64 protein-coding genes, 4 tRNA genes and 2 pseudogenes are annotated in these 53,122 nt (G+C 72.3%); 29 read left to right on the forward strand and 41 right to left on the reverse strand.

Annotation, left to right across the window (positions count from 1 at the left end; genetic code table 11):
• Positions 1-380: 380 nt before the first annotated feature.
• The 4 genes from Q1K26_RS22940 to Q1K26_RS22955 are packed head-to-tail and all read right to left on the reverse strand — an operon-like array spanning position 381 to position 2,675.
• Positions 381-1,154, reverse strand: a complete 774-nt coding sequence (locus Q1K26_RS22940; RefSeq protein WP_300016839.1) for an SRPBCC domain-containing protein — start codon at positions 1,152-1,154, stop codon at positions 381-383.
• The gene (locus tag Q1K26_RS22945) at positions 1,151-1,738 is read right to left on the reverse strand and encodes a helix-turn-helix domain-containing protein (RefSeq protein ID WP_300016842.1); all 588 of its coding nucleotides are present in this window, start codon (positions 1,736-1,738) and stop codon (positions 1,151-1,153) included. The genes Q1K26_RS22940 and Q1K26_RS22945 overlap by 4 nt, the downstream gene beginning before the upstream one ends.
• Before the next feature lie 48 nt (positions 1,739-1,786).
• Positions 1,787-2,140, reverse strand: coding sequence for a nuclear transport factor 2 family protein (locus Q1K26_RS22950; RefSeq protein ID WP_300016844.1), 354 nt, complete (start codon positions 2,138-2,140; stop codon positions 1,787-1,789).
• Entirely contained in the window at positions 2,115-2,675 is a 561-nt protein-coding gene (locus Q1K26_RS22955) for a TIGR03086 family metal-binding protein (RefSeq protein WP_300016847.1), read from the reverse strand. The genes Q1K26_RS22950 and Q1K26_RS22955 overlap by 26 nt, the downstream gene beginning before the upstream one ends.
• Positions 2,676-3,014: 339 nt before the next feature.
• On the opposite strand from Q1K26_RS22955, the pseudogene Q1K26_RS28885 reads away from it, so the two are divergent.
• Positions 3,015-3,683, forward strand: a pseudogene (locus tag Q1K26_RS28885) (helix-turn-helix domain-containing protein); the annotation flags it as partial.
• A gap of 38 nt (positions 3,684-3,721) precedes the next feature.
• On the forward strand, positions 3,722-5,143 hold the full coding sequence (locus Q1K26_RS22965; protein ID WP_300016850.1) for a recombinase family protein: 1,422 nt from the start codon (positions 3,722-3,724) through the stop codon (positions 5,141-5,143).
• Positions 5,144-5,148: 5 nt separating this feature from the next.
• Here Q1K26_RS22965 and Q1K26_RS22970 read toward each other — a convergent pair whose 3' ends face one another.
• The 15 genes and pseudogenes from Q1K26_RS22970 to Q1K26_RS23035 all read right to left on the reverse strand — a co-directional run bounded on the left by Q1K26_RS22970 (position 5,149) and on the right by Q1K26_RS23035 (position 14,665).
• The gene (locus Q1K26_RS22970) at positions 5,149-5,847 is read right to left on the reverse strand and encodes a recombinase family protein (RefSeq protein ID WP_300016853.1); all 699 of its coding nucleotides are present in this window, start codon (positions 5,845-5,847) and stop codon (positions 5,149-5,151) included.
• A gap of 32 nt (positions 5,848-5,879) precedes the next feature.
• Positions 5,880-6,038 carry a hypothetical protein gene (locus Q1K26_RS22975; protein WP_300016856.1) on the reverse strand — a complete coding sequence of 53 codons (159 nt, stop codon included), beginning with the start codon at positions 6,036-6,038 and terminating at the stop codon, positions 5,880-5,882.
• A gap of 161 nt (positions 6,039-6,199) precedes the next feature.
• Entirely contained in the window at positions 6,200-6,502 is a 303-nt protein-coding gene (locus Q1K26_RS22980) for a hypothetical protein (protein WP_300016859.1), read from the reverse strand.
• On the reverse strand, positions 6,502-7,194 hold the full coding sequence (locus Q1K26_RS22985) for a hypothetical protein (RefSeq protein ID WP_300016862.1): 693 nt from the start codon (positions 7,192-7,194) through the stop codon (positions 6,502-6,504). Before Q1K26_RS22985 ends, Q1K26_RS22980 begins: the two co-directional genes overlap by 1 nt.
• Complete coding sequence (locus Q1K26_RS22990) at positions 7,191-7,445, reverse strand: hypothetical protein (protein WP_300016865.1); 255 nt, start codon at positions 7,443-7,445, stop codon at positions 7,191-7,193. The genes Q1K26_RS22985 and Q1K26_RS22990 overlap by 4 nt, the downstream gene beginning before the upstream one ends.
• Positions 7,442-7,915, reverse strand: coding sequence for a hypothetical protein (locus Q1K26_RS22995; protein WP_300016868.1), 474 nt, complete (start codon positions 7,913-7,915; stop codon positions 7,442-7,444). Before Q1K26_RS22995 ends, Q1K26_RS22990 begins: the two co-directional genes overlap by 4 nt.
• A gap of 38 nt (positions 7,916-7,953) precedes the next feature.
• On the reverse strand, positions 7,954-8,580 hold the full coding sequence (locus Q1K26_RS23000) for a hypothetical protein (protein WP_300016871.1): 627 nt from the start codon (positions 8,578-8,580) through the stop codon (positions 7,954-7,956).
• Between the two features lie 348 nt (positions 8,581-8,928).
• Positions 8,929-9,138: pseudogene (locus Q1K26_RS28890) on the reverse strand (helix-turn-helix domain-containing protein); the annotation flags it as partial.
• A gap of 185 nt (positions 9,139-9,323) precedes the next feature.
• Positions 9,324-9,488, reverse strand: coding sequence for a hypothetical protein (locus Q1K26_RS23005; protein WP_300016873.1), 165 nt, complete (start codon positions 9,486-9,488; stop codon positions 9,324-9,326).
• Positions 9,485-9,709: a hypothetical protein gene (locus Q1K26_RS23010; RefSeq protein WP_300016875.1), complete on the reverse strand. Its 225-nt coding sequence runs from the start codon at positions 9,707-9,709 to the stop codon at positions 9,485-9,487. Before Q1K26_RS23010 ends, Q1K26_RS23005 begins: the two co-directional genes overlap by 4 nt.
• A gap of 236 nt (positions 9,710-9,945) precedes the next feature.
• Positions 9,946-10,917, reverse strand: a complete 972-nt coding sequence (locus tag Q1K26_RS23015) for a protein rep (RefSeq protein WP_300016877.1) — start codon at positions 10,915-10,917, stop codon at positions 9,946-9,948.
• Between the two features lie 490 nt (positions 10,918-11,407).
• Complete coding sequence (locus tag Q1K26_RS23020; protein ID WP_300016879.1) at positions 11,408-12,550, reverse strand: FtsK/SpoIIIE domain-containing protein; 1,143 nt, start codon at positions 12,548-12,550, stop codon at positions 11,408-11,410.
• Positions 12,551-12,704: 154 nt separating this feature from the next.
• Positions 12,705-13,067 (reverse strand): hypothetical protein, encoded by a 363-nt coding sequence (locus Q1K26_RS23025; protein WP_300016881.1) that lies wholly within the window; start codon positions 13,065-13,067, stop codon positions 12,705-12,707.
• A gap of 93 nt (positions 13,068-13,160) precedes the next feature.
• Positions 13,161-13,610 carry a hypothetical protein gene (locus Q1K26_RS23030; RefSeq protein ID WP_300016883.1) on the reverse strand — a complete coding sequence of 150 codons (450 nt, stop codon included), beginning with the start codon at positions 13,608-13,610 and terminating at the stop codon, positions 13,161-13,163.
• A 563-nt stretch (positions 13,611-14,173) separates the two neighbouring features.
• Positions 14,174-14,665 (reverse strand): YajQ family cyclic di-GMP-binding protein, encoded by a 492-nt coding sequence (locus Q1K26_RS23035; RefSeq protein WP_300016885.1) that lies wholly within the window; start codon positions 14,663-14,665, stop codon positions 14,174-14,176.
• 80 nt (positions 14,666-14,745) lie between these two features.
• Between Q1K26_RS23035 and Q1K26_RS23040 the strand changes: the two genes are divergently transcribed.
• Positions 14,746-14,827 (forward strand) — tRNA-Tyr (locus Q1K26_RS23040).
• Between the two features lie 121 nt (positions 14,828-14,948).
• Here Q1K26_RS23040 and Q1K26_RS23045 read toward each other — a convergent pair.
• The 9 genes from Q1K26_RS23045 to Q1K26_RS23085 all read right to left on the reverse strand — a co-directional run bounded on the left by Q1K26_RS23045 (position 14,949) and on the right by Q1K26_RS23085 (position 22,189).
• Entirely contained in the window at positions 14,949-16,331 is a 1,383-nt protein-coding gene (locus tag Q1K26_RS23045; protein WP_300016887.1) for a tyrosine-type recombinase/integrase, read from the reverse strand.
• Positions 16,328-16,537 (reverse strand): helix-turn-helix domain-containing protein, encoded by a 210-nt coding sequence (locus Q1K26_RS23050; RefSeq protein ID WP_218591776.1) that lies wholly within the window; start codon positions 16,535-16,537, stop codon positions 16,328-16,330. The genes Q1K26_RS23045 and Q1K26_RS23050 overlap by 4 nt, the downstream gene beginning before the upstream one ends.
• The gene (locus Q1K26_RS23055) at positions 16,534-18,201 is read right to left on the reverse strand and encodes a replication initiator (protein ID WP_300016889.1); all 1,668 of its coding nucleotides are present in this window, start codon (positions 18,199-18,201) and stop codon (positions 16,534-16,536) included. The genes Q1K26_RS23050 and Q1K26_RS23055 overlap by 4 nt, the downstream gene beginning before the upstream one ends.
• Complete coding sequence (locus tag Q1K26_RS23060) at positions 18,198-19,784, reverse strand: FtsK/SpoIIIE domain-containing protein (RefSeq protein WP_300016892.1); 1,587 nt, start codon at positions 19,782-19,784, stop codon at positions 18,198-18,200. Before Q1K26_RS23060 ends, Q1K26_RS23055 begins: the two co-directional genes overlap by 4 nt.
• Positions 19,784-20,107 carry a hypothetical protein gene (locus tag Q1K26_RS23065; protein WP_300016894.1) on the reverse strand — a complete coding sequence of 108 codons (324 nt, stop codon included), beginning with the start codon at positions 20,105-20,107 and terminating at the stop codon, positions 19,784-19,786. The genes Q1K26_RS23060 and Q1K26_RS23065 overlap by 1 nt, the downstream gene beginning before the upstream one ends.
• Positions 20,104-20,400 carry a WhiB family transcriptional regulator gene (locus Q1K26_RS23070; protein WP_300016896.1) on the reverse strand — a complete coding sequence of 99 codons (297 nt, stop codon included), beginning with the start codon at positions 20,398-20,400 and terminating at the stop codon, positions 20,104-20,106. Before Q1K26_RS23070 ends, Q1K26_RS23065 begins: the two co-directional genes overlap by 4 nt.
• Positions 20,397-20,792 (reverse strand): hypothetical protein, encoded by a 396-nt coding sequence (locus Q1K26_RS23075; protein ID WP_300016898.1) that lies wholly within the window; start codon positions 20,790-20,792, stop codon positions 20,397-20,399. Before Q1K26_RS23075 ends, Q1K26_RS23070 begins: the two co-directional genes overlap by 4 nt.
• Positions 20,793-20,899: 107 nt before the next feature.
• Positions 20,900-21,334, reverse strand: coding sequence for a plasmid replication, integration and excision activator (locus Q1K26_RS23080; protein WP_300016900.1), 435 nt, complete (start codon positions 21,332-21,334; stop codon positions 20,900-20,902).
• Positions 21,335-21,442: 108 nt separating this feature from the next.
• Positions 21,443-22,189 (reverse strand): GntR family transcriptional regulator, encoded by a 747-nt coding sequence (locus Q1K26_RS23085; protein WP_300016902.1) that lies wholly within the window; start codon positions 22,187-22,189, stop codon positions 21,443-21,445.
• Between the two features lie 84 nt (positions 22,190-22,273).
• On the opposite strand from Q1K26_RS23085, the gene Q1K26_RS23090 reads away from it, so the two are divergent.
• A complete protein-coding gene (locus Q1K26_RS23090) occupies positions 22,274-23,386 on the forward strand; it encodes a DUF1152 domain-containing protein (protein ID WP_300016904.1) in 1,113 nt (370 codons plus the stop codon).
• Between the two features lie 211 nt (positions 23,387-23,597).
• Positions 23,598-24,479, forward strand: coding sequence for a hypothetical protein (locus Q1K26_RS23095; RefSeq protein WP_300016906.1), 882 nt, complete (start codon positions 23,598-23,600; stop codon positions 24,477-24,479).
• Positions 24,480-24,867: 388 nt separating this feature from the next.
• On the opposite strand, the gene Q1K26_RS23100 is transcribed toward Q1K26_RS23095, so the two are convergent.
• The 3 genes from Q1K26_RS23100 to Q1K26_RS23110 form a co-directional block, all read right to left on the reverse strand.
• Positions 24,868-25,173, reverse strand: a complete 306-nt coding sequence (locus tag Q1K26_RS23100) for a thioredoxin family protein (protein ID WP_300016908.1) — start codon at positions 25,171-25,173, stop codon at positions 24,868-24,870.
• 45 nt (positions 25,174-25,218) lie between these two features.
• Positions 25,219-25,578 carry a VOC family protein gene (locus Q1K26_RS23105; protein ID WP_300016910.1) on the reverse strand — a complete coding sequence of 120 codons (360 nt, stop codon included), beginning with the start codon at positions 25,576-25,578 and terminating at the stop codon, positions 25,219-25,221.
• A 792-nt stretch (positions 25,579-26,370) separates the two neighbouring features.
• Positions 26,371-26,601 carry a hypothetical protein gene (locus Q1K26_RS23110; RefSeq protein WP_300016912.1) on the reverse strand — a complete coding sequence of 77 codons (231 nt, stop codon included), beginning with the start codon at positions 26,599-26,601 and terminating at the stop codon, positions 26,371-26,373.
• A gap of 240 nt (positions 26,602-26,841) precedes the next feature.
• On the opposite strand from Q1K26_RS23110, the gene Q1K26_RS23115 reads away from it, so the two are divergent.
• Positions 26,842-27,042: a DUF2795 domain-containing protein gene (locus Q1K26_RS23115; RefSeq protein ID WP_300016914.1), complete on the forward strand. Its 201-nt coding sequence runs from the start codon at positions 26,842-26,844 to the stop codon at positions 27,040-27,042.
• A gap of 85 nt (positions 27,043-27,127) precedes the next feature.
• Here the strand turns inward: Q1K26_RS23115 and Q1K26_RS23120 are convergent, their stop codons facing one another.
• A complete protein-coding gene (locus Q1K26_RS23120; RefSeq protein ID WP_300016917.1) occupies positions 27,128-28,318 on the reverse strand; it encodes an alpha/beta hydrolase in 1,191 nt (396 codons plus the stop codon).
• 213 nt (positions 28,319-28,531) lie between these two features.
• On the opposite strand from Q1K26_RS23120, the gene Q1K26_RS23125 reads away from it, so the two are divergent.
• The gene (locus Q1K26_RS23125; RefSeq protein ID WP_300016919.1) at positions 28,532-28,867 is read left to right on the forward strand and encodes a YnfA family protein; all 336 of its coding nucleotides are present in this window, start codon (positions 28,532-28,534) and stop codon (positions 28,865-28,867) included.
• Between the two features lie 116 nt (positions 28,868-28,983).
• Positions 28,984-29,499 (forward strand): DUF4333 domain-containing protein, encoded by a 516-nt coding sequence (locus Q1K26_RS23130; protein ID WP_300016922.1) that lies wholly within the window; start codon positions 28,984-28,986, stop codon positions 29,497-29,499.
• On the opposite strand, the gene Q1K26_RS23135 is transcribed toward Q1K26_RS23130, so the two are convergent.
• The 4 genes from Q1K26_RS23135 to Q1K26_RS23150 all read right to left on the reverse strand — a co-directional run bounded on the left by Q1K26_RS23135 (position 29,475) and on the right by Q1K26_RS23150 (position 34,025).
• Complete coding sequence (locus Q1K26_RS23135) at positions 29,475-30,191, reverse strand: Clp protease N-terminal domain-containing protein (RefSeq protein ID WP_300016925.1); 717 nt, start codon at positions 30,189-30,191, stop codon at positions 29,475-29,477. The genes Q1K26_RS23130 and Q1K26_RS23135 overlap by 25 nt on opposite strands.
• Before the next feature lie 32 nt (positions 30,192-30,223).
• A complete protein-coding gene (locus Q1K26_RS23140; RefSeq protein ID WP_300016928.1) occupies positions 30,224-30,991 on the reverse strand; it encodes a putative protein N(5)-glutamine methyltransferase in 768 nt (255 codons plus the stop codon).
• A gap of 311 nt (positions 30,992-31,302) precedes the next feature.
• Positions 31,303-32,970 (reverse strand): FAD-binding dehydrogenase, encoded by a 1,668-nt coding sequence (locus Q1K26_RS23145; RefSeq protein ID WP_300016931.1) that lies wholly within the window; start codon positions 32,968-32,970, stop codon positions 31,303-31,305.
• Positions 32,971-33,047: 77 nt separating this feature from the next.
• Positions 33,048-34,025 carry a patatin-like phospholipase family protein gene (locus tag Q1K26_RS23150; protein ID WP_300016934.1) on the reverse strand — a complete coding sequence of 326 codons (978 nt, stop codon included), beginning with the start codon at positions 34,023-34,025 and terminating at the stop codon, positions 33,048-33,050.
• Between the two features lie 427 nt (positions 34,026-34,452).
• Between Q1K26_RS23150 and Q1K26_RS23155 the strand changes: the two genes are divergently transcribed.
• From Q1K26_RS23155 to Q1K26_RS23170, 4 genes are read left to right on the forward strand one after another with little or no spacing between them, the layout of a single operon-like run.
• A complete protein-coding gene (locus Q1K26_RS23155; RefSeq protein ID WP_300016937.1) occupies positions 34,453-35,733 on the forward strand; it encodes a DUF4038 domain-containing protein in 1,281 nt (426 codons plus the stop codon).
• 3 nt (positions 35,734-35,736) lie between these two features.
• A complete protein-coding gene (locus Q1K26_RS23160; protein ID WP_300016940.1) occupies positions 35,737-36,111 on the forward strand; it encodes a nuclear transport factor 2 family protein in 375 nt (124 codons plus the stop codon).
• Between the two features lie 9 nt (positions 36,112-36,120).
• A complete protein-coding gene (locus tag Q1K26_RS23165; RefSeq protein WP_300016943.1) occupies positions 36,121-37,347 on the forward strand; it encodes a serine hydrolase domain-containing protein in 1,227 nt (408 codons plus the stop codon).
• Entirely contained in the window at positions 37,347-37,742 is a 396-nt protein-coding gene (locus Q1K26_RS23170) for a phage holin family protein (protein ID WP_300016945.1), read from the forward strand. Before Q1K26_RS23165 ends, Q1K26_RS23170 begins: the two co-directional genes overlap by 1 nt.
• Positions 37,743-38,399: 657 nt before the next feature.
• Here Q1K26_RS23170 and tenA read toward each other — a convergent pair.
• Positions 38,400-39,053 (reverse strand): thiaminase II, encoded by a 654-nt coding sequence (gene tenA, locus Q1K26_RS23175; protein WP_300016948.1) that lies wholly within the window; start codon positions 39,051-39,053, stop codon positions 38,400-38,402.
• Positions 39,054-39,256: 203 nt separating this feature from the next.
• On the opposite strand from tenA, the gene Q1K26_RS23180 reads away from it, so the two are divergent.
• Positions 39,257-39,472, forward strand: a complete 216-nt coding sequence (locus tag Q1K26_RS23180; protein WP_300016950.1) for a hypothetical protein — start codon at positions 39,257-39,259, stop codon at positions 39,470-39,472.
• A 19-nt stretch (positions 39,473-39,491) separates the two neighbouring features.
• On the opposite strand, the gene Q1K26_RS23185 is transcribed toward Q1K26_RS23180, so the two are convergent.
• The 3 genes from Q1K26_RS23185 to Q1K26_RS23195 all read right to left on the reverse strand — a co-directional run bounded on the left by Q1K26_RS23185 (position 39,492) and on the right by Q1K26_RS23195 (position 42,711).
• Complete coding sequence (locus Q1K26_RS23185; protein WP_300016953.1) at positions 39,492-39,680, reverse strand: hypothetical protein; 189 nt, start codon at positions 39,678-39,680, stop codon at positions 39,492-39,494.
• A gap of 107 nt (positions 39,681-39,787) precedes the next feature.
• Positions 39,788-41,446 carry an AMP-binding protein gene (locus Q1K26_RS23190; RefSeq protein ID WP_300016956.1) on the reverse strand — a complete coding sequence of 553 codons (1,659 nt, stop codon included), beginning with the start codon at positions 41,444-41,446 and terminating at the stop codon, positions 39,788-39,790.
• On the reverse strand, positions 41,443-42,711 hold the full coding sequence (locus Q1K26_RS23195) for a cytochrome P450 (protein ID WP_300016959.1): 1,269 nt from the start codon (positions 42,709-42,711) through the stop codon (positions 41,443-41,445). Before Q1K26_RS23195 ends, Q1K26_RS23190 begins: the two co-directional genes overlap by 4 nt.
• 507 nt (positions 42,712-43,218) lie before the next feature.
• Here Q1K26_RS23195 and Q1K26_RS23200 point away from each other — a divergent pair.
• From Q1K26_RS23200 to Q1K26_RS23215, 4 genes are all read left to right on the forward strand, one after another.
• Positions 43,219-43,905 (forward strand): ABC transporter permease subunit, encoded by a 687-nt coding sequence (locus Q1K26_RS23200; RefSeq protein ID WP_300016962.1) that lies wholly within the window; start codon positions 43,219-43,221, stop codon positions 43,903-43,905.
• Positions 43,898-45,013, forward strand: coding sequence for an ATP-binding cassette domain-containing protein (locus Q1K26_RS23205; RefSeq protein ID WP_300016965.1), 1,116 nt, complete (start codon positions 43,898-43,900; stop codon positions 45,011-45,013). Before Q1K26_RS23200 ends, Q1K26_RS23205 begins: the two co-directional genes overlap by 8 nt.
• Positions 45,010-45,810: an ABC transporter permease gene (locus tag Q1K26_RS23210; RefSeq protein WP_300016968.1), complete on the forward strand. Its 801-nt coding sequence runs from the start codon at positions 45,010-45,012 to the stop codon at positions 45,808-45,810. Before Q1K26_RS23205 ends, Q1K26_RS23210 begins: the two co-directional genes overlap by 4 nt.
• 82 nt (positions 45,811-45,892) lie before the next feature.
• A complete protein-coding gene (locus Q1K26_RS23215) occupies positions 45,893-46,855 on the forward strand; it encodes a glycine betaine ABC transporter substrate-binding protein (protein ID WP_300016970.1) in 963 nt (320 codons plus the stop codon).
• A gap of 103 nt (positions 46,856-46,958) precedes the next feature.
• Here the strand turns inward: Q1K26_RS23215 and Q1K26_RS23220 are convergent, their stop codons facing one another.
• Positions 46,959-48,197 carry a GTP-binding protein gene (locus Q1K26_RS23220; RefSeq protein ID WP_300016973.1) on the reverse strand — a complete coding sequence of 413 codons (1,239 nt, stop codon included), beginning with the start codon at positions 48,195-48,197 and terminating at the stop codon, positions 46,959-46,961.
• 74 nt (positions 48,198-48,271) lie between these two features.
• On the opposite strand from Q1K26_RS23220, the gene rpmG (Q1K26_RS23225) reads away from it, so the two are divergent.
• The 12 genes from rpmG (Q1K26_RS23225) (at position 48,272) to rplA (ending at position 53,063) form a co-directional block, all read left to right on the forward strand.
• Complete coding sequence (rpmG, locus tag Q1K26_RS23225) at positions 48,272-48,439, forward strand: 50S ribosomal protein L33 (protein ID WP_300017340.1); 168 nt, start codon at positions 48,272-48,274, stop codon at positions 48,437-48,439.
• Between the two features lie 2 nt (positions 48,440-48,441).
• Positions 48,442-48,684, forward strand: coding sequence for a 30S ribosomal protein S18 (rpsR, locus tag Q1K26_RS23230; protein WP_300016975.1), 243 nt, complete (start codon positions 48,442-48,444; stop codon positions 48,682-48,684).
• Between the two features lie 162 nt (positions 48,685-48,846).
• A tRNA-Thr gene (locus Q1K26_RS23235) sits at positions 48,847-48,919 on the forward strand.
• 28 nt (positions 48,920-48,947) lie between these two features.
• A tRNA-Met gene (locus tag Q1K26_RS23240) sits at positions 48,948-49,023 on the forward strand.
• Between the two features lie 36 nt (positions 49,024-49,059).
• The gene (gene rpmG, locus Q1K26_RS23245) at positions 49,060-49,227 is read left to right on the forward strand and encodes a 50S ribosomal protein L33 (protein ID WP_300016977.1); all 168 of its coding nucleotides are present in this window, start codon (positions 49,060-49,062) and stop codon (positions 49,225-49,227) included.
• Between the two features lie 2 nt (positions 49,228-49,229).
• Complete coding sequence (locus Q1K26_RS23250) at positions 49,230-49,691, forward strand: MaoC family dehydratase N-terminal domain-containing protein (RefSeq protein WP_300016980.1); 462 nt, start codon at positions 49,230-49,232, stop codon at positions 49,689-49,691.
• Positions 49,688-50,095 carry a MaoC family dehydratase gene (locus Q1K26_RS23255; protein ID WP_300016983.1) on the forward strand — a complete coding sequence of 136 codons (408 nt, stop codon included), beginning with the start codon at positions 49,688-49,690 and terminating at the stop codon, positions 50,093-50,095. The genes Q1K26_RS23250 and Q1K26_RS23255 overlap by 4 nt, the downstream gene beginning before the upstream one ends.
• A 321-nt stretch (positions 50,096-50,416) precedes the next feature.
• Positions 50,417-50,489: transfer RNA gene (locus tag Q1K26_RS23260), tRNA-Trp, on the forward strand.
• A 76-nt stretch (positions 50,490-50,565) separates the two neighbouring features.
• On the forward strand, positions 50,566-50,904 hold the full coding sequence (gene secE, locus Q1K26_RS23265) for a preprotein translocase subunit SecE (RefSeq protein ID WP_300016986.1): 339 nt from the start codon (positions 50,566-50,568) through the stop codon (positions 50,902-50,904).
• 148 nt (positions 50,905-51,052) lie between these two features.
• Positions 51,053-51,823: a transcription termination/antitermination protein NusG gene (gene nusG, locus Q1K26_RS23270; RefSeq protein WP_300017342.1), complete on the forward strand. Its 771-nt coding sequence runs from the start codon at positions 51,053-51,055 to the stop codon at positions 51,821-51,823.
• A gap of 15 nt (positions 51,824-51,838) precedes the next feature.
• Complete coding sequence (rplK, locus tag Q1K26_RS23275) at positions 51,839-52,273, forward strand: 50S ribosomal protein L11 (protein WP_300016989.1); 435 nt, start codon at positions 51,839-51,841, stop codon at positions 52,271-52,273.
• A gap of 67 nt (positions 52,274-52,340) precedes the next feature.
• Complete coding sequence (gene rplA, locus Q1K26_RS23280) at positions 52,341-53,063, forward strand: 50S ribosomal protein L1 (RefSeq protein ID WP_300016993.1); 723 nt, start codon at positions 52,341-52,343, stop codon at positions 53,061-53,063.
• Positions 53,064-53,122 lie beyond the last annotated feature (59 nt).

Raw genomic sequence — 53,122 nt, forward strand, 5'->3', positions numbered from 1 at the left:
TCGAGTTCCGCCCGACGCTGCAGGCACAGCGCGACGACGCCCACGGCAAGGGCCAGATCGGGCGCCAGAAGGTCTTCGACGGCCTACTCCAACGACTGGACCAGACCGGGGCTTGACACGATCACCTGCATAAGTACAACCACCGCCGGCTACACGGCGAGCTGGGCCTCGTCCCACCCGCGGAGTACGAGGCCCACCACACGGCCACCCCCACCGCCCGGCAGCCCGCCGGCGGATGACAACGCGGTCTCCACGAAACCCGGTACTTGACAGGCGTGCTCCGCCCGGCTCCCGGTTCCGAACCGGTGATCACAGCTCGGCGAGCCGCGAACGAGCCGACACCTCACGGGCTGGTCGCGCCCCGCCCACCCCTGCGGCGGTCAGGCCTGCGCCATCTCCGCCGGAGCCGGGAACAGCCGCATCAGCCACTCCTGCCACGCCGCGGTGATCGCCTCGTCGTCGACGGGCTCGCCGTAGAAGTAGTGGTAGGCGCTCACGCCGCACCCGGCGTCGCCCTCCGCGCCGATGCGGTGCAGTCCGTGCGCCGACCGGACGCCCAGGAATTCCGGGCTCGCGACGTCCACGACGCCGGTGATCGGGTCCGGGCCCTCCGGTCGCAACGTGACCGTGTCCCCGACGGAAGGGTGCCCGGTGAGGCCGAGCGCCGCGTGCAGCACCGGCCAGACCTCGGCGGCGCCGCCCGGCGTGAAGCCCATCGCGAGCGCGTTGCGGACCGGCTGCCCCGCGAAGTGCTGCAGGTAGGTGCGCAGGTTGCCGAAGAACAGGTCCCAGCCCTTGTCGAAGCTGTCGTACTCCTGCTCCCAGCCTTCGTCGGTGAATCCGCTCTGGGCGAACCGCAGCACGGTGCCCCCGCCGTCGCGGCCCTCGACCAGGAACTCGAAGGCGTAGTCGGCCCCCTGCTCAGGCGGCTCGGTCGAGCCGTAGGCGAACCGCTTGCCGGGCTCCCAGGCCGTCACGCGACCGGTGGCGTCCATGCCGCCACCGAACTTCGACGTGACGACGCCCCCTTGGCGGGGTTCCACCTCGTGCGGCACGAACCAGGTCGAGATGCCGGGGCCGGTGGCGATGGCGTCCCACACCTGCTCGGGGGTGGCGTCGAGCTCGACGGTCTTCTCCAGGCGGCGGTCGTTCACGGGTTCTCTCCGATCGTGGGGTGGACGGCGACGACGACCCGGTGCGGGCGTCCGCCGGGTGCGCTGTCGTCGTGGTACTTGCCGATCAGTGCGGTGACGGCGGTGGTGAGCTCCTCGGCGAACGCCGCGCGGTCGGCGGCCGAGGCGAACCGCACCTCGCCGTCCATCGCGAGCGTGGCCAGTCGCTTGTTCGCCTTGGTGGCTCCGGCGATCAGCTCGCCGACCTCCCGTACCGTCCGGGCGGCGACGGCCACGAGCCACCGGGCCGAGAGCCGGTCGGGGGAGCGGCGGGGGTCCGGCGCCATGGCGCCGAGCGTCGAGGGGGAGATGACGAAGCTCGCCGCCGTCGCCCGCATGACACGCTCGGTCATGTTCCCCCGCCGCCGCTCCTCCACCAGCTCGACGAGCCCGTGCTCCTCCAGCGTGCGCAGGTGGTAGTTGACCTTCTGCCGGGTCAGCCCGACGGTCGCGGCCAGTGTCGTGGCCGACCCCGGTTCGGCGAGTGCGGCCAGCAGCCGCGACCGGATCGGGTCGAGCGAGACGCCGGCCGCGGCCGGGTCGTCGATGACGGTGAGCTCCTGCACGGGAGAACACTCCCACCGACAAGAAAATTTGTCAAAGCCCCACCGACCTCACCCCTTGACGTACGCCGGCTTCTCGGCCACCAGGCCGCCGCGGACGGTGAACACGTCGATCCCGCGCACGTGCCCGCCGCCCCACGAGTAGCGCCGGCGGACCACCACGCGGTCCCCGGCCTCGATGATCTCCTCGGTCTCGAACGCGCCGTCGGGGGAGGCGGTGAACAGCGCGGTCCACGCGGCCCGCACCGCGTCGGGGCCGACGTGCCGGGCCCCGTCCGGCGGCGAGGTGTCCTCGAACACGCAGTCCGGCGTCATCGCCGCCATGATCGCGTCGACGTCCCGCGTGTCGAAGGCCTTCTGGAACCGTGCGACGGCGGGTTCACGGCGTCCGCCCGAACCGGCCAAGGAGCACGGCCTGCGGTCCCGCCCCGGCGGGCACCTCGACCCGTGCGCCGATCACACCCATCTCCCGGTACAGGTCCTCGGTGGCGCCGAACCAGTCCAGCACCGCGGCCACCACGTCGTCGTCGAGCGTCTCGTCGCCGCCGAGCGCGCGGGCGAGGTCCCAGGTGTGCACGAGATGGTCGGCCGAGAGCTGCAGGACGTACTCGCGCGCCGGGTGGTCGCCGAACGACAGATGCACGGTGCCCTCCACCGCCCCGTCGGCACGTACCGCGGCCAGTGCGGTGGCCGCGGCCTCGTCGAGCGTGGCCACCGGGTCGGCGCCGAGCAGGTCCCCGTCGAAGCGGTCGCCCACCTCCTCGATCGTCGCCCCGCCGAGCAGCGGCGGCGTCCACCGCTCCTCGTTGACGAGGTGGTTGACGAGCTCCCGCACGTCCCATCCGGGCAGCGGGGTGGGCGCGTCCCAGCGCCCGTCGACGGCGTGCACGCGCTCGGTGAAACCGGCGCTGCACCTGACATAGATTTCGCGTACGTCCACGGTGGTCAGCATGGACCGACTCGCGCCCGACCGGAACGGGCGTAGTCCGACGCGCCCCACCGGTCGACGACGGGCACCGGCTCGTCGCCGGGCGCCCAGGCGTCCGTGCCCGGGCGGGAGCGCGGTGACCTGGCCCGGCGTGGCGTCGAGGATCCGGCCGGCCGGCGTCTCGATCCGCAGGGCGCCGCTGACGTGTACGCCCCGGGCCGCCGTGGCGCCGGCGCTCGCCCGGGACGGCCGGCACGGGGTGTCGCCCGCGCGGCCGGCGGAACTGTCGGTGGGCTCGGGCATCCTGGCCACGTGAACCTGTCCACCACGAGCGAGTACGGCGTGCTCGGGGTGCGCGACGTCGACTTCACGCTCGACCGTCATCCACCCGCACCCGACCTGGCCGGGCTGGTGGAGCGGCACTGGCTGGTGTCCTGGGAGCTGCCACCGGACCGCACGGCGTCGGTCACCCTGCTGCCGCACCCCTGCGTGAACCTGGTGCTCGACGGCGGTCGCCTCGCGATCGCCGGTATCGGGCGGGAGCGGTTCACCTACACCTACCGCGGTACCGGCCGCGTGTTCGGCGTCAAGTTCCGGCCGGGAGGTTTCCTGCCGTTCCTGGGCGCCCCGGTCGCCGAACTCGCCGGCATGCCGGCCGAACAGCTCTGGGGTCCCGCCGTCACCGCGCTGGCGGCGCGCATGGCGGTCGCGGGGGGCGTCGACGAGCTGGTCGCGGCGGTCGAGGGATTCCTGCGGGCGCGCTGGCCCCCGCACGATCCGCAGGTGGAGTGGGTCGGCCGGATCGTCGCCGCGTTGCTGCACGACCGCACCATCGCCCGCGTCGACGACATCACCGACCGGTTCGGCATCCGGCCGCGCACGCTGCAGCGGTTGTTCCAGCGCTACGTCGGCGTCAGCCCGAAATGGGTGCTGCGCCGCTACCGTCTGCACGAGGCTGCGGCCGCGCTCGCCCAGGATCAGCACCGCCCGTGGGCGGAGGTGGCTGCCGAGCTGGGCTACTACGACCAGTCGCTTGTCAACCTGTCAGACTCTTTCGCATGCCCCGCGCTGCGATCTACTGCAGGATCTCCAAGGACCGTGTCGGGGCCGGCCTCGGCGTCGAGCGGCAGGAGCAGGACTGCCGGGCCCTCGGCGACACGCTCGGCGCGCACGTGGTGGCCCTGCACGTCGACAACGATCTGTCGGCGTACAGCGGCAAGCCGCGGCCCGGGTACCTCGCGCTGATCGAGCAGGTGCGGGCCGGTGAGGTCGACGTGGTGCTCACGTGGCACACCGACCGGCTACACCGCTCACCGGTGGAGCTGGAGGGGTGGATCGACGCGACGCAGGCGCACGGGGTCAGCGTCCACACGGTGAAGGCCGGCCCGATCGACCTCGCGACCCCGTCCGGGCGGATGGTGGCCCGTCAGCTCGGCGCGGTCGCCCGCTACGAGGTCGAGCACGCGATCGAGCGGCAGAAGGCGGCAAAGGCGCAGGCGGCCGCAGCCGGGAAGTTCCGCGGCGGCCGGCGGGCGTTCGGGTTCGAGCCGGATGGCATCACGGTCCGCGCGGTCGAGGCTGCGGTCATCCGCGAGACGGTCGACCAGGCCCTCGCCGGGGAGTCGCTGCGCTCACTCGCCGCGGGCCTCAATGAGCGCGGTGTCGAGACGGCCGGGCCCGCGGAACGGTGGACCCCGACGGCGCTGCGGAAGATGCTGACGCGGGCCCGGAACGCCGGTCTCGTCGAGCACGAGGGCGTGGTCGTCGCGGATGCGGAGTGGCCGGCCATCGTGGACCCGGCGAGGTGGCGCAACCTCGTGCGGATGCTGTCCGATCCGGAGCGTCGCACGGCGCCGATGCAGACGTCGGAGCGCTACCTCGGCAGCGGGGTCTACCTGTGCGGGCGGTGCGCGGACGGGACGCCGATGGTGCTCGGTGCGACCACCCGTCGGACGCGCAGCGGCGAGCGGCGGCCCGCGTACAAGTGCAGGAGCTCCCACCACCTGACGCGCCTGGCCGAGCCGCTCGACGAGTTCGTGCGTGACGTGGTGGTCGGACGGCTGTCGCAGCCCGACGCGCGGCTGATGCTCGCCCCGGTCGAGCGTCGCGTCGACGTGGAGACGCTGCACGAGCAGCGCGCGGACGTCGAGGCCCGGCTCGCCGAGTTGGCCGGCCTGTTCGCCGAGGGCGTGCTCACCGGGGCGCAGCTCGCCGAGGGGACGCGCGTGCTGCGGGCCGAGGGGGATCGGCTCGACGGGGAGCTGAGCGCCACACAGGGCGTCTCGCCGCTCGCCGGGTTCGCGGACGCCGAGGACGTCGCCGCGGCGTGGGAGGCGGCGCCGATGGGGCGGCGCAAGGCGGTCATTCGCGCCCTGATGACGGTGATCGTGCTACCTGCGAACCGGGGCCGGCCGCAGGGGTGGCAGCCGGGCGCCGGCTACTTCAACCGCGAGTTCGTCAAGATCGAGTGGCGCGCCTGACCTACCTACTCGGCGGCGAGCTTGGCGGCGTCCTGGCCCTGGTAGACCTTCCGCACCGTCGCCGGGTACCAGGCTCGCCCGCCCTGCGCGGTGGGCACCTCGTCGGCGGTGAGGGCCCGCGCGATGGCGGACCAGCCGAGCCCGGCGTCGTGATCACGGACGATCCGCTCGACGACCTCGGCGGGCAGGCTCGACGGGCGCCCGAGGCGGACCCCCGCGGCGCGCTTGGCGGCGAGGGCGTCGCGGGTGCGGGCGCCGATCATGCGGCGTTCGAGCTGGCCGAAGGACGCCATGACGTTGGCCATCGCCTCACCGGCCGGGGTCGAGGTGTCGACGCCGAGGTCGGACGCGACGAGGGCCCACCCGGCGCGCTGGGCGCGTTCGAGCAGTCCGGCGGCGTCGCGGACGGAGCGGGACAGCCGGTCGAGCTTGGCGACGACCAGGGCGGCCGCGGTGCCGGTCTCGACGGCGGCAAGGGCCTCGGCGAGCTGCGGACGCCCGTCCAGCGACTTGCCCGACGCTCCGGCGTCCTCGTGGACGGCAACGAGGGTCCAGCCACGGCGGGCGCACTCGGCCTCGATGGTGGCTCGTTGGGCGGCGAGGCCGGCGCCGCTGTCGGCCTGCTCGGCGGTGGACACGCGGATGTACCCGACGGCCGTCCCGGCGGGGGCGGTACGGGTGCGGCGGGTGCGGGTGGCGGCCATGCGCCCAGCCTATACCAATTGGTCGTTTGGTATCAACGGGGAGGGCTCACGGCGTCGAGCGCATCCGCCGCGCCGGCCAGATAGGCGCGCTCGACGGCGGTCGCGTCCATCTCGCCCGCGTCGATCACGGCGAGCAGCGCGCGGAGCTGCTCGGCCACCTCGGCCGCCACGGGCGGTGTGGTGCTGGGCATCGGATCTCCTCCCGGTGGGTTGCTAGTGTCCGCCGCGAGTCGACCCGCGGCTCGAACAGTGCGGGCCGGTGTCCGTGCGGGGCACACACCCCGGACACCGGCCCGGCACAGCGACCCGATCAGTCGCGCTCGGCGAGGACGGCCCGGCCGTCGAGCACCGGCTACCCCTCCTCGGCGGCGAGCTGCCGGCCGCGCTCGGCCCGCTCACGCCGCGCCCGGTCGATCTCCTCCGGGTCGCCGAGCACCTCGACGAGCAGGCCACGACGGCGGGCCTCCTCCACCTCGGCCGGCGCCAGACCGGCCAGGTCCGCCCGGTCGAGCTGCACGCCCGCGTCCAGGTCGACCGGGGCCACACCGCCGAGCAGGACGGCGAGCCGCCCGGCCGCGCGCGCCTTCTCGATCTGCGCGGCCGTCATCCCGGCGAGGGCCTGTCGGTCGAGCTGCGCCACACGCGGGGCGCCCATCAGGCCACCTCGGCGGCGGTGATCTCGACGACCTCGCCGCGGGCGAGCTGCCGGGCCAGCGCCTCGGGCAACTCGCGGTCGGCCGGCCGCTCCCACACGACGCCGTTGGGGGTGCGGAACCTGCGGTGCGGGACGTCGGGTGCGGGCCGGGCAGCCTTCGCGGCCCTCGCGGCAGCCGCGCGGTGGCCCGCGATCGCGGACTCGGCGAGGCCGAGCACCTTCTCGGGCGAGAGGGTGTGGTGACGGACGTTGCCCGCCTGGACGCGGCTGGACGATGCGCCCCACATCCAGCCGGCCCGGGCACCAGCCGAGAGCGCCTTCTCGTCGAGGCCGAGCGACTCGGCACGCCGGATCAGCGCGCCGACCCGGGCGTTGTGGTCGGCGACCTGCGCGACGTACGCCGTCACGGCGTCGCGGACGCGCTGGTCGAGCTCGTCGAACGGCTGCTCGCCCAACGCCGTGATGTCGGCGGCGAGCTGGTCGACCGCGGCCTCGCGGGCGGCGGCGGCGTCGGCGGCGGCGCGCCGCTCGGCGGCGGTGGCGTGCAGCCCGTCGAGCACGGCGCGGTCCCGCGCGACCCGCAGGTGCTCCGCGGTGACGGTGGTGTCGCCGTCGCGGATCGCCTCCTCAAGCTCGGCGAGGGTGCGCACGTCCTCCACCGGCTCGGCCGGGGTGGTGCTGGTCTTGGTCATCGGTGGATCTCCATTTCGTCGCCGGCGGCGAGGGTGCCGCCGGAGGTCTGTTCGGCGCGGCGCCGGACGTGTTCGGCGGCGACGGTGAGCCGGCGCAGCACGTCGAGCGCCTCGGCGGCCACAGCGTTGGTGCTGGCCTCTGTCGGCTCGTCGACGAACTCCCGCAGCTCGGCGAGGGTGCGCTGTAGCCGGCCGTGCTGGCGGGCCACCTCGCGGCAACCGGTCGACTGCGCGCGAGTGCGGCCGGTCACGGGACGCCCCCGGACCGACGGAACACGTCGCGGGCCTGGACGAGCCCAACGGCGATGTCGTTCGGCGGCCGGTAGCGCACGCCGCCGCGGGTCGGGGCGTGCTGCTCGCCGCGCTCGGCGATGGCGAGCAACGCCGCGGCGGCATCGGCGGCGAGGGTGTCCGCGGCGGCCCGCACCTCGGGGTCGCGGTGGCGCCGCAGACGGGCCAGGACGCGCCGCAGAGCGTCGTCGGCGGCACCGCAGCGGTAGCCGACCGCGGCAGCCTCGACGGAGTCGTCAGTCGGTCCGGGCGGGATCGTCCTCGCGTGCGTGCGCGATCCCGCGCGCGGCGACCCCCGGTGTCCGGGGCGCGGTGACACCTCGCCGTCGTCGGCCACGGCGGCTCGCGCGCATCGTTCCTCCGACTCGGCGAGAGGGTGCGGGGCGGCTGGCGGGCGGTCGTCGGGGCCGGTCGGTGAGCGGTCGGTCATGGTCCCTACCTCGAGTATTTTTGATCTTGAACGGTCGGTCACGCGGCCAGCCCGGCGCGCCGTCTCCTGTCGGCCTCTCGTCGCCAGGTGAGGACGGTGTCGACGTCCGCCCCGGACTGCTCGGCCACCTCCTGCGGCGACTGCCCCCGACGGAGAGCGGCAACGGCGCGGCGACGCCTCTCCCGATCGCGGTAGCGCTGGACCTCGACGAGGAGCTGAGCCGCGCTGTGACCGCGCGGGAACCGAGCGGCCACCTCCTCGGGCGCCTCACCGGCCAGCACCGCAGCGAACCCCTCGACGCAGTCGCGCTCGGCTCGGCACTGGTCGACGGCGAGGGTCGTGACGTTCAGCCGTTCGGCGAGCTGGTCATGCGGCTCGCCGCCCCGTGACGCCGTGACCGCTTCGGCGACCTGGTGGTTGCGCACCCGCCAGTAGGGCTTGGCCACCCGGGCGGGCGCAGCCTTCGCCGTGGTGGCCGGCTTTCCCTTCTTCGCCGTCTTTTTCGCCGGTGCCTTCGCACCCGGGGCCGGAGCGGGTGCCGCCTCCTGGGCCAGGCACGCGCGCAGGTACGCGGTCTCGTTCTTCACCGGCGCACTTGCCTGGCCGATCTTGCGGGCGATCCACGCCTCGGCAGCGCCCTGGGTGTAGCCCTTCGCCGCCATCACCTCAGCGACGACCCCGGTGGGCCCGCTCTGCTCCGTCGAGGGCGTCGCAGCGGCCGCCGTAGCGTCAGCGGAGGCGAGCCGCGTAGCGGCGTCCGATCTTCCTCTCTTCTCCCTCCCTGGGGGTCGGGAGAGATCGGAAGGATTGTGTGTCAGAGAGTCACAGGGGGTGTGTCCCTCTGGCACAGGAGGTGTGACTCTCTGACACAGGTCCGGGGAGGGGGAGGTGTGACTCTCTGACACACCCTCGGATGAGTGCGAGGTGCCCTCCGCGGTCGGGAAGAGGAGGGCGAGGCGCCACTCGGCGGGCAGGCCGGGGCCAGTCGGTACCCGCTCGATCACCCCCAGCTCGGCGAGCCGTTCCTGTGCTCGGATGACCGTGCGGCGGTCGAATCCCGAACGCTTGGCGAGGGATGCGTGAGCGGCGTAGCAGCGGGGGTTCTGCTCGGTGGCGGGCCACGCCATCGCCGCCAGCACTGCGCGGGCCGTGCCGTCGATCTCCGCGGCGCGGGGGTGCTCCATGCAGCGAGTGGGCGCGAGGCCGGCTAGATAGGCGGTCATCGGGTCACCGCCGTATCGCCGTGCGTGTGGCGCCAGACGAACCGGCGCCCATCGGCGCGGGAGGTCGAGGCGGGGGGTTTGGTCGTCGTGTGCTGGGTGGGCACGGGGTAGGATCTCCGTTGCTGGGATGAAGTTGTGCGACGTGGCCGGGCCTTGGGTGGGCCCGGCCGTTCGCGTTCGTGGGGTCAGGCAGCGGCCGACGACGGCGCAGAGGCGGCGGTGTCGGCCGGGGCGCGCAGCAGAGCCGTCACGCGGCGCCTGGTCTCGTCGGAGAGCGGCGGCGCCTGGTCGACGATTCGGCGCACCCACTCGTCTTCGGCGGCTGCGGTGGCGACGGTGTGGTCGGTCATGCTGCGGGTGCCGTGTCGACGTCGAGCAGCTCGGCGACGCGGCGGCGCTGCGCGGGCGTCAGCGGCGGCGAGGTGGCGAGCACGCGGGCCACGTGCCGGGCCAGGGCGTCGGCGGCGACGGCGCACCGCAGTTCGACGACCTCGGGGTCGGTGGCGCCGCGGTGGCGCTGTAGGGCGTTGAGCCTCTGGCGACGGCTCAGGAGCGCGGGATCGACCGCCATGGCGGGACTCCTCCGGGACTCGCGGGGACCTGGACGCGGTTACGGGTGCGGGTCGGGTGCGGTTCGAGAAGGAGGGCGTCACCGGAGCAACGCTCGATGCCACACTAGCGGCACCGATCGACGGTCAACGGGGGCCTGACCTGCGAACATAGGGACGGCTTGCTACAGTTGTGGATCATCAGTGCAGGTCACGACGACCATCAACGCGCCACAGGCCGGTAACCGTCGGTGATAGTTCACCCGGACGGACCAGCGACCGGCCGGGTACCGCGGCGGCACCGGAACCACCCGATCCGTCTCGCCGTCAACCACTCCGCGGCCGCGGCCGGGCCGTCCCGCTCGGCCACGTCAAGCAGCTCGGCGAGGTGTGGACGCAGGGCCGGCCACGACTCGGGTTCGACCGCGAGGACGTCCTCGCCGCCGTGGTCCTGCTCGGCGATCTCCTCGTCGGTCAGCTCCCGGCGCGCACCGGCCCACTCGCGGAAGCCTTTCGACCACGCGACCTGACGCCGACCCCGGGAGACCTGCTCCCACTCCCACCACAGTTCGACGTCGTCAGCGAGGCCGGTGTCGAGGGCGTCGCGCAGGATGGCGAACGGGGAGCGGTTGCCGCGCCTGCCTTCCTTCGCCGACCCGCCGGTGATCTCGCACGTGATCTTGCTCAGGTACTCGGCGACCGCGTCGAGCGATCCCGTGCCCATGTCGACCGGGCGCACGTCGAGCCCGCCGCGGTCCTCCAACGGCGCCGCCAGGCCCTTGCGGACGAGGGCCCGCTCCCACCGGCCGAACCACGCCCCGCCGAGCTCCTGGGCCATCTCACGGCTGAGCGGGCCGTCGAACGCCACGAGCACATGAACATGAACATGCCAACCGTTCTCCCCATGGGTGACCTCGACGACCCGCACCTGACCGAGCACCCCGAACGCTGCCCGCTCCCGCTCGACCGCCCGCCCGGACGTCACCGCCCGCCACCCCCCGGAGACCCCGTTCCACAGCTCGGCGAGGGACTGCCCGGCGCGGTGCCGCGTCGTGAACGTCAGCAGATGCACCGACCCGCCCGCATCGGCGACCGCGGCGAGCACCTCGCGCAGCTCGTCGGACCGCTGCCCGGCGATCTTCCGCGAGCAGACCGGGCACGCCCACGGCGAACCGCAGGACTGCAACCCTGCGACCCCGGCACGCCGGTTCCCCTCGCTGTCGGTCGTCACCCGCAGCACCGGCCCACCCGTCGCCGTATGCGTCACCCGGCCGCAGTGGCGCAGTCTCGGGAGGCTGGTCCACTCCCACAGCCGGGCACGCCACGCGAGGGCGTCACGGCGACGCTGACGGCGCCTCTCATCCCGGGATGCCTCGACGGCCTCACCTACGGCGGAAGCCTTATGCGCAGTAGTACCAAGGGCCGGGCTGCGCCCGGCCGCCCCCGCGCCCCCGACTCCGTCGGGCGCGGGGGCCCGGCGGCCCGTCACCGGGTGTCCTGCGGGGCGCCTCCGGCGGCACTGCCGTGGGCACCTCGGCTCCGGCAGGGGGTCGCGCCCCTGACGCCACGTCGGCCCCGGAGGGCAGCACGGCCGCCGCGGGACCCGCAAGGCTGGGCAGGCCGGCGGCGGTCATGCAGGCGGGTTGCGGGCCCCGCACCGGCCGTGCAGCGGCAAGCCGGCCGACGTGACGGCAGGGGCGCGGGAACGGGTCGTGTGGGGCTCACGCGAATCCGAGGGTGGTGCGGGTGACGGCCGCGACGTACTCGCCGTAGGAGGCCACGTAGGGCGCGCGCAGGCGGAACGTGGGGCGGCCGGGCCACCCCACGAGCGCGATGCCGGCCGGGGCGGTGGCGTGGTCTGCGGCGAGGTCGTCGGAGTCGGGGTGCAGCAGCCGCAACGACTCGGCGTTGTCGACGCGGAAGCTCAGCCGGCCCTCGCACTGGGCACGCTCGGCGCCGCCCACGATGGTCGCCTCGGCGCGCTGGGCGACCAGCACCACCCGCAGCCCGGCTTTGTGGCCCTCGGCGAGCAGGCGGGCGACCAGGGCCCGGACGCGCTTGCCCTGCTTGGGGTCGGTGGCGTCGAGCGCGCGCAGCGTCGCGGGCCACTCCTCCAACACCACGGCCAGCAGCGGCGTCCCGACGTCGAGGGGGAGCACGTCGAGCCGTGCGGGCATCGCGGCGAGCCGGCGGTCCATCTCGGCGACGAGCTCGGCGAGGACGGCCTCGATGCGGGCGAGGTCGGCGAGGCCGCGCACCTGCCGGCGGGCGTGGCGGGTGTCGACGAACGGGCGCAGCGTCAGCCCGGACGGGTCGACCCCGGCGACCTCGACGTCACGGCGCGCGGCGAGCTGCCCGAGCAGCGAGTACAACCACCGGGACTTGCCCGAGCGGGTGGCGCCCTGGACGGCGAGGTGTGGCAGGTCGGCGGGCTCGACGCGCAGGCACCGGCCGTCCTCGCCGCGGCCGATCAGGACTCCGGGGCCGGGCGACAGGGGCAGCGGGTCGGCGAGGGGGTCGGCGGCGAGCAGGGTCACGCGGGCGTGGTCACCGACGCCGAGCGGTTCGACGCGGAGCGCGCGGGCGCCGAGGTGCGGGGCGAGCCGGCGCGCGAGGGCGCGTAGGTCGGTGACGGTCTGCCCGGGTTCGAGCCGGACGGTCAGCACCGCGGGCGGGCCGAGCACGACATGCACGAGGCGCGGCGCGATCACGGTCGGGCCGGTCACGGTCGACACGGTGCGGACGAACCCGGCGCCCTCGGCGGCCCGCGCCCATGCGTCGACGAGAAGGTCGACCTCGGCCTCGTCTAGCCGGTGGGCGTGGCGGGCGACGTGGCGGCCGCGGATGGCGTCGAGCAGGGTCACGGCGGGGTGTCCTCTGTAGACGGGACGGCCCCGGCGAGCCGTGGGGGTCGGCTCGGCCGGGGCCGTCGAGGGGGTGACGCGCCCCGGGTGTGTCCGGGAGTGCGCCGGTGGGGAGATCGCCCGGTGGTGCGTCACCGGGACGTCTGCGGGCCGCTCAGGCGGCCTTGGCGGCGGCGGACTCGATGGCGTCGGCGGTGAAGCTGTAGGCGACGCGGTTGGTGCCCTGCGCGACGTAGCCGAGCGCGACGAGGTTGACGAACCGCACCGGCTGCCACTTCGCCGTCACCGGCTCCTCGTAGGAGGCGACCTTGACCCCGATCACCTCGGCGCGGTCGGCGGCGTCGTCGTCGACCAGGACGTCGACCACCCACATCGGCACTCCGTTGTCGTCGGCGTCCTGGGCGTCCGGGACGCGGCGGCGGGTGCCGTCGGACAGCTCGGCGTACTTGGCGCGGGCGGCGGCCTTGCCGGTGCCGATGAACGTGACCTTGGTCGTGTCGACGGGGATACGGCGCATGACGATCTCCTGTGTTTGTGCTGGTGAGGGTGCGACCGCGCGCGGAAGGGTGCGGGCGGACAGGCGAGGGCGCCGGGTGGCGCCGGGGGTGGGTCAGCCCTGCGGCGAGGCGGGCGCGGTGCCGCCGTGGCGCTCGCGCAGCCGGCGGGCCATCTCGGCGCGGTCGATCTCGGCGAGCAGCTCGTCGCCGTCGTCGCGGGTCATGCAGCCGTGCTCGACCTGACCGGCGATGCGGGAGCGCAGCCCGGCGAGCACCTCGTCGACGTCGAGCCCGGACGCGGCGGCCACATCGGCGAGGGTGGCGCCGTTGCGGATGGCCTCGGTCTGGCTGAGCCACTCGAACGAGAGCAGCATCTCGGCGAGGGCGCGGGCGGTGGCGAGCGCGACCAGCGCGGCGCGGGCGACGTCGGCGGCGGTGCGGGGGGCGCCGATTCCGTGGCGGGCGTCGACGAGGACGGCGTCGGCGGCGGTCAGCGCGTCGAGCAGCTCACGGCGGGGCGCGGCGCGGTAGTCGTGCGGGGTGGGGGTCGGTACGGTGCTCACAGGGCCGGGCTCCATCCGGTCTAGGTCCCGGATACGCGGTGTTGGTAGCACCGGCCGGGACCGCCATATCGGGCAAGTCCCGACCAGACTGGCCTTTGCTCAGTCCCACTTCATCCGCGACTTCACCGCGGCGATCGGCATGACGCCCGTCGCCTACGCGGCGGCGTGCAGGCGGAAGGTGGCACCGGTGAGCGCGTGAGGCTCCGCCCGCGGCCCCCACACCTTCCACCCTCCGGCAGGAATCCGCCGCGGCGAGGCCGCGGTCGTGCTGTACCGCAAGAACCGGCACGATCTCGGTCGCCGGCGAGCACGATCTGCCCGTCCTCCGGACGCGGACGGACGTCGATGTGCCGGGCACCGAGCCTGAGCGCTCTCGTGACCGTCAGTCTGCTGGTCCGCGAGGGATCTGTCGGTCAGGCCGACGTGCATCTGGTTCGTCCCCGCCTCCTGCTCCCGAGTGGGGGAGGACCCGTCTCCCGGCCCCTGGACACCCGCCCAGGACCGCGTGAGCCGGAGCGGGTCGTTCGCGTCGACGCGGAGCGCGACGAGTCGGCAGGTCGCCGCTACCGGTAGTTGGTGAACTGCAGGGCGATGCCGAAGTCCTTGCCCTTCAGCAGTGCGATGACCGCCTGCAGGTCGTCCTTCTTCTTGCCCGAGACGCGCAACTGGTCGCCCTGGATCTGCGCCTGCACGCCCTTGAGCTTCTCGTCGCGGATGGCCTTACTGATCTCCTTGGCCTTCTCCGACTCGATGCCCTGCAGGATCTTGCCGCCGACCTTGTAGACCTTGCCCGAGATCGCCGGCTCGCCCGCCTCGAACGCCTTCAGCGAGATGTTGCGCTTGATCAGCTTCTCCTTGAAGACCTCGACGGCGGCCAGCGCCCGCTCCTCGGTCTCGGACTCGATCGTCAACGCCTCCTCCCCGGCCCAGGCGATGCTCGTGCCCGTGCCGCGGAAGTCGAAGCGCTGGGAGAGCTCCTTCGCCGCCTGGTTGAGGGCGTTGTCGACCTCCTGCCGGTCGACCTTGCTCACCACGTCGAACGAGGGGTCTGCCATGCGGTCCTCCTGATCGCCGGGGCCGGGAGCGAACCCGGTCACCGGCTGTCGTATCCTTCTCCAGCGCTACGGCGCACCGGGGCAGGTTGCCCGAGTGGCCAAAGGGAGCGGACTGTAAATCCGTCGGCTTAGCCTACGAAGGTTCGAATCCTTCACCTGCCACACCCCGCAGAAGCGGCCCCTGACCAGCAGATACACGGTCAGGGGCCGCTTTTGGTCTGTCCGGCTGTGTCCAGCTCCGGACGGCTGTTTACGGCCATCCACGGACGCATCACGGACGCGATCATGAACTTCCCAACCTCAGCGCCTCTTCGACCCGGCGCCGGACCGTCGCGTCCTGGCCGGAGATGCACTTCGCGTAGACCCGGAGCAGCACGTCCACGCTGTGCCCCGCCCACGCGGCCACCTGGGGCGCCGGAACCCCACCGTTGAGCCACGTGGACACCGCGGCGTGGCGGAGGTCGTAGGGCCGACGAGCGAGCGGAGAAGCCGCCTCCTCTGTGCTCAGCACAGCAGCACGGGCGACCGCCCAGCGCCGGCCGTACAGGCTCTCCGAGAGCGGCCCACCCCGCACGCCCCGGAACAGCCGGCCATCGGGAGTCGTCCCGTGGTCGTCGAGGTGCTGGTGCAGCAGCGCGGTCAGCTCCGGGGGAGAGGGCACGACCCGGACCTCCTCCGTGCCCCGGTGCTTCAACTGGCGAGGCTCCCGCCGGGTGCCGGACTCACTCCACGACCGCCCGGCCGAGGGTGCCGACGTGCTCAGGTACAACTCGCCCCACCCCTTCGCCGGGAGCGACAGCGCGTCCTTCCGAAGATCGACGGCTTCCCCGGGCCGGAGCGCGGCGTAGTACATGACCCCGAAGAACGCGACCAGGCGCGCGCCGACCGGTTCCTGTGCCCGCACCGCGTCGAGCAGCGCCCGAGCCTGCCCGTGATTGATCACCACCCGCGGGTTCACTGCCTCGGTGACCTTCGGAGCGCGCCACTTGATCGACGCGACCGGATTGCCGGACAGGTGCCCGAGCTCCACCGCGTACTCCACGGCGTTGTAGAAGATCGCCCGCTTCCGCGCCACCGTCGATGCCGCAGCCGGCTTCCCGTCCATCCGCAGCGCCAGCGCATCGAGAGCCGGCCGCAACACCCCCGGATCGGCGAGATCCCGCACCGGCCGGGTGTTCGCCGCGACCCACCGCTCCGCCCGCCGATGCGCGTCATCCGGTGGCCCGCTCGCCCGACGCCGGGCGTTGAACGACCAGCCGTAGAGCGCTGCACGCATCGCCTCCGGTCCCGGCCGGCTCTTGACGGACGCGAGCAGCGCGGGCGTCACGGTGGCCAGCGAATCGGCGATGCCCTGACGGCTCTTGCCCGCAGCGTGCGGCCACTTCATGTCGACATAGGCGCACGCGTGGTCGTACCAGCTCACCGCCGCCTCCTCCGGCCGATCCCAGGTCATCGGCCGCCCGGTTGCGACCGAGAACGGCTCACCGCGCCGGGTCGCCGACACCAGATCGGACCGGAAGCTGTCGGCCATCGCCCGTGTCGGGAAGCTGTCGTGCCACTCCTTGCCGCCGACCAACCAGCGCACCCGGTAGGTGGTCCCGCTCGCCCACGCGCGCTTGCTGACGCCCCAGACACGCACGCTGTAGGTCGTCGGATCGCCGCTCATGCCGCGTCCGCGAGCGAGGCCAACCAGGAGTCCAGATCATCGCGCCGGACCCGGATTGCTCCGTTCGGGAGCCGCACGCATCGAGGGGCCTTCCCGACCTGCCGCCACTGGTAGAACGTCGACCGGGCCACCTGCAGCTCCTCGCAGAGCTGGTCCACCGTCAGCTGCTCCACGACCGTCCGGGCCACCGTGGCCACGCGCTTCACGCCGCCTCCCCAGCAGTTGCCGAGCGATCGTCGGGTGGATCGCCGGCCAGGGCCTGGGCGGCGGTGTAGTCGGCTTTCCAGCGCTGTCGCTGCGAGATCGCGTGCAGCAGCAGTGCAGGTCTCGTCGGCACGTCCGGATCACCGGGCCGGGTCTTCTCCCACTCGAACGGCCCGTCATCCACGGCGTAGCCGGGGCGCACGCCGGCCCGGTCGAGGAGTTGCCGAACGAACTCGGCCCGCTCGGCCTGGTGGTCGTCGAGCGTCTTCCCGGACCACTTGCGCGAGACCAGGACGCGACGTCCGCCGATGCCGAGGTGCTCGGGCCGGTGCGCTTTGCCCTTGCACTGCCCGGGGACTGCCGTGTGTCTGACCTTCTTCGGCTGCACGCCGTACAGCAGCCAGATCGGGCACTGCGGCGAGCACGGCGTCTTCTCCAGCTCGGCGACCAGGCGGCGCCGGTGCTCGCGTTGCCGAACGCTGGGGTCCTCCACCATCCCGGCCGCCTGGGAGACCGACTTGGTGAGGTACTTGGTCAGGTAGCCGATGTGGCGGCCGGCTTCTTCGGTGCCGCCGAGGATGCCCTTGACGTGTACCTGCGCCCCGAACGTCACCGTGTGCCCGGGGGTGAGCAGCACCTCCGGATCGGTGGCCGCGTCCCAGGTGGGCAGCTCTGCGCCGGTGTCGGGGTCGACGAACCCGTGGGTGTCGTCGTTCCACACGGGCGCGTGGTCGCCGCGATATACCTGCTCGTCGTGGTGGGGCCACCACACCTGGTGGTAGGTGGCGGCGGTGATGGCCCGCAGCTCGGCGCGCGGAATGCTGCCGCGGATGGCGGCGTGGAAGTGCGGGGCCCCGCGCTTCTGGGGCTCGATGGTCCCGAAGTACTGGACCTCCCAGCCGACGCAGCGGCGGGTGTTCTGCCAGAATCGGTCCACCGCCTTCGGGAAGTGGATCGCGTCGCGGGCCGCCCGGCGGTAGTCGTAGTTCGCCGGGTCCAGCGCGGCCCCGTCGCCGTCCACCCGCCCGTAGGAGTCCAGCGTCAGCGTCAGGAACGTCGACGGCCGGTACTTCCCGCCGAACACCTGCCCGAGCGTGCGCTTCTCCACCGGCCGACGCGGCAGGTTCGGCGCGTCCTGCCGCCGCCGGGTGGACCGCTTCACCGCCGGGCGGTCGGGCGGATCGAGCGGTTCCAGCCGGCCCGTCACACCGGCCCGGCGCAGCTCGTCGTCGAGGACGGCGACGGTGTTGCGGATCGCCTCCCGCTCGGTCTCGTCGGCCTCCTCCTGGTAAACGACGTGCAGATCCGCCCGCACGGCCAGCAGCTCCTTCTGCGTCTCGGTGGGCGCCGGCCGGTCCGGAATCGGTTCGTGCTCGAGGTGCCAGCCCTCCCGGCACTGAGTCATCCGGGTCCGGCGGCACTTCTCCGCACACGGCCGGCACAGGTCCTCCCGCCGCGCCCCGCACGGGACCGGGACGACCTCCACCCGGCCGGTCGTGAGGTCGATCCGCCGCATCGCCAGCGGGCGGACACAGACCCCGTGGTCCTCCGCGAGCTGCTGCGCGACGTCCCCGGACAGGGACATGAGCGCCTTCTGCGCGCGGGTGAGTTCGCCGTACTCGACCGTCCCAGCCGTCGGATCGGTGGTGGTGTCGGTGGTGGTCATGCGGGGCCTCCGATCGGGTGCAGAGCCGGGACGAGCAGCGCGAGAGGGCCGCCCTGGGCCGGGATGGCCAGCCCGGACGGGGTCGTGACGAACCGCTCCAGGTCCTTGATCACGTGATCGGGCACCCACGCTGAGCGGACCCGGAGGGGTTCGCGGATGCCCTCGCCGAACAGGTAGCCCACCCCGGGCTCGTGCTCCCCGATCCGGTTCGCCCACGCCCCCCGGTCGTAGGCGTGCTCGCCCAGGACCATGGACACGTGGCTCTTGGAGGCGACGCGTAGGCAGATGCGGCGCGGGAACAGCTCCCGGACCGGGACGGTGTCCTTGGTCGGTTCCTGGACGTAGCCGCGCACCGAGTACCCGAGCGCGCGGCCCTGCGTGGTCAGCAGGGCGACACGCTCGACGATCGCTTCGCGGGTCTTCCTATCGCCGACGTAGCGGACCAGGGCGCCGATCTCGTCGAACTCGATCAGCTCCAACGGGAACTCCCGGCTGATCGGCACGACCCGCTTGTAGGTGGAGAAGCGTTCCTTCCTCTCGGTCATGCCGTCGATCAGGTCGTCGAGCAGCGCGAGGGCGTCCTTGCTGGTGGAGGCGTAGCGGTGGAACACCCGCCGCCCGTAGGCCAGCTCCATCCCCTTCGGGTCGATGGCGGAGACCCGGACGAGGCCGTCGCGGATGGCCGGGGCCATCGAGATGATCGGCGCCCAGGTGAACGAGTTCTTCCCGGCTCCGGTGGAGCCGGCCACGAGGGTGTGGCTGCCCTCGATGGCTTGGAACCAGTCCGTGCCGTATTCGGTGCGCCCGGACCAGATCCGGCGGAAGTCGATGTGCTCCCCGAGCACTCCCCACAGCGCACCGAGTGGCTGGCAGTCGACGACGGAGGCCAATCGGTCGTGGCGCTGGTAGTCGATCGACACCAGGTTCGGGCCGAGCTCGCGGACCTGGCACCGGGTCACCCCGCGCGCGACGGCCAGCGAGCGAGCGGCGGCGTCGAAGTCCTCCGGGGTCTGCCCCGGGACCAGGCGCACGCGGACCTCATCCCAGGAGCCGCCGGAGCGGACCCTGACCACCCGGGGCACCTCATCGGGCCGGCCGGTTGTCGTGGGCCGGACCATCGAGCGGCGGAACGGGTTGACCTGCACGTGCACGCCCGGGTCCCGCTCGGTGACCGTGAGGCCGCAGGCGCGGAGCCAGCGGGGCATCTTGCGGGCGTAGACCGCCCACCGCAGCCACCAGGCCCGTAGGTGGCGGCCGGCCCACGGCTCGAAGGAGTCGTGATCGCAGTACCGCCAGCCGAGCAGTCCGAGCCCCAGGACGCCGAGCGTGATCACGAGCGAGAGCCAGCCCAGGACGTAGCACCAGCCCACGACGAACGCGGTACCGATGCTGGTGCGCCAGTGCTTGACGATCCAGCGCCCGAGCTTCCACGCGCCCTTCACGAGGAGCCAGGCGGTGACGAACACGACCGCGACCGCGGCCAGGGCTTCAAGCAATTGGGTCAGCCAGCGGCCGAGCTTGTGCAGCATCCACAGCCCGGCACCGGCAACGAGCGCAAGCAACACGAGTTGTGCGGTGGTCATCAGGCCACCTCCCGAGTGGTGGCCGGGCCGGCGGCCCAGCGCTGGTGTGCGGCCTGGCGGGTGACGCCGAGCCGGGAGGCGATCTCGCCCCAGGAGTAGCCGGCCTGCCGGAGGCCGGTGACGGCGTCGCCGATCGCGGCATCGAGATCGGCCGACAGCGCGGCGAGGTCGGGCAGGGCCTCGACATCACCCGCGGCGATCCGCCGGCCGGCCGCGCGGATGATGCGGCGGCCGAACGCGGCGAACTCGGAGTTCTCCACCACCCGTGGCGACCGTCCGGCCGTCAAGGTGGCGTTGACGCGGGATCGGGTGCGGGCGCTCACGCGGCCACCGCCCCAGGCCGGGCCGAAGCGGGTTGGCGGCCGGCGAACAGGTCGGCCCGCTCGTCCGGGGTCAGCCCGGCGGTGATGCCCCACCGTCGGGCCGGGTCCTCGCCGGTCATGACGTCGAGCAGGCAGGCCAGCCGGACCGGGCAGCCCGCGCAGATTTCGCGGGCGGCGGTGACGGCGGGGCCGGTGGGGTCGAGGTCGAGCGGGTAGAAGATCTCCGCGTCCACCCGGGCGCACTCGGCGTCGCGGCGCCAGTCACGGCCGGTGGCGGTGGTCGTGGCGTTCATGGGGTCACCCCCAGCTCGACCCAGTTGGACAGCGCGCCCGCGGCGTCGGAAGTGGGGCGGTGCTCGGCGCGGGCGCGCCAGTCCGCGGCGAGGTCGCGCCAGAACCGGGCCCGGTCCCGTTCCTGGCACTCCGCGGCGATCGCGGCGTGCCGGAACACCGATTGCACGCCCGGGTCACAGCGGGTGCCGACGACCAAGACCCGCCACCAGCCAGCGGCGCGCGCGCAGATCATCGCCAACTGCTCCGCGCGCTCGGCCCGCTCGGCGTCGGTGCCCGGCCGGGTCGCGGCCAGGACCTGGAACTGCCGGTAGTAGTCGTTCGTCGCCGTGGCGACCCGATCCGCCACGGGCGGCCGGTCGATGTCGGTCGAGGTGTTCGGGTGTGTACTCATCTAGGGTTCGTGTCCTTCCGGGACTCGGATTCCTTGCCAGGGGTTGGGGACTAGGGAGATCAGGAGGGGAGCCCGGTTGCCGCCGTGGCTCCCCTCCGCCATGTCGTTCAGGCGGCCTCCCCGGAGTTCGCCCGGGGCGCCGGCTTGCCCGCGCCGGCCTGCTGCGGGGCGCGCATCGCCGCAGCGCGGAAGCTGTAGGCCACGCGGGCGCGTCCGCCGTTCTCGTTGAGGTACGGCGTGACCGTCAGCCCGTCGAACTCGACCGGGCGGAACGGCATCCCTGGGATCGCCTCCGGCGGGACCGGCTGGTGCGGGGCGGAGATCTTCACCGTGACCGTCTTGGCGTCCTTGCGGGCGTCGGGGTCCGGGTCGAGCACCGACACCGACCACACCAACAGACCCGAGTCCTTGTCGGTGGCCTGCACCGGGCGCTCCCGGGTCGAACGCTCGAAGTCCCGCACCGGCTCCACGTCCCCGACGACATACGCGCCGTGCGGGAACACGTCACCGTGGTTGACCTTGAACTTGCCGTTGATCGCCATTGCGTCTCCTGTGTGAGCGGCAGACCGTGTGGCCTATGCCACTTACCACTATAAGTGGCATAGGCCACTGACGCAACGGGGGTGTGGACAACCCCGCCGGGGGAGGGGCTACCGGGCCAGCGGGTACTCCTGGCGGAAGGCCCAACGGTCCGACGGATACGTCGCATCATCGAACTGGATCGGCAGGTCAGACGAGTCGTAGGCGGTCAGTCGGTAGACCAGCACGGCCGCCGGCCGGGGGAGTTCGAGCACGCGGCGTTCGTCGGCCGTGGCGAGTCGCGCGGCGACCTGATCGCGGGCGTACTCGGACTCGCGCCCGGTCACCTCAGCGATGTACTTGCCCGTCCCACCCAGCAGCCGTTCCGGGTACAAGAGGCGAGGCGCCTGCTCGGCGAGGTCGGGGGCAAACCACGACGTCGACAGCTCGATCGGCTTCCCACCCTCACCGCGGAGCAGGCGGGTCCGGCGGATTACGTCACTGCCGGCCGGGAGCTGCAACGCCTCGACGACGTGATCGGCGCCGGCCACGATGTCGGTCGCCAGGAACTCCACCGACTCCGTCGCCCCGTACATCGTGCCGAGATCACGGCCCCGCTCGTACCGCTCACGGGCACGCGGCGCGGACTGACTCGCCCGGACGTAGGTACCCGAACCCTGCCGGGACTCCACGAGGCCCTGCACGCGCAGCGACTCCAGAGCCCGAGCCGCGGTCGGGCGAGCCACGCTCCACCGCGCGGCCAGCTCACGCTCCGACGGGACCTCATCACCGGGGCTGAGGTCCCCGCGGACGATCTGGTCGCGGATGTGGCCGGCTATCTGCAGGTACTTGGGGAGCACCTTCTGGATCTCGGGCATTGCCCCTCGCGCTCATCAACTGTCCTATGCCACTGGCCACTCTAGGCTCCTGGCGTTCACTGGAGTTCAACTAGGGTCGCGCCTGTGCGGACACTGATTGTCGCCGCCGGGGGCGGTGGAGACGCCATCACCGGCGCCGCTATCGGCGGCCGCCAGGGCACGTCCGGCTTGCCCGTCGTCATGACCTACTCGTGGGATCGGCTCATGATCGACCCGCTTCCCGGTCCGCGGATCGCCGCAGACTTCACCGGACTGCATCAGCTCGCGCCGCATGTGCTCGAAGTGGTTGCCACGACCACGCCGATTGGTAGCGCCGGCTCATCACTTCCGCGGCTCGCGGCCGAGCTGCCCGCCCGTCTGCTGTTGCTCGATCCGAGCGGGGGAGCGGTCGGGCTGGCCCGTCAGATCGCGGCCGCCGTCGAGTTCTTCCAGTTCGACGACATCGACCTGATCGACGTCGGAGGCGACGCCCTCACCGATGGTGCAGACCCGGGACTGCGCAGCCCGCTCGCGGATCAACTCGCGCTCGCGGCGTGCGTGCGAACCGGAATCCCGGCACGACTGCTCATCACGGGTGCTGGTCTCGACGGCGAGCTACCTGCCGCAGTGATCGCGGAGCGACTGGCCAGGCTCGACGCGCAGCACCTACCCCCACTCGATGCCGAGGCCATCGCCCCCGTTCGCCAGGTGTTTGGGTGGCATCCGTCCGAGGCGTCCGGACTGCTGGCCGCAGCGGCCGCGGGGAGGCGTGGAAAGGTCGAAGTCCGGGACGCCGGCGATCACGTCGAAATGACAGACGCCACGACGATGCTGTCTGCCGTCGATGCAAAGCGCGCTGCCGACATGACCCCCGCAGTGCACCTAGCCGTTGCTCCGTCGCTCGACAACGCTGAGCGAATGATTCGGGAGGTCACCGGAATTTCGGAGATCGCCTACGAGACCAAGAAGGCTGCACGGCTCGCCGCCCACCAGGCGCACGAACCGACCACGGCCGACCTTCCCGCCGTTGACCGTTTCGCTGACGACGCCAGAGCGCATGGCGCTGACTTCGTCAGCGTCCGTCGCCTATCGGAACTGCTCGGCGCAACCACGCTACCCGCATTCGGCGCCCTGACCGATCTACTCTCGACCGACCGCGCAGAGCGCTACGAATTCTCGCTCTATCGGACCGCCTCTGGCCGTCGCTCTCTCCGCTGACAACACCGCTCTGGTCAGTCGTGTTCAGAACGTCCGCCCACTTCAAAGCGGTGCCTGCGGCGCCGCGTGCAACACTGCGCTCGATCAGCCGCAAGCGCCCGCCCCTGGGCTGCGTCCTCCGGCCGGGCCGGTCGGCGTGCGGCCGAGATGATAGAGCCGTCATGCGACGACAAGTCGCGCCGATCGCACAAATTCAGGAGGAGACTATGCAGTGCCCGACGAACTGACAGCAAAGATTGATACCTGGCTAACGAAAACAGGCTATCCGCTTGAAATGCGAGTGGCGCAGCGACTGATCTCCGAGCAGCTCGGCGCAAAGTGGGAACGCGAACCTAATGTCCAATATACTGACCTCATAACAGGTCAGAGTCGAGAGACGGACTACTACTTGGACTGGTGGGAGGACGGCCCTGTGTTTGAGGTGCTCTCACGTATCGTCATAGAATGCAAGAGCACGGCACAGCCATGGGTCGTGTTCCGCCGGCCAGCCGATCATGGCCGCGCAGCTTCTCTATTTGATGCGCGCTCGAATTTGACCTACTACTGGCAGCAAAAGACAGGACAGTTGTCAGCACTGGTGGATGCTCTCGAATCGTATCTTGAGGGTCGACTAACTGCGTGGCCGCTTCCAGGCTATTCAATTGACGAAGCGTTCAAGGGTGCCGGTGAGCGCGATGTCGCGTATAACGCTGTCCGGCAAGCCGTGGCCGCTGGCGTTGGCGTTACGACAACCCCAATTTGGGATGACGACCACTCGGTGCCCGGCTACTCAACTGTTGCCCCCATCGTGCTCACGACAAGTCCCCTTTTTGAGGCTCAACTTAGCAGCGATGGACAAACGGTGGTCTCGAAATCAGTGACACGGACCTCTGTGCGAGTTGAGTTGCCCGGATTGTCTGGCTCCACCAGGGTAATCGTAGTGAACGAGAAAGAGCTCGACACAATCGTTTCTGACTGTCGCGCCCTCGAACGATACCTGCCCGAGTTTGCTAGAATTTTCAGCCCAGAACTGATCAAGGTGCTCGGGGAGGCGCCATTCAGGCTTGACGGTGTGCCAGCGTCACCCAATAGGCAATCTCCGCGCGTGTATTGATGTTGGACGCACCGACTGGCGCGAGACCCTGAGCTGCGCAGCAACGTCGGTCTTCGTCTCACCGCGCTGCACAGCCAGCACGGCGCGTTACCGCTGCTCGACAGCGGTCACGTCCACCAGGACGAGGAGCAGGAAAGCCCGATCAGGCCCGAGCGTCAAGCATCAGGTGAGACCGCAACGTCAAGCATCAACCGGGACCGGACAACGCACTGCCGTACTTCGCTGCCGAATCTGTCTCTATGGGATCAAGCGCGCCGCCTCCGGCGGCGCGGGGCCGGCCACGCCGGCCCCGGCACTCGCTCACTACACCTCCGGCCCGTTCGCGGCGCCGTGGCCGACTACCCGGCCCCCCTGCCAGAAGACGAGCGAGCGTGCCCCCAGGACTGATTCAGCGACAAACGACCCGACGTAGCTCATCCAGCGACGGCGCGCCGGACACCCCGTCAGCAGACCGGTAGACCCGACACGACAGGTTCGCCGCCGGCGTCGCCTGATCCGCGAACGGATCCACCCCGTCGATCAGGACCGTGGGCGACCCGGCGAATGCAGGCGCCGATCTGACCGTGCCCTCGGTGACCGTGTGCACCATGATCTCGATGTCGAAGCGCCCGGCATCGTCGAGCGCCAGGCGCAGACGTTCGTAAGCCGGCGCCTCATTCGGGCAGTCCGGCACCACCAGCAGCTCGATCCGCATAGGCACGAGTGTGCCCGCTCAGATGCAGAGGCGCCGCTCGCTGGCTCAGTCGTTGCGGCCCATCCGGATCAGATTGCCGCTGGGGTCCTTCACGCTGAACTCGACCATGCCCCACGGCTCGACCACGACGTCACTCACCGGTAGGCCCTGGTCCTTCCACCGTCGATGCCACTCCACGGGATCGGCGATGTGCACGTAGCAGGCTGCGGTGTTGTGCTGCGGGTCCAGATCGGCCCGCAGGTCCAGGTGCAGGAGTTCGGCCTCTCCGTGCATGACGAAGGCGTACTCGGGGCTGTAGTCGTCGACGCGCAGCCCAGCCCGGGTCCAGAAGTCGCGGGCTGCGGCCATGTCGTGCACCGCGAAGATCGGGGTGATCGCAGGACGGGCGACGAGGCGTCCGGCCATGTTGTGGACGCAGCTCCCACATAACGCGATGTCGGGGTGCTGCCCCAACCGCGATACGTCCTCCGCTGGCCGGGGTTCGCCGCAGCAGCCACAGGTCACGGTGGTCTGGTCCGCTACGTCGGTCATGGCGCCCCCTCGGATTTGCCGCAAGCGTAGCGGGGGAGCGTCGGTGCGAGCCTGACTTCACGCGAAGGCGTACGAACAGTGGGCGCTGCCCACACCCGGCACCGCTCGGAGATCAGGGGGAGTGCGGCGGGGGTGGTGATCTCCTCACGGCGCGCCCGAGGGCTACCGGCCCAAGGGGGTGGGGGCAAGGCGGGAGGACGTGCCTTGCCCCCACCCCCTCGACCCGGAAGGGTTCCACCCGCGCCGTGAGGAGATCACCACCAGCACTCGGCGTGGACGGGCAAGAATGGGCCGCGCGGACTATGCGCGGACGCGGAGGGTGTGGGCGCGGCTCCGCCGCAGGTCAAGACCAGGTTGACAGTCCACTGTAAATCCGTCGGCTTAGCCTACGAAGGTTCGAATCCTTCACCTGCCACACCCCGGTCTACGGCCCTCTGACCTGTGAGAACAGGTCAGAGGGCCGTAGTCGTACCGGTCGGCCTCGGCTCGTCGTCCCATTCCCGCGTCCGGGCGGAACCGAGGCCGCCCGTCCCGGGACGCGCGGCCGGGCGCCTCGGATACCCGCCGGAATGTCGGGCACACCGCGACCGTCGTCGTGCGTCTCGGCGCACGATGTGACCCGCGGGAGATGCGCGGGCGGCCGGTCGGTGAACGGGTCCCGGCCGGTCAGGAGCCGGTGGGCGGATCCACGCTGCTGCGCTGTTCGGCGACGTCTGCCGGATCCGCCTCGTACGGCATCTCGGTGTCACGGTCGCCGTCGGTGGTGTCGACGGGTGCGTCGGGGTCGATCCAGGGGTCGGTCTCCGGCTCGGCCCCCGGGTCGGTCTCCGGGTCGGCTCCGGGGGCGACCAGCTGGTCGGCCTCGTAGCGGGTCTCGAGGTCACTGTTCGGGTCCACGGGAGCGGGGTAGCCGCCGCGACCGCGACCCAACCGTGCGCCCTGCCGGGACCGACGGGCCCGTCCAGCCGGCCGGCGTCGGGTCGTCGACCGCGGTCGACCTACGGCCTCACCGGGAACCGGACCCGCACGCTCCCACGTTTCCGGCCTGCGCTGCGCGGACGGAGTACACCGGTTCCCGCCTCGGACCGGTCCCCTGCCGGCGGCGCTTGACCCGCGCCGGACGGGTACTCCGGGTCCATGAGATTCCAGGTGATCGACGTGCAGAGGGCCCTCGCGGGTGCCCGCTACCCGATGGACGGGCCCGCGATGGCCGACATCGCGTCCTCGAACGGGGCTGATCCGGAGCTGGTCGAGATCCTGCGGCCGATGCGGACCGTCGAGGGCCCCGACGGCGTGCTGCAGGAGATGAGGGCACAGCTGGGCGGTGGTGGCGGCTGAGGGGGCGCGCCGGGCGGCCGGGCGCGCCGGGCGGCGTCGAGACCTGCCTGCACCTCAGCGGCGCGGAGGCGCCCCTGGTGCCGGTTCAGCCGCTGGCGGGCACCACACCCTGCAGCCAGTCCATCGAGACCTCGAACGCCTCGGGCGCCTGGAAGAACGCGTTCAGGTCGTGACCCGGGCCCTCGACGACGTACGCCTCGACCGACGGCGCCTTCGGGAAGAACGGCCGTTCCTGCTCCACGACGCGCTCCGCCGAGGAGCAGTCGGTCCCCAGGTCGATCAGCTGCTGGTTGCAGAAGATGCCGTCCCGGTCACCGTTGATGATGAACACCGGGACGTCGATGTCGAGCGGGATGGCCTCGATGAGCGGGAAGTTCGCCAGCTCGCTCTGGGTGACGGTGCCCTTGGTGGCGGCGTCCCGCTCGATGATGCGCGGGTCGACGTCGTCGCCCGGTGCATAGAACAGGCTCCGGTGGGTGCCGGGGCGCGGTGTGGCGTAGCCCGGGTCCAGCAGTTCGCCGGCGAACTGCGGGTCCAGCAACGTCGGGTAGAGGCTGGTCTCGATCGCCACCGGCGTCCGGTTGTTCACCCGGTGGGAGAACCCGGTGAGCAGGACCGCGTCGACGTCCCGGAAGCGCGACGCCTCGATCATGCTGGTGAAGCTGCCGTACGAATGGCCGACGAGCGCGACGCGGTCGAAGCCGCTGTCCTGCCCGTCGACGGTCCCCGCACGCAGGGCCTGGACGACGCCGTGCAGCGCGGTGGCGTTCGAGGTGATGTCGACGAAGGCGGACAGCGGGTGGCTGCTCGCGCCGTTGCCGATCCGGTCGATCGACGCCGTCGCGTAGCCGGCCCGGGCGGCCGCGGCCTCCCACGAGTAGGTGTCGGCCGCGGGGTCCGCGGGGTCGGCGATGTTCCAGTACCGGTGGTCGTAGGTGATGCCGTGGGTGAGGACCTGCACGGCCGTCGGGTCGGCGCCGTCGGGTGTGCACAGCTTGACCACGACGAACTGGTCGTTGCGCTCCTTGTCGAAGGTGACCCCCAGGTCCGAGCCGGGCGCGACCACGACTCCGGGCTGCAGGTCCACCGGGAGCTCGCTCGTCGTGCAGGTCCGCCCGTTGTCCGGGGCCACCGACGCGGCGACCACCGCGGGATCGGAGCTCGGACCGGCCGATGCGACGCCGGAGCCCACGACCCCGGCCGTCGCGGTCAACGCGGTGACCGTCACCAGGCCGGCGACGACCGTGAGCCGGGCTGCCGTCAGGGGATTCGTCATCGATCACTCCAGTCCCGTCGGCGCAGCGGGGAGCGGTGTGCAGCGGCTGCGCCATAACGATCAACGAGGCCCGATACCGTCCGGTTCGACACCCGAAAGGTGCACGGCGACCCGGCCGCCCGGGTCGCCCCCGACGGGTCGAGCCCCGTGCGCGGTCTACCGTCTGGTCGTGAGCTCCTACCGGATACCCCGCCCCGCCGGTCCGGGCCGCCCGTGCTGACCGCCCGTTCGGTCGCGCTGTTCGTCGTCGCGGCCCTGTTCGAGATCGGCGGGGCCTGGTTGGTCTGGCAGGGCGTGCGGGAGCACCGCGGCTGGGTGTGGATCGGCGCTGGCGTCATCGCGCTGGGCCTCTACGGCTTTGTCGCGACGCTGCAGCCCGACGCGCAGTTCGGGCGCATCCTCGCCGCGTACGGCGGCGTGTTCGTCGCCGGTTCGCTGGCCTGGGGCATGGTGGCCGACGGGTACCGGCCCGACCGCTACGACGTGATCGGGGCGGCCGTGTGTCTGGTGGGCGTCGCCGTGATCATGTATGCGCCGCGACCCGCGTGAGGGTCGGCGCGCGACGTGATCCGTCACGGAACGATCACGCAGGTTAACGGGACGGCGGGCCGCGGCGAGGGGAAGTCGAGCCAGGTCATCCGGACCTGACGGACAGGCGGGGTCCCATGGGCGGAATCAGGCAGAAGATGCTCGTCGCCGGAGCGGTGCTGGCGGTCGCCGGCCTGGCCGGCTGCTCGTCGACGGTGGACCAGGCCGACGTCGAGACGTCGATCAAGAGCGCGGTCGACCAGTCGATTCCCGGCGCCGGCCCGGTGACGTGCCCCGACGATCTCGCCGCCGAGGTCGGGGCCTCGCTGCGCTGCGAGTTCGTGGTCGAGGGCCAGCCGGTCGACGCCGTCGCCACGATCACCTCGATCGAGGGTGACACGGCGAACTACGACATCACGACCGAGGCCCGGCCGGTGGCCCAGGCGCTGCTCGAGCAGAAGGTGGCCGAGCAGATCGGCGGACAGGTCGGGGTGGTGGTCGAGTCGGCGGCCTGCGCCGGTGACCTGCCGCCCGAGGTCGACGGATCGGTGGTCTGCACCCTCACGGCGGAGGGCGAGTCGGCCGACTTCACCGTCACCGTCACGGCGGTCGACGGCGGGCTGATCAACTACTCGATCGAGCCCGTGGCCTGATCGGCGGGCAGGGCCGACTCCGTCGCCGCCTTGCCGATCCCGAGCCCGGCGAGCAGGCCCTGCCCGTCCTCCAGTTCCAGCAGGGCGAGCAGGACGTGCTCGGTGTCGACATGGTCGTGGCCCAGCCGCAGCGCCTCGCGGAAGGTCAGTTCGAGCGCCTTCTTGGCCGCGGGGTCGAACGGCACGAGCGCGGGGACGGCCGCGGCCGCCGGGGGCAGGGCGGCGACGGCGGCGCGCCGGACCGCGTCCAGCGCCACCCCCTGCCCGACGATCGCCTGCGCGGCCCCCGCGTCGGGTTCTGAGAGCAGGCCCAGCACCAGGTGCCCGGTCGTGATGGAGTCGTTGCCCACCGCATGGGCCTCGTTCTGGGCCGCCACCACCACGTTCCGGGCCGCGGTGGTGAACCGGCCGAACCCCTGGTCGGCGTCGGGATCGGGGCCCTTGGGGACGAACCGCTTCTGCGCCGCCTGCTTGGTGACGCCCATGCTGCGGCCGATGTCCGTCCAGGACGCGCCGGACCGGCGCGCCCGGTCGACGAAGTGGCCGATCAGGTGGTCGGCCACCTCGCCCAGGGCGTCCGCGGTGAGCACCGCGGAGCTGAGCTGCTCCAGGGCGTCGGTGTGCACGCGCGTGATGGCCTCGATCAGGTCGTCGAGGCGGACCGGCCGGGTCATCTTCACGGGACTCGTCATGCGTCAACTCTAGGTTGACGTTCTCGGGATCGTCAACCTGAAGTTGACGAGCCGACGACGACGTGCGCCTGCAGCTCCGCGCAGGCGACCACCTCCGCCGCCAGTCCGGCGGCCGCCATCGCCGACGCGGTGTGCCGGGCCTGGTCCGCGCCGGTCTCGATCAGCACGCACCCTCCGGGCGCGAGCCAGCGTGCAGCGCCGGCGATCACCCGGCGCTGCACGTCGAGGCCGTCCGCGCCGCCGTCCAGCGCGACGGCGGGCTCGTGGTCGCGGGCCTCGGGGGGCATCAGGGCGATCGCTCCGGTCGGGACGTACGGCGCGTTCACGACCAGCACGGCGACCCGCCCGCGCAGCGTGGTGGGCAGCGCCGCGTAGAGGTCGCCCTCGTGGACCGAGCCGATCCCGTGCAGGTTGCGGCGGGCGCAGCGCACCGCGACCGGGTCGATGTCGGCGGCGTGCAGGGTGATGTCCGCGACGGCCGCGGCGACGGCCAGCCCGACCGCGCCGCTGCCGCAGCACAGGTCCACCACCACGGCGCCCGGCACCGTCCGTGCGACGGCCTCCCGCACGAGCAGCGCGGTGCGCCCGCGCGGGACGAAGACCCCGGCGTCGACGGCGACCCGCAGGCCGCAGAAGTCCGCCCAGCCGAGTATCTGCTCCAGCGGCAGCCCGGCGACGCGGCGCCCGGCCATGGACGTCAGGTCGGCCGGGGTCCGGGCCGCGGCCACGAGCAGCGCCGCCTCCTCCTCGGCGAACACGCAGCCCGCAGCCCGCAGGCGCGCGACCAGTTCGTCGTCCACCCCGCCAGTGTGGTGGGCCGAGGCGCGGGGCGCGCGGACACCGGTGCGGCGACGGCAGGCGGGAGCCCGCGGGGGCGCGGCGCGGGAAGCCGGCGTCACAGCGAGGAGAAACCGGGGGCTCGGTTCCCCCTGTCGCATGTGCTGCCGACCGCATGCGGAGGGGTGGGACCGCGGTCGGCAGCGCGACACCTGCGGCCCCGGGGTCGGTGGGGCTCAGTGCCGCCGATCACAGGATACGCGGACCCGCGCCCGGACGGGTTGCTCCGGCTGATGCAACTCTCCCGCGCGTGTGCGCAGGTCACCGGCGAGGTTCAGCCGATCGCGACCGATGCGGCCCGCCCGGCCTGCCGCCCGGAGAACAGGCAGCCTCCCAGGAACGTGCCCTCCAGCGACCGGTACCCGTGGACGCCGCCGCCCCCGAACCCGGCGACCTCACCCGCCGCATAGAGGCCGGGGAACGGTGCGGCGTCGGCGCGCAGGACCCGGCCGGACAGGTCGGTCTGCAGGCCGCCCAGCGTCTTGCGCGTGAGGATGTGGAGCTTGACCGCGATCAGCGGGCCGTTGCGCGGGTCGAGCACCTTGTGCGGCGACGCGGTGCGCACCAGCCGGTCGCCACGGAACCGGCGCGCCCCGTGGATCGCGGTGACCTGCAGGTCCTTCGTGAACGGGTTGTCGATCTCGCGGTCCCGGGCCGCGATCTGGCGCTCCAGGACGGCGACGTCGAGCAGCGGCTCGTCGGTCAGCGCGTTCATCCCGGCCACCAGCTCGGCGAGCGTGCCGGCCACGACGAAGTCGGCGCCGTGCCTCGTGAACGCCTCGACGGGAGCGGGCGCGCCGGGCCGGATCCGGCCGAGCGTGGCGCGGACGTCCTTGCCGGTGAGGTCGGGGTTCTGCTCGGAGCCCGAGAGCGCGAACTCCTTCTCGACGATCGTGCGGGTGAGCACGAACCACGAGTGGTCGTAGCCGGTGGCGGTGATCGCGCCGAGCGTGCTCAGGGTGTCGAAGCCGGGGAAGTTCGGCGCGGAGAACCGGCGTCCGCGGGCGTCGAACCACAGCGACGACGGGCCGGGCAGGATCCGGATGCCGTGCCGCGCCCAGATCGGGTCCCAGTTGCGGACGCCCTCGGTGTAGTGCCACATGCGGTCGCGGTTGACGATCCGCCCGCCCGCCGCCTCGGCGATCCCGAGCATCCGGCCGTCGACGTGCTCGGGCACCCCGGAGATCATCTCCCGGGGCGCGGGACCCAGCCGGGCCGGCCAGTGGGCGCGGACGAGGTCGTGGTCGGCGCCGATCCCGCCGGAGGTGACGACGACGGCCTGCGCGGTGAGCGCGAACGCGCCGGTCTCGACCCGGGAGCTCGCCGTGCCGCGGGCGGCCGTCGACGGCTCCAGCACCGCACCGTGCACCCCGTCGACGACGCCGTCGGTGACGGCGAGGCCGTCGACGCGGTGGCGGAAGCGGAACTCGACGAGCCCGCGTTCGGCGGCCGCGCGCACCCGTCGCTCGAACGGGGCGACGACGCCCGGCCCGGTGCCCCAGGTGACGTGGAAGCGGGGCACCGAGTTGCCGTGGCCGTCGGCGAGCCCCCCGCCGCGCTCGGCCCACCCGACCACCGGGAACCAGCGCACACCCATGCCGTGCAGCCAGGAGCGCTTCTCGCGGTGGGCGAAGTCGAGGTAGGCCGTGGCCCACTGGCGCGCCCAGAAGTCCTCACCGCCCGGGTCGTCGACGCCGCGGTCGAACCCGGCACTGCCCAGCCAGTCCTGCATCGCGAGGTCGAACGAGTCGCGGATGCCCAGGCGGCGCTGCTCGGGGGAGTCAACGAGGAACAGCCCGCCGAACGACCAGTGCGCCTGCCCGCCGAGGCTGGTCTCGGGCTCCTGGTCGAGCAGCAGCACCTTCCGGCCGGCGTCGGCCAGCTCGGCGGTGGCGACGAGCCCGGCCAGCCCCGCCCCGACGACGATCACGTCAGCGTCCACCGACGCACCCTCACCCAGCATCGTGACCGGGTCAAGCGCGGCCGCCGCGGCCGCCAGCGCCTCACAGCAGGGTGGCTTTACTCCGGTCCGGTCGGAGCAAAGCCACCCCGCTGTGACCGGGGGGTGGCCGTTGCCCGGGTCAGCGCCGCGCGCAGGCTCGTCCGGCCCACCTCGGCCGCCCGCTCCACCAGTGCCGGGTCCGTCGTCAGCCCGCGGACGCCGACGTTGCGCGCGGGCACGACCGCGAGCAGGTGCACGCCCTCGCGCGAGGGGTGTGCGGCGTCGTCGAGCACCCGCATCGCGGGCCCGTTGCGGGCGCTCTCCTGTGCGATCGAGCCCAGCCCCGGGGTGAGCCGGTCCAGCGCGCGTGCCCAGCGTGCCGGCCCGGCACCGGGGTCGGACCGCCGCAGCTCGGGCAGCGTCCGGTTGACCAGCGCGAGCACGTGGGTGGCGCCGTCGCGCAGCGCGCGCAGCACCGGCAGCGGCTCGCTCACCGAGCCGTCGATCCAGTGGCGTCCGTGCAGCGTCACCGGGCGCCCGGCCAGCACCGGGATCGCCGCGGTGGCGCGCAGCGCGAGCCGCCACTCGTCGACGGTGCTCGGCTCCAGCACGTGTGCGGTGAGGTCGTCGGCCGCGGTGGCGACCACGCGCAGCGGCGCGCCGCACAACCGGTCCCACGGCAGCGGCTTCGCGACGGTGAGGATGTGGCCGAGCAGGTGGTCCAGCGACACCATCGGGCGGCGGGTACCGAGCCGTCGCGGGTCGATGAAGGCCCGGCACGCCATGTCCTCGAAGAAGATGTGCGCGGCGCCGCGGCCGTCGCCCAGCAGCAGCGCCCCGCCGATGTACGCCCCGGCCGAGCTCCCGTAGACGACGTCGAAGCAGTCGCCGAGCCCGGCGTCGTCGAGTGCGTGCGCCATGCCGCCCGCGTAGACCCCGCGCATCCCGCCACCGCTGACGACGAGCGCGATGCGGTTGCCGTCGTCGCGGCTCCCGGCGTCACGGCGGCGCAGCAGCGCGCGGAGCACCTCGTCGTCTCCGGGGAGCGGGATCACGCCCGAATCATCCCCGCTGCGATGTCCGGAGACACGCCGGTGTGACCAGACGCCCGATACGAGCCGTACGGCGCCGCTCCCACCGCGACGATCAAGGGCAGATGGTCGTGTCCGAAGGCCGACGCGACGCCATCTCCCCTTGATCGGCGCGATGGAGGGTCCGGCTCGGGTGTCGTCGCCCCGGCACCCGCCATCGGCGAGACGGTGGGCCGGGGCGCTGCGCCCGCCGACCCCGCCGAGCGGATCCGCTGCGCCGCGACCTCGCCCGGTTGCACGGCCGACCGCGCCCGTCACCCGGTCGCGCACCGACACCATTCCATCGTGTCGAGAATCCGTTACCCGAAGGTGTCGTTGACGGGCACCGGGGCCACTCCTAGGCTTTTTGCGCGGCCGGACGTGTCGTTCCTCTGACGTCGATTGGGCCTTCATGCGAACCACAGTTCGGGGCGTTCCCGCCGCCGTTCTCGCGCTCGCGCTGGCCGTGCCACTGACCGGCGCGGCGGCAGGCACCGACCTTCCTCCGCTGCGCGTCAGCCCGGACGGCGGGTCGTTCACGGTGGGAGGGCAGGCGTTCCTCTGGCTCGGCGACTCGGCGTGGGGGCTGCTCACCGACCTGGACCGGGCCGGCGTGCAGCGCTACCTCGACATGCGGGCCGACCAGGGCTTCACCGTGGTTCAGACCGTCGTTCCCGCAGCTCCGAACGTGTACGGCGACGCACCGAGCGGGGTGACCGCGGGATCGGACCCTGCCGATCCGGCCGCGTACGACTACTGGGACCACGTCGACTTCGTGGTCTCCGAGGCCGCCCGGCGCGGCGTCCGGGTCGCGCTCGCGCCGGCGTGGAGCGGCCTGGTGTCCGAGGACGCGCGGGGGTTCGGCGAGTTCCTCGGGGCGCGCTACGGCAGCGACGTCGTCTGGATGCTCGGCAGCGACGAGGCCGCAGAAAGTAGCCCGTCGGCCTGGCGCGGCCTCGCCGACGGGATTTCGCTCGGCTCCGGTGCCGCGAATTCTGACCTGTTGATGACCTATGTCCCCGGATCCGGACAAACGTCGGAGGAACTGTACGGCGACGCCGAATGGCTGTCGTTCTCGCTGTTTCGCAGCGGCCTGTGCGAGGACGGTGTCGAGTCCCTCGCGAGGGTGGCGGGCGGGCGCCCGTACCTCGACGCCCAGCCGAGCTACGAGGACGTTCCCGACTGTGCGGGTCCCGGCCGCTCCGACGCGCTCGACATCCGCCGCAACGCCTACGCCGACGTGTTCGCCGGGGCGGCGGGCCACACCTACGGCGAGGACTGGCCGTGGCGGGAGGCACACGCCGACGAGGGTGCCGACGGGATGCGGCACCTGAGGGCCCTGTTCGAGTCCCGGCCCCTCCTCGGTCGCACCGCCACCCCGGAGGCGCTCACCACCGGCCCCGAGGGCGTGCGGGCCCTGCGGACCGCGGATGGCGGTTCGCTGCTGGTGCACTCACCGGACGGGGAGCCCTTCGGCCTCGACACCACCGGCCTGGCCGGCGGGGCGCTTCGTGGCTGGTGGTTCGATCCGCGCACCGGCACCCCGATCGACGCGGGAACCGTGGCGCGGGGCCGCTCGGTGGCCTTCTACCCGCCGACGACCGGACCCGGGGACGCCGGCCTGGACTGGGTGCTCGTCGTCGACGACACCACGCGTGGTCTCGCCCCGCCCGGCACGCCGCTACCGTCCTGAGGCATGGCTACCGGACAGCTGGAGACGATCGAGCGCTGGCACGCGGCCGTCAACGAGGGCGACGCGCAGGGCGCCGGCACGCTGTGCACGGCCGATGTCGAGGTCGGCGGGCCGCGCGGCTCGGGCTTCGGCCGGGAACTGGTCGTCGAGTGGGTGGGGCACGCGGGCATCCGGCTCGACCCGGTGCGCTGGTTCTGCGGCCCCGGGGGCGCCGTCGTCGAGCAGGACGCGCGCTGGGCGGCCGACGACCGGCCGACCCGCCTGGCCACGGCGTTCCGGATGAGCGGCGGGCGGATCAGCGGGGTGCTGCGCCATCCCGACGTCGCCGACGCGCTGGCGCAACTCGGCCTCGCCGCCTCCGACGAGGTCCGTCGGTAGGTTGGTGCCGTGGCCGAACTGAAGGTGGACGCCGACCCGGGCGACGTCGGATTCGACGCCGGGCGCCTCGCGCGCATCGACGAGCACTTCGGGCGCTACGTCGACGACGGCCGGCTCGCGGGCTGGACGGTCGCCGTCGCCCGCCGCGGCGCCGTGGTGCACCTGGCTCACCGTGGGCTGGCCGACGTCGAGGCGGCACGGCCCGTCGCCGACGACACGCTGTGGCGCATCTACTCGATGACCAAGCCGATCACCTCGGTCGCGGCGCTGATGCTCCACGAGCGCGGGCTGCTGCAGCTCACCGACCCGATCTCGCGCTGGATCCCGGCGTTCGCCGACCTGCGCGTCTACCGCGGCGGGTCGGCCGCCAACCCGGGCACCGCGCCCGCCACCGAGCCGGTCCGGGTCTGGCACCTGCTCACGCACACGGCGGGCCTCACCTACGGCTTCCACCACGCGCACCCCGTCGACGAGATGTACCGCAGCCACGGCTTCGAGTTCGGCGTGCCCTCGGGCATGGACCTGGCGGCTGCGTGCGACGCCTGGGCCGGCATCCCGCTCGTGCACGAGCCCGGCGCCGAGTGGAACTACTCCGTGGCCACCGACGTGCTGGGCCGCGTCGTCGAGGTGGTGTCCGGGCAGCCGCTCGACGCGTTCTTCGCCGAGCACATCACGGGCCCGCTCGACATGGCCGACACCGCGTTCCACGCCGCCGACGCCGACCGCCTCGCCGCGCTCTACGTGCCCAAGCCCGGTGGTGGCCTGCACCGGCACGACCGCATGGGCGCCGCGGCCCTGCGGGAACCGACGTTCCTCTCCGGCGGGGGCGGGTTGGTCTCCACCGCGGCGGACTACCACCGTTTCACCCAGATGCTCGCCCGCGGCGGCGAGCTGGACGGTGCGCGCCTGCTCGGGCCGCGCACCGTCGCCTACGCCACCCGCAACCACCTGCCCGGCGGAGCCGACCTCCAGGACTTCGGGCGCCCGATCTTCGCCGAGTCGAACTACGCCGGGGTGGGGTTCGGGTTGGGGTTCTCCGTCGTGGTGGACCCCGCCGCGGGCAAGGCCGTGACCAGCACCGGCGAGTACGCCTGGGGCGGGCTCGCCAGCACCGCGTTCTACGTCGATCCGGTCGAGGAGATCACCGCGATGTTCTTCACCCAGCTCATGCCGTCGAGCACGTACCCCATCCGGCCCCAGCTGCGCACGCTGGTCAACCAGGCGCTGGTGGCCTGATGGGAGGCGCGCTCGCGTTCGTCATCCGGGTGTCGGTCGTCGCCGTCAGCCTGTGGGTGGCCACGCTCGTCGTCGACGGGATCGACGTCGCCGCGGGGGACACCAGCTCCCAGGTGCTCACGCTGCTCGGCGTCGCCCTGATCTTCGGACTCGTCAACGCGGTGCTCAAGCCGATCATCAAGGTGGTCGGCTGTCCGTTCTACGTGTTGACCCTGGGGCTGTTCGGGCTGGTGGTCAACGCGCTGCTGTTCCTGCTCGTCGGGTTCATCGCCGACGGGTTGGGCCTGCCCTTCACCGTGGGCGGGTTCGGCGCGGCGTTCGTCGGCGCGATCGTGGTGGCGGTGGTCGGCTTCGTGCTGCACTTCGTGATCCCGGACCGTCTCGACCGCCGCTGAGCCCGCCGACCGGCGCCCTCGCCTGCGGGCGTCGGTTCGGAACGCGGGGTCGTGCGGACCACGCCTCGGGTTCCGGAACGGCGATCATGGGGTGCTCCGGCGCCGATGATCGGCGTGTGGGAACCGACGGCGGCGTGTGTGGCGCGTCGGCCGGTTCCGATTCGGCGATCTTGCAGCATGCGGGTGCCGGTGATCGGCGTTCGGGAACGGCGGGCGGGGTGGCACGCGCCTGCCGGTTCCCGGTTGGCGATCCTGCGTGGGTCAGGTGTCGGTGACCGGAGGTTCGTGCCCGCCCGGTGCGCCTCCCGGTTCCGGCACGCCGATCATGGGTGTGCCGGCAGCGATGATCGATGGTCGGGAACCGCGGCCGGGGTGGGGCGCGTCCGGGGGTTCCGGTTCGCAGATCGTGCCGCGGGTCTGTGTCGGTGATCGGTGGTTGGGAACCGTGGGAGGGGCGGGGCGCGCCTCCTGGTTCCCGTTCGCCGATCACCGTCTCGGGGCGGTCCGAGGCGACCCGGCCACCCGGCCCGCGGCCACCCGGCCTGCCCTGCCCTGCCACCCGGCCTGCCCGGTCCGCGGCCACCCGGCCTGTTCGGCCGCCGACCACCCGACCCCAGCCGCCGTCGCGGCACCGCGCGCCGACCGCTCGACCGTCGGTCAGACGGGCCAGCTCTCCTGGCGGTAGCCGGCGTCCCAGAACATCCACTCGTACCGGGACGCGGTCGTGAAGTGCTTCCGCATCCGGGCCAGCTCGGCGTCGGAGAGCCCCGCGCCGAGGCGGTCGGTCTCGGCCAGCACGGCGTCGACCACGGACCGGTACGCGTCGCCGCCGTACATCGCGATCCAGCGGGCGTAGACGGGGTCGGGGGAGCCCGCGGACAGCAGCGCGTCGCCGACCCGGGCGTAGATCCAGTAGCAGGGCAGCACCGCGCCGACCGCCTCGGCGTACGAGCCGCCGTGCGCCGTGGCGAGTAGGTAGCTCACGTAGGCCTGGGTCGCCGGGGCGACCGGCTCGTCGTCGACGGACCCGCCCAGCTCGCCCATCAGGGCGGCGTGCAGTTCGCGCTCGGCGGCGATGGCGCCCGCGGCGTGCTCGGCGAACATCGCGGTGATGTCCTCGTGAGGCGCCTTCGCGGCGCAGACGGCCAACGCGCGCGCGTACCCGCGCAGGTAGTGCGCGTCCTGCACGATGTAGTGCCGGAACGCCCCGCGCGCCAGCGTGCCGTCGGTCAGGCCCGTGACGAACGGGTGCGCGAGGATCGCGCCGTAGATGTCGGTGATGTCGGACCAGAGCACGTCGCGGGTGATCACGACACCCGACGCTAGGCCACGGCAGGCGACCGTGCTGCGGTGAGTCACGACACCTCGACGCCGTGTGCGCACAGGGTGAGATTCCGGTCACTCTTCGGGTATCCTCAGGGTGCTGCGCGCATGAACGGCCGCAGGATCGGGCATGTCATCCACAGAGGCGACTCAACGCTGAGAGCCCCGCACGCACGCGGAGGTGAGTCGGAATGAGCCCCGTACCCATGGATCACCACGAGAAGATGAGGCTGCGCGCAGCCGCCTTCCGGGTGACCAGGCTGTACCCCGGCCCGGTGGGTGAGCTGCTCTCCCGTGAGCTGCTCACCTGGGAGGAGTTCGGGTACCGCCTCGGTGGTGGCCAGCTGGTGATGCGGCTGGTCGACCACGTGCTCAAGACCCCGTTGGGGCAGGCAGAGGCCGCCTGACCCACCGGCTACCGGTAGGTCACCGTGACGGTGGCCTCGGACGTCGCCGGGCTCCCGTCGAGCAGCCCGCCCAGCGCGCCCCCACCACGAGCAGCGCCGCGAGTGTCACCACCGTGCCCAGCCTGCCGATCACGTCGAGGGTCTCGACCAGGGTGTCGCGCACCGACGAGCGGCGGTGGCGGGCAGGCTTCAGCGCGAGCACGGACATGGCAGCACCGGGTTTCTCTGTGAGCTGGAGGGTGGGCCCGGGTGCGCGTTCCGGGTGGTGACTACACCCGGAACATCGCCGCAGCTCAGGGAACCGTTAGCACAGCGTCACCCGTTCGTGTCGGTCCGTAGCCGTTCCCGCAGCTCCCGCTTGAGGACCTTGCCCGCGGCCGACACCGGGATCGCGTCCACCAGGTACAGCTCGCGCAGCTTCTGGTACGGCGTGACCTGCGCGTTCACCGCGGCCATCAGGGCGTCGGCATCGGCGAGTCCGGGGGCGACGACGAACGCCACCGGCAGCTCGCCGGCGTCCGCGTCGGGCTTGCCGACGACGGCGGCCCCGCCGACGCCCGGCTGCGCGTGCAGCAGCTCCTCCAGGTCGCGGGGGTACACGTTGTAGCCCTTGTAGATCAGCATGTCCTTCTTGCGGTCGACGATCGTGAGGTAGCCGTCGTCGTCGAGCACGCCCACGTCGCCGCTGCGCAGCCAGCCGTCGACCAGGGTGGCGGCGTTGTCGTTGGGCCGGTCCTTGTAGCCGACCATCACCTGCGGGCCGCGGATCACGACCTCGCCCGGCTCACCGGCCGGCAGCGGCGTGAGGTCGGTGCCCGCCGGGTCGACGATCCGTACCTCCGTGTCGTACACGGGCAGCCCGACCGTGCCGGCCTTGCGCACCGCGGACCGCGCCGCCGGCCCGATCGTGGCGCCCATCGTCACCTCGGTGAGGCCGTACCCCTCGGTGATCGCGACGTCCGCGCCGAGCCTGCGCTGCAAACCCTTGATCATCTCGACGGGCAGCGGGGCCGCGCCGGAGCTGATCTGGCGGACCGACGACAGGTCGCGGGTGGCGAAGTCGGGATGGCGCAGCAGCGCCGCGTAGATCGGCGGCGCCCCGCCCATGCTCGTCACGGCGAACCGCTCGGCGTCGGCGAGATAGGCGCCCGGGTCGAAGCGCTCGTGCAGCACGGTGGTGCCGCCGGTCAGCATCGGCACGTTCAGCGCCCCGACCGTGCCCATGGCGTGGAACCACGGGGTGAGGTTGATGCCGATCCCGGTGCCCAGCCGGATCGGGTACTCCTGCGGTGGGCCGGTCTGGTCGATCACCACGCCGCCCCGGTCGTCGAGCGCGGGCACCGATCCCGTTCCCCAGCAGGCGTACTGCAGCGCGTTGACCACGACGTTGCGGTGCGGCAGCTGCACGCCCTTGGACCGGCCGGTGGTGCCGCCGGTGTAGGCGAGGTGGGCGAGATCGCGATGCACGTCGATCTCGACGGCGGGGGGCGCGGTCGGGGCGTCGGCGTGGAAGGCCTCGAAGTCCCCCAGCCCGTCGAGGGCGTGCCGGTGCGCCGGATCGAGGGCCTGCTCCCGGTCGGTGACCAGCACGAGGCGCAGGGCGGTGCGGTCGCGCACCGCGGCCAGCGCCGGCGCGGCCGGGGCCCAGGTGAGAGCCGCGACGGCGCCACAGTCCGCGAGCTGCGCCGCGAGGTCCGCGGGCGGCAGCAGCGGGTTGGTGGGGGAGAACGTGGCCCCCGACAGCAGGATGCCGTAGTAGGCGATCGCGTACTGCGGGCAGTTCGGCAGGTGGACCGCGACGACGTCGCCGCGCCCGATCCCGGCCTCGCCCAGCGCGTTGCCGAACGCGCACGCCCGCGCGTACAGGTCGGCGAAGCTCAGCTCGCGACCGGCGAAGTGGATCGCGGCGCGGTCGCCGAAGCGGCGCGCCGAGCCCGCGAGCAGGGCACCGACCGGGACCTCGGGGTAGATCATCGGACCCCGCCCGGCGTGAAGGTGACGGGCAGGCTCTTGATGCCGTTGATGAACATCGACTGCAGCCGCCGCGGCTCACCGGTGACGTGGATGTCCGGGATCCGGGTCAGCAGCTCGCGGAACATCACCGCCATCTCCCGCCGTGCCAGGTGCGCACCGAGGCAGAAGTGCGGGCCCGCGCCGCCGAACCCGACGTGCGGGTTGGGCGAGCGGCGCACGTCGAAGGCGTCGGGGTCGCGGAAGTGCGCGGGATCCCGGTTGGCCGCCCAGTAGAACAGCAGCACCTTCTCGCCCGCGGACATCTCCTGCCCGCCCAGCGTCGCGTCGACGGCGAGCGTGCGCCGCATGTAGATCACCGGCGACGCCAGGCGCACGATCTCCTCGATCGCCGTGGGCGTGACGCCGTCGAGGTCGGCCAGCCACGCCGCGCGCTGCTCGGGATTGTCGGTGAGCAGCTGCAGGCCCCAGCTGATCGCGTTGCGGGTGGTCTCGTTGCCGGCCACCACGAGCAGGATGAAGAAGCTCGCCAGTTCGTCGGGGGTGAGGCGCTCGCCGTCGATCTCCGCGTTGACCAGCGCGGATGTGACGTCGTCGGTGGGCCGCAGCGCACGCTCCCGGCCCAGCTCGCGCATCAGCTCGGCCAGCTCGTTGCCCGCGGCCAGCAGCGCCACGAGGATGTTCTCCGCGTCGGGCACGTACTCCGGGTCGCTCGCCCCGAGGATCACGTTGGACTTCTGGAACACGAAGTCGTACTGGCTCTCCGGCACGCCCATCAGGTCGCAGACGATCGTGAGCGGGAGCCGCGCCGAGATCGCGGTGACGGCATCGCACTCGCCCGCGTCGATCACGTCGTCGACGATCCGGGCGGCGGTGGCCGCCACCTCGCCGGTGAGTCCGGCCAGGCGCTTGGGGGTGAATCCCCGGGAGACGATGCGGCGCAGCCGGGCGTGCCGCGGGTCGTCGGTGTTGATCATCGAGCCGTAGAACTCCAGGAACTCCGGCGGCATGTCGGCGACACTGGTGGCGCCGGGACCGGAGGTGAAGACCGTCGCGTTGCGGCTGGCCTCGACGACGTCGTCGAGTCGCGTGAGCGCCCAGTAGCCGGGGCCCTGCGGGAGGTAGGCGAACTGCGGCTCGGCGAAGAAGGGCACCGGCTCCTGCTCGCGCAGCGCCGCGAACGCCGCGGCCCGCTCGACGATCGGGGCCGTCCAGAACCGCTCCACGTCGGACAGGTCCGGCCGGGTGGTCCAGGTGGTGGGCGGCATCGCCGTACCTCCTCGTGTCGGGTGTCCACACCCTAGTTACCAACCGGTAGGCCTCAAGGGCCCGGACGGGCCGCGCGGCGGTCCGTCGGGGCCACCGGATCCGATCCCGCTCGTGCTCGACCGCTCGCTGGGCCGCGGCCCGCCGTCGTGGTGGGGGCAGGCGCCGCGGCGGCGGCATCGTGCGATCACGTCGTCGGGGCCACCCGGCCCCTTACCCGGAGTGGTCCGCCCCGTCCGGCGCCGTCCTCACCCTGCCCGGCTGCGGCGGCCCGAAACCCGGGCGGACGTCACGATCGTGTTTCGACTGCTACTGCGTCCGCCGGGCCGGTCCACCCATGGTCGTTCCCCTGGTCCGGCGCCTGAGCTGGACATACGCTGGGTCCGGTGGGTCGGGAGGCTCCGACACGGTGGCGTCGCCGTCCGGTCGACGGCGTCTAGCCTGCCGCCACGAGCACCCGACAGCGAGCACACGGACCGTGACGCGACGATGCCCGAGGAGCGAGCTGGATGGACGACCTCATCGACTACCTGTCGACCAACATGGCGGAGGTCCAGTTCTACGCGCAGTCCCACTTCCTGATCGTGCTGTACTCGGTCGCGATCGCCACCGCCATCTCGGTGGGGCTCGCGCTGGTGCTGCACACCAACCAGCTCAGCCCGCCGTCGTGGTCGCGGCGACTGCGCTCGGGCAGCCAGGAGGCGGCGCTGCTCACCGCCTCCGCGCTGCTCACGATCCCGTCGCTGGCCCTGTTCAGCCTGCTGCAACCACCGCTGGGACTCGGCACCACGCCGGCGATCGTGGGGTTGACCCTGTACGGGATCTATCCGGTGCTGCGCAACACCGTGGCGGGACTGTCGTCGGTCGACCCGGCGGTGTTGGAGGCCGCCCGGGGGATCGGGATGGGCCCGGTGCGCCGGATCGTCCGCATCCAGCTGCCGCTGGCCTGGCCGGTCATCCTGTCCGGGATCCGGGTCGCCGCCCTGATCATGATCGCGATCGCCGCGGTCGCCGCGATCATCAGTGACCTGGGGTTCGGGGAGCCGCTGCAGAATGGCCTGACCCGCCTCGGGGGCGCGGGCAGCTTCGCACAGGTGCTCGTCGGCACGTTCGGCCCGCTGGTCGTCGCCGCCGTGTACGAGATCGCATTCGTCGTCGTCAAGCGCTTCACCACGCCGAGGGGGATCCGTGTCTGAGACGTTCCAGGCCAGTGCACCGGGACAGGCCGGATCCGTGACCCGGCCGATGATCGTTCTGGAGGGGGTGAGCAAGACCTACCCCGGCCAGGACGATCCGGCGGTGGCCGAGCTGACCTTCGAGGTTCCCACCGGGGCCATCGTCATGCTCATCGGCCCGTCGGGCTGCGGCAAGACGACGACGCTGAAGATGATGAACCGGCTGATCGAGCCGACCACCGGGAAGATCATCCTCGACGGCGAGGACGTCACCACGGTCAACGCCGACCAGCTGCGCAGGCGGATCGGCTACGTCATCCAGCAGGTCGGCCTGTTCCCGCACATGACCATCGGCGAGAACATCGGGATGGTCCCGAAGATGCTGGGCTGGGACCGCAACCGGATCTCCGCCCGGGTCGACGAGTTGCTGAGCCTGGTCGGGATGGAGCCGGGCCAGTACCGCTCCCGGTACCCGCGCCAGCTCTCCGGCGGCCAGCAGCAACGCGTCGGGGTGGCGCGCGGGCTGGCCGCCGATCCCCCGGTGATGCTGATGGACGAGCCGTTCGGCGCGATCGACCCGATCACCCGTGAGCGGCTGCAGGACGAGTTCCTCGAGGTGCAGCGCCAGGTCGCGAAGACGATCTGCTTCGTCACCCACGACCTCACCGAAGCGGTCAAGCTCGGCGACCGGATCGCGATCTTCGGCCCGGGCGGAAGGCTGCGGCAGTACGACAGCCCCGACGAGGTGCTCACGAACCCGGCCGACGAGTTCGTCGCCGAGTTCGTCGGTGGCGGGGCGGCGGTGCGCAGGCTGTCGCTGCTCGAACTCTCCCGGCTGCAGCTCGACGAGGTCGTCGTGTCCAGCGGGGGCGCCCCGGCCGGGCGGCACCCGGTGCTGGCCGTCGACGACGCGGGCCGCCCGCAACGCTGGCTGCACGTCCCGGGGTGTGACACCGCGCCGCCGCTGGTCACCGTGCCGCTGGGCGGGACCGTCTACGACGCCGTCGACGTCATGCTCGACTCGCGGGCGCCGCTGGTGCTCGTCGTCGACGACGACGGGCACTCGCGCGGCGCGCTGCGGTGGGACGCGATGGTCGGGGACCTCCGGGCGAAGGGCCGCAGCTCATGAGCGCCACCACCACCGCCCCGGCCGCGTCGCCCGCGGCCACCACGCGGGCCGGCCGGTCGCTGCTGCGCAACCGGGGCCTGCTGGTCACGCCCGTGATCGTCGCGCTGACGGTGCTCGGGGTGGTGCTGTGGATCAACGCCCAGGACCTCACCGCCCCCGGCCGGCAACCCGAGGCCCGCACGCTGGACTACGCGAACCTGTGGCAGCAGTTCATCGAGCACGCCTACCTGGTCGGGGTGTCCACCCTGATCGTCGTGACGTTGTCGATCCCGCTGGGGATCGTGCTCAGCCGCCCGTCGGCGGGTCGCATCGGCGACGCGGTCCTCGCGGTCGGCGGGTTCATGCAGGCGCTGCCCCCGTTCGGGGTGATCATCCTGATGGCGTTCAGCCCGCTGGGCTTCGGGCCCACCAGCGCGATCGTGGCCCTGGTGATCGCCTCGTTCCTGCCGGTGCTGACCAACACCGTCGTCGGCCTGCGCCAGGTGGACCCGGCCCTGATCGAGGCCGCCCGCGGCATGGGCATGTCCGCCGGGCTCACGCTGCGTCGCGTCGAGCTCCCGCTCGCGGTGCCGGTGATGGTCGCCGGCATCCGGGTCGCCCTGGTGCTCAACGTCGGCACGGCCACCCTCGCGACGTTCATCGCCGCGGGCGGGCTCGGGACGCCGATCCTGAGCATGCTCAAGCTCGGGCGGACCGGCGCCGCGTTCGCGGTCGCCGCGCTCGTGGCCGCCCTCGCGCTGTTGGTCGACTGGCTGGCCGGTCTGGCCGAGCAGCTGGTCCGAGGCTCGGGCGGCTGACCCACACCGGCCCGCTGACCGGGTCGGCATCGCAGCACCACATCAGAGGAGAACCATGAGAATGCGGATGCGACGAGCGACGATGACGGTCGCCGGCACGGCAGCGGCGCTCGTACTGGCCGGATGCGCGGGCGGCGGGCTGGAACAGGGCGGTGGGGAGTCGGCGGCCGCGGGCAGCCTGGCCGAGAGCATCGACCTCAGCGGCGCGTCCTACACGGTGGGCAGCAAGGATTTCGACGAACAGCTCGTGCTGTGCGAGATCACCATCGCCGCGCTGGAGTCGGTCGGCGCGGAGGTCACCCCGCAGTGCAACGTCGGCGGCACCGAGGCCACCCGCAACGCCCTGCTCGCGGGCGACATCAACGTGTACTGGGACTACACCGGTACCGCGCAGGTGACGTTCTTCGGCGGCGCGCCCATCCAGGACGCCGAGGAGCAGTACCAGACGGTCAAGGCCACCGACCTGGAGCAGAACCAGATCGAGTGGCTCGCCCCGACCGAGTTCAACAACACCTACGCGTTCGCCGTGCTGGAGTCCCAGGCCGAGGAGCTGAACCTGAACACGCTCTCGGACATGGCCGCCTACTACAACGAGGGCGGCACCGGGCCGATGTGCGTCGAGAGCGAGTACCTCGTGCGCGACGACGGCCTGCCCGGCCTCCAGGAGACCTACGGGTTCCAGCTCCCCGCGGGCCAGCCCTCCGTGCTCGAGACCGGCGCGATCTACCAGGCCACGACCGACCCCGCGACGTGCCTGTTCGGTGAGGTGTTCACCACCGACGGCCGCATCCCCGCGCTGGACCTGCGGGTGCTCGAGGACGACCAGGTCTACCACCCGCTCTACAACGCCGCGCCGACCATGCGCTCGGAGACCTTCGAGCAGAACCCCGCCGTCGCCGACGTCTTCGCCCCGATCTCGGCGGCGCTGACCGACGACGTCATGCTCGAGCTCAACGGGCAGAAGTCCTCGGACAACATCCCCGAGCGGCAGGTCGCGCGCGACTGGCTGATCTCGGAGGGCTTCATCGGAGCCGACGAGGGCTGAGCCCGGGTTCGGTACCGGGGTCGGACGGTGGGCCTGCCCAACCGTCCGGCCCCGCCGCGTTGGTGCGGTCCGCCGTACCCGGGCCCACGGCGGCCGGGTGATCTCAGCGCTCCTCGGACCCGCACTCGTCGCCGCCCACCGCCACGTCGGCCGAGGGCTCGCAGGGGTCGGTGTGCCACCAGCCGAACGGGTCCGGCAGGGCGCGCCACGCGTCCTCGCCCGCCGCCAGCTCCAGGTCGGTCAGCAGGGCCTCGCGCAGGCAGGCGTCGATCTCGTCGGCGTCGGCCGCGTGGGTGAGCACGACGAGATCCTGGGCGCGGTCGCCGAAGCGGGGGTGCCAGCCCAGCGCGGCCAGCGCACGTCGTTCCGGCGTCGCCGCCTCCCAGGCCTGCTCGCCCGCCCCGGCCAGCCAGTCCCCGCCGTGCCCGACCCGCACCCCGCCGCCGGCGGACTCCAGCCAGAGCACGGCCTCGGGCCGCGTCGCCAGCCAGATCCGGCCGCGGGTGCGCACGACCCCGTCGAGCAGCACGTCGAGCGCGGAGTGCAGGCGGTCGGGATGGAACGGGCGCCGCGCGGAGAAGCCCACGAGCCGCACCCCGCAGTCCCCGGCGAGCGGGGGGCACCCGCGTAGCAGGGCGGCGTGCACGTCGTCGGGACGGCCGCGACGGGCCTCGGCGGGCAGTTCGGTGAGGAACGCCCGCTCGTCGACCTCGTGCAGGCGCAGCTGCGCCGCCGTCGGCGCGAGCCTGGTCAGGACGGCGGCCGTGCGGGCCAGCTGCCAGGCGTCGGTGACGCCGGTGAGCACCAGCAGGTCGGCGAACTCCGCCTGGCCCACGGCCACCTGCGCGACGGTGCGCTCGTCCGCGCCCTCGCCCCGCCCACCCGGCTCGGTGAGGCCGCGCTCCGGCAGCGCGGCCGCGCCCGTCGCGTCGTCGAACCAGCTCGTCGTGTCGACGACGGAGAGGACGCCCCGCAGGTCGACGGCGTCGGTGACGACCGACCCGTCGATCAGGACGTGCCGCAGCGCCCAGCACACCTGCTCGGGTTCGAGCGCCGGGTCGAGGTGCAGGACGATCCGGCGCGGGCCGCCCGGCGTGGCCAGCTCGAGCAGCTGTGGCAGCAGGTCCTCGCGCAGCGTGCAGGACACGCAGCCGTGGGCGAGCTCGACCGCGGTCGTGACGTCGAGCCCGCCGCGGCGGAGCCTGCGGTGCACCACGTCGCGATCGATGTCGCGCAGGTCGTGGTGCAGGACGGCGATGTCGGGGTCGAGCGTGCGGAGGCGGTCGACGACCGCCTCCACGCCGGGCGCGATCAGCCCGGTGAGCACGAGCAGCTCGGGCACGGGTGTCCTCCTCGGGATGGGGTAGGATCCACCTTAGTTGAAAATGAATGTCGTTTGTGAAGGAGGGCGGGTCGATTGCTCGCAGCACCGAGCTCCGGCCGATCGTGAGGTTGCGGTCGACCGCGGGAACCGGCACCACGTACGTGACCCGGAAGAACCGGCGCAACGACCCCGACCGGCTCGTGCTGCGCAAGTACGACCCCCGGGTGCGCCGGCACGTCGAGTTCACCGAGGAGCGCTGACGATGGCCCAGTCGAGACCGCAGCGCGCGCCGCGCAAGAAGGTCAACCCGCTGCACGCCAAGCGGATCACGCAGGTGGACTGGAAGGACACGACGTTGCTGCGCCAGTTCATCTCCGACCGCGGCAAGATCCGGGCTCGTCGCGTGACCGGGTTGACGCCCCAGCAGCAGCGCCAGGTCGCCACCGCGATCCGCAACGCCCGCGAGATGGCGCTGCTGCCCTACCCGCACGCCGGGCGGGGGTGAGCCGGGGTGCCGCCGCCGATGGCCCGCGTGCCCGGCGTGTGCGGGTCGGTCTGGGTGAATCCGCTGCTCAGCCCCCCGGGCGGTACCGATTTCCGGCCCGGCCGCGGCGTTGTGTAGCATCGTCGTCGGCCACTTCGGAGCGCGAGCCCCGGGTGGTCTGCCGCCCCTTTAGCTCAGTCGGCAGAGCGTCTCCATGGTAAGGAGAAGGTCTACGGTTCGATTCCGTAAAGGGGCTCGGTGAGGCGGCGTCAGCCACTTAGTACAGCGGTGTAGCTCAGCTGGTAGAGCAAACGGCTCATAATCGTTGTGTCGCCGGTTCAAGTCCGGCCACCGCTACCAGGAATCGTTCCGAACAGCTAGCAGGAGGCACCCGCGATGGGTAAGGCCACGGACGTCCGGCCGAAGATCACGTTGGCGTGCGAGCAGTGCAAGCACCGCAACTACATCACCAAGAAGAACCGTCGGAACGACCCCGACCGGCTCGCGATCAAGAAGTTCTGCTCGAACTGCGGCACGCACCGCGAGCACCGCGAGACCCGCTGACGGTGGCGCCGGACGCCTCGTTCGTCGGGAAGAGCCTTCCTCCCTCGGCGCCCTACCAGGTCGGTCGGGAGAAGATCCGGGAATTCGCCCTCGCCATCGGCGAGGGCGCTTCGGTGTGTCTGGATCTCGATGCGGCACGGGCGGCCGGTCATCCGGACCTGGTCGCCCCGCCCACCTTCAGTGTCACGTTCACGATGCCGCTGATCGAGGCGTTCCTGCGCGACCCCGCGCTCGGCTGGGACTACTCGCGCATGGTCCACGGCGACCAGTCGATCACGCTGCACCGGCCGATCCACGGCGGCGACGAACTCGTCTCCACGATCCACGTCGAGGAGCTCACGGCGCGCGCCGGCAGTCACATGCTGACGCTGCGCTGCGAGGTCGCCGACACCGCGGGAGTCGCGGTGGCCACCACCCGCGCGCTGCTGGTGACCCAGGGCGATTCCCCGCAGGAGGCCTCGTGACGGTCGAGAAGGGCACCGAGCTCCCGCCGCTGTCACTGCGGATCACCCGGGCCGACCTGGTCCGCTACGCGGGCGCGTCCGGCGACTTCAACCCCATCCACTGGAGCGACCGCGTCGCCACCGGTGTGGGTCTGCCGGGCGTCATCGCCCACGGCATGCTGACGATGGCGCTCGCCGGGCGGCTCGTCACGCAGTGGGCGGGCGACCCGTCCGCGGTGCGCAGCTACGGCGTGCGGTTCACGCGCCCGGTGACCGTCCCGGATGACGACGACGGCGCCGAGGTCGAGCTGTCGGGCAAGGTCACCGACGTGACCGACGGCGTCGCGAAGATCGCGATCACGGCCCGGTTCGACGGGAGGACCGTACTCGGTCGCGCCGTCGCCGAGGTGGCGCTTCGCGGCTGAGGTCATCACGCAGGGGCCTTCAAGCAGGAGCCCTCACGCAGGGGGCTCACGCCGGCCTATGGGGCGACGCAGGCGACGCTCAGCAGGGGCCTGCACACGTTCTCTGCGCTCGCACGTCGGTCGCCACCGCGCCGGAGAGCGTCGATCGGTGCGCGGAGCGCCGATCGGCCTCGTCGGGCGAGGACCGCTCGACGGGTGGTCCGCCGGGGCGCGGGATCCGCTGCGCCGGGGTGCCGTACACTCGTCGTGCTGGATGTGTTGTCGCAGCGTGCTGCGACGATGCGTTTCTCCGCAGGCGGGCAGGTCCCGCGGCGGGGGTCTAGGGGTGTAGCTCAACTGGCAGAGCAGCGGTCTCCAAAACCGCAGGTTGCAGGTTCAAGTCCTGTCACCCCTGCACTGCGTGGAAGACGGACAGCAGCGGAGTCGACCGGGTCAGACCGGCAGGCCCGCCGGCGAGCTGGAGGACAGGCGTGGCGGACGACGAGCGCGAGGTCGGCGATGACGGGCGGGAACGCCCGAGCACCGCTGCCGACCGCCGGGGGCGGCGCGCCGGCTCCACGCCCGACGACGGCAAGGGCCGGGCCACCGCGGTCCGGGACGGCCGTCCCGAGAAGGTCTCGCTGCCCGGCCGGGTCGTCCGTTTTCTGCGCGAGGTGGTCGCCGAGCTGCGCAAGGTCATCTGGCCCACGCGCAGGCAGCAGGTCACCTACACGATCGTCGTGCTGGTGTTCGTGTCGTTCATGATCGCGCTGGTGGCACTGATGGATCTGGTGTTCGCGCAGGGTGTCAACTTCCTGTTCGGCAACTGACCCGCGCGACCAGCGACAAGGAAGCGAGACGTACGTGAGTTCCCCCAACGGCGGCCCCGGGCTGACCGACACCGAGATCGACGCCGACGAGGCCGTGGTCGAGGCCTCGGCGCGCGCCGGTGCCGACGAGGATCTCCCGGAGCAGGCCGTGCAGGACGCCGACACCGAGGCCGCCCACGGCGAGGACGCGGTGTCCGGCGGCTACACCGAGGACGCGGACGACGCCGATGACGCCGCCATCGCGGACGACGCCGCCACCGCGGACGACGCCGCCGACGACCCGTCGGACGAGCCGGAGGCGGAGGTCGACCCCGTCGAGGAGATGCGCGCCGCGCTGCGCCGTGCCCCCGGCGACTGGTACGTCATCCACTCCTACGCGGGCTACGAGAACAAGGTGAAGACCAACCTCGAGACGCGCGTCCAGACGCTCGACGTCGAGGACTACATCTTCCAGGTCGAGGTGCCCACCGAGGAGGTCACCGAGATCAAGAACGGCCAGCGCAAGCAGGTGCAGCGCAAGGTGCTGCCCGGCTACATCCTGGTCCGGATGGATCTCAACGACCAGTCGTGGGGCGCGGTCCGCAACACCCCGGGTGTCACCGGGTTCGTCGGCGCGACGTCCAAGCCGTCGCCGCTCACCCACGACGACGTCATCAAGTTCCTGCTGCCGAAGGTGGAGCCGAAGCCGGCCACCGGAGGGGGCAAGGGCGATGGTTCCGCGAGCACGAGCGGCAAGCCGACGGTGGAGGTCGACTTCGAGGTCGGCGAGTCCGTCACCGTCATGGACGGGCCGTTCGCGACGCTGCCCGCCACCATCAACGAGGTCAACATCGACGCCCAGAAACTGAAGGTGCTGGTGTCGATCTTCGGCCGCGAGACGCCCGTCGAGCTGGCATTCAGCCAGGTCTCCAAGATCTAAGGAATACGACTTCAGATGCCACCCAAGAAGCGGAAGCTCTCCGCGATCATCAAGCTCCAGATCAAGGCGGGGGCCGCCACCCCGGCGCCGCCGGTCGGCCCCGCGCTCGGCCAGCACGGCGTCAACATCATGGAGTTCTGCAAGGCCTACAACGCCGCCACCGAGGCGCAGCGCGGCGACATCGTGCCGGTCGAGATCTCGGTGTTCGAGGACCGCTCGTTCACCTTCGCGCTCAAGACCCCGCCGGCCGCGCGCCTGCTGCTCAAGGCCGCCGGTGTGGAGAAGGGCAGCGGCGAGCCGCACAAGACCAAGGTCGCCTCGGTGACCATGGACCAGGTGCGCCAGATCGCCCAGACCAAGATGGCCGACCTCAACGCCGACGACATCGACCAGGCCGCGAAGATCATCGCCGGCACCGCCCGCTCCATGGGCATCACGGTCAAGGGCTGAGCACCACCACACGCACGCGTGGGAGAGCCGGCGCGGCTCGCACCACGGACTGAGGAGAGAGATTCAGATGTCACAGCGCAGCAAGGCCTACCGCGAGTCCGCGGAGAAGATCGACAGGGACAACCTGTACACGCCGTTGCAGGCCGCCGAGCTGGCGAAGGCCACGGCCAGCACGAAGATGGACGCCACCGTCGAGGTCGCGATGCGCCTGGGTGTCGACCCGCGCAAGGCCGACCAGATGGTCCGCGGCACCGTCAACCTGCCGCACGGCACCGGCAAGACCGCCCGCGTGATCGTGTTCGCCACCGGTGACAAGGCCGCCGAGGCCGAGGCCGCGGGCGCCGACGTCGTGGGTGCCGAGGACCTGATCGAGCGCATCCAGGGCGGATGGCTCGACTTCGACGCCGCGATCGCCACCCCCGATCAGATGGCCAAGGTCGGCCGGATCGCGCGCATCCTCGGCCCGCGTGGCCTGATGCCGAACCCGAAGACCGGCACGGTGACGCCCGACGTCACCAAGGCCGTCAACGAGATCAAGGGCGGGAAGATCAACTTCCGCGTCGACAAGCAGGCCAACCTGCACCTGGTCATCGGCAAGGCCTCGTTCGACACCGACAAGCTGGTGGAGAACTACGGCGCGGCGCTCGACGAGATCCTGCGCGCGAAGCCGTCGGCCGCCAAGGGGCGCTACATCAAGAAGATCACCGTCTCGACGACGACGGGCCCGGGCATCCCGGTCGACCCGCTGCGCACCCGCAACCTGCTGGTGGACGAGACCCCCTCGGCCTGACCCCCACTACCGACGCAACGAACGGCACCCTCGTCCACTCCTGGTGTACGGATGTGCCG

It is taken from the genome of Pseudonocardia sp., assembly GCF_029263155.1.
Taxonomy (GTDB): domain Bacteria; phylum Actinomycetota; class Actinomycetes; order Mycobacteriales; family Pseudonocardiaceae; genus Pseudonocardia.

Bases quoted from the DNA above. Each gene is read 5' to 3' on its own strand.
- Q1K26_RS22980 (WP_300016859.1), bottom strand. From the start codon at position 6,502: ATGGGCGCCCCGCGTGTGGCGCAGCTCGACCGACAGGCCCTCGCCGGG.
- Q1K26_RS23010 (WP_300016875.1), bottom strand. From the start codon at position 9,709: ATGGCGGTCGATCCCGCGCTCCTGAGCCGTCGCCAGAGGCTCAACGCC.
- Q1K26_RS23185 (WP_300016953.1), bottom strand. From the start codon at position 39,680: ATGTCCGTGCTCGCGCTGAAGCCTGCCCGCCACCGCCGCTCGTCGGTG.
- Q1K26_RS22965 (WP_300016850.1), top strand. From the start codon at position 3,722: ATGCCCCGCGCTGCGATCTACTGCAGGATCTCCAAGGACCGTGTCGGG.
- Q1K26_RS23100 (WP_300016908.1), bottom strand. From the start codon at position 25,173: ATGCGGATCGAGCTGCTGGTGGTGCCGGACTGCCCGAATGAGGCGCCG.
- Q1K26_RS22975 (WP_300016856.1), bottom strand. From the start codon at position 6,038: ATGCCCAGCACCACACCGCCCGTGGCGGCCGAGGTGGCCGAGCAGCTC.
- Q1K26_RS23155 (WP_300016937.1), top strand. From the start codon at position 34,453: ATGCGAACCACAGTTCGGGGCGTTCCCGCCGCCGTTCTCGCGCTCGCG.
- Q1K26_RS23060 (WP_300016892.1), bottom strand. From the start codon at position 19,784: ATGACCACCGCACAACTCGTGTTGCTTGCGCTCGTTGCCGGTGCCGGG.
- Q1K26_RS23210 (WP_300016968.1), top strand. From the start codon at position 45,010: ATGAGCGCCACCACCACCGCCCCGGCCGCGTCGCCCGCGGCCACCACG.
- rpmG (WP_300016977.1), top strand. From the start codon at position 49,060: ATGGGTAAGGCCACGGACGTCCGGCCGAAGATCACGTTGGCGTGCGAG.
- rplK (WP_300016989.1), top strand. From the start codon at position 51,839: ATGCCACCCAAGAAGCGGAAGCTCTCCGCGATCATCAAGCTCCAGATC.
- rpsR (WP_300016975.1), top strand. From the start codon at position 48,442: ATGGCCCAGTCGAGACCGCAGCGCGCGCCGCGCAAGAAGGTCAACCCG.
- Q1K26_RS23120 (WP_300016917.1), bottom strand. From the start codon at position 28,318: ATGACGAATCCCCTGACGGCAGCCCGGCTCACGGTCGTCGCCGGCCTG.
- Q1K26_RS23075 (WP_300016898.1), bottom strand. From the start codon at position 20,792: ATGAGTACACACCCGAACACCTCGACCGACATCGACCGGCCGCCCGTG.
- Q1K26_RS23085 (WP_300016902.1), bottom strand. From the start codon at position 22,189: ATGCCCGAGATCCAGAAGGTGCTCCCCAAGTACCTGCAGATAGCCGGC.
- Q1K26_RS23195 (WP_300016959.1), bottom strand. From the start codon at position 42,711: ATGCCGCCCACCACCTGGACCACCCGGCCGGACCTGTCCGACGTGGAG.
- Q1K26_RS23045 (WP_300016887.1), bottom strand. From the start codon at position 16,331: ATGAGCGGCGATCCGACGACCTACAGCGTGCGTGTCTGGGGCGTCAGC.
- Q1K26_RS22995 (WP_300016868.1), bottom strand. From the start codon at position 7,915: ATGACCGACCGCTCACCGACCGGCCCCGACGACCGCCCGCCAGCCGCC.
- Q1K26_RS23180 (WP_300016950.1), top strand. From the start codon at position 39,257: ATGAGCCCCGTACCCATGGATCACCACGAGAAGATGAGGCTGCGCGCA.
- Q1K26_RS22970 (WP_300016853.1), bottom strand. From the start codon at position 5,847: ATGGCCGCCACCCGCACCCGCCGCACCCGTACCGCCCCCGCCGGGACG.
- Q1K26_RS23215 (WP_300016970.1), top strand. From the start codon at position 45,893: ATGACGGTCGCCGGCACGGCAGCGGCGCTCGTACTGGCCGGATGCGCG.
- Q1K26_RS23160 (WP_300016940.1), top strand. From the start codon at position 35,737: ATGGCTACCGGACAGCTGGAGACGATCGAGCGCTGGCACGCGGCCGTC.
- Q1K26_RS23170 (WP_300016945.1), top strand. From the start codon at position 37,347: ATGGGAGGCGCGCTCGCGTTCGTCATCCGGGTGTCGGTCGTCGCCGTC.
- Q1K26_RS23115 (WP_300016914.1), top strand. From the start codon at position 26,842: ATGAGATTCCAGGTGATCGACGTGCAGAGGGCCCTCGCGGGTGCCCGC.
- Q1K26_RS23025 (WP_300016881.1), bottom strand. From the start codon at position 13,067: ATGCGCCGTATCCCCGTCGACACGACCAAGGTCACGTTCATCGGCACC.
- Q1K26_RS23135 (WP_300016925.1), bottom strand. From the start codon at position 30,191: ATGACGAGTCCCGTGAAGATGACCCGGCCGGTCCGCCTCGACGACCTG.
- rplA (WP_300016993.1), top strand. From the start codon at position 52,341: ATGTCACAGCGCAGCAAGGCCTACCGCGAGTCCGCGGAGAAGATCGAC.
- Q1K26_RS23070 (WP_300016896.1), bottom strand. From the start codon at position 20,400: ATGAACGCCACGACCACCGCCACCGGCCGTGACTGGCGCCGCGACGCC.
- Q1K26_RS23130 (WP_300016922.1), top strand. From the start codon at position 28,984: ATGGGCGGAATCAGGCAGAAGATGCTCGTCGCCGGAGCGGTGCTGGCG.
- Q1K26_RS23080 (WP_300016900.1), bottom strand. From the start codon at position 21,334: ATGGCGATCAACGGCAAGTTCAAGGTCAACCACGGTGACGTGTTCCCG.
- Q1K26_RS22985 (WP_300016862.1), bottom strand. From the start codon at position 7,194: ATGACCAAGACCAGCACCACCCCGGCCGAGCCGGTGGAGGACGTGCGC.
- Q1K26_RS23190 (WP_300016956.1), bottom strand. From the start codon at position 41,446: ATGATCTACCCCGAGGTCCCGGTCGGTGCCCTGCTCGCGGGCTCGGCG.
- Q1K26_RS23200 (WP_300016962.1), top strand. From the start codon at position 43,219: ATGGACGACCTCATCGACTACCTGTCGACCAACATGGCGGAGGTCCAG.
- Q1K26_RS23105 (WP_300016910.1), bottom strand. From the start codon at position 25,578: ATGGCCGGACGCCTCGTCGCCCGTCCTGCGATCACCCCGATCTTCGCG.
- Q1K26_RS23005 (WP_300016873.1), bottom strand. From the start codon at position 9,488: ATGACCGACCACACCGTCGCCACCGCAGCCGCCGAAGACGAGTGGGTG.
- Q1K26_RS23055 (WP_300016889.1), bottom strand. From the start codon at position 18,201: ATGACCACCACCGACACCACCACCGATCCGACGGCTGGGACGGTCGAG.
- Q1K26_RS23035 (WP_300016885.1), bottom strand. From the start codon at position 14,665: ATGGCAGACCCCTCGTTCGACGTGGTGAGCAAGGTCGACCGGCAGGAG.